Below are 55,611 nucleotides of genomic sequence, written 5' to 3'. Positions count from 1 at the left end.
GTCGACGACGAAACCGGTCGCGATCGTCAGCGCCATCAGCGTCAGGTTGTTGATCGAGAAACCGGCCATGTGCATGACCGCGAAGGTGCCGATCAGCGACAGCGGCACCGCGATGCCCGGAATCAGCGTCGCCGACACATTGCGCAGGAAGACGAAGATCACCGCGACGACGAGGAAGATCGCCAGCAGCAGCTCGTGCTGCACGTCCTTCACCGACGCACGGATCGTCGTCGTCCGGTCGGTCAGGATCTTGACCTCGAGCGCACCGGGCAATGCCGCCTGCAGTTGCGGCAGCAGGCTCTTGATCCGGTCGACGGTCGCAATCACGTTGGCGCCGGGCTGGCGCTGCACGTTGATCACCAGCGCGGCGCGGTCGTCCGCCCAAGCGGCAAGCTTGTCGTTCTCGGCGCCGTCGACGACGTCGGCGACATCGCCTAGCCGGATCGGTGCGCCGTTCTTGTAGGCGATCACCAGGTCGCGGTAGGCCTGCGGCGACGCGAGCTGGTCGTTGCTCGAAATCGTCGACGCCTTGTTCGGTCCGTCGAAATTGCCCTTGGCGCCGTTGACGTTGGCGTTGCCGATCGCGGTGCGGATCGTGTCGAGATCCAGCCCCAGCGCGGCAATCGCGCGCGGGTTCGCCTGCACCCGCACCGCCGGGCGCATGCCGCCCGACACGCTGACGAGGCCGACGCCCGGCAGTTGCGAAATCTTCGCCGCGACGCGGGTATCGATCAGGTCCTGCACCCGGGTCAGCGGCATGCTCCTGGACATCACCGCCAGCGTCAGCACCGGCACGTCGGCCGGGTTGACCTTGTTGTAGATCGGCGGGTTCGGCAGGTCGGACGGCAGCAGGTTGCTCGCGGCGTTGATCGCCGCCTGCACTTCCTGCTCGGCGACGTCGAGCCCGAGCTCCAGCCCGAACTGCAGCGTGATGACCGACGCTCCGCCCGAACTTTGAGAGCTCATCTGCTTGAGCCCCGGCATCTGGCCGAACTGGCGCTCGAGCGGCGCGGTGATCGCCGACGTCGTCACATCCGGGCTCGCACCCGGGTACAGCGTCACGACCTGGATCGTCGGGTAGTCGACCTCGGGCAGCGCCGAGATCGGCAGGATGCGGTAGGCGACCAGACCGGCGAGCAGGATCGCGACCATCAGCAGCGAGGTCGCGACCGGGCGGAGGATGAACAGGCGGGACGGATTCATGCTTCAGCCCCGCTGGTACAGGCGCGATGGATCATTGTTCGGCCTTGTGGTGACGACGGCCTTGCGGACGCGACGCGGTGCCGCTGGCGTTGCGCTTGTTCGGATCGACCACCTCGACCGCGGCGCCGTCGCGCAGCCGGTCGGCGCCGTCGGTGACGACCTTGTCGCCCGGTGCGGCCCCCTCGAGGATGACGATGCGCTCGCCCTGGGTCGGGCCGGTCTTGACCACCTGCTGCTTGACCTTGCCGTCGGCGCCGACCACCCAGACGAAACTGCCCTGGCTGCCGTGCTGGATCGCTGCGGACGGCGCAATCGCGACATCCTTGAGATCGGCGACCTTGATCCGCGCGTTGACGAACTGGTTCGGGAACAGCATGCCGTCGTCGTTGGCGAACTCGGCCTTGAGCTTGACCGTGCCTGTCGTGGTATCGATCTGGTTGTCGACGGTCAGCAGCTTGCCGGTGGCAATCGCCTTGGCCATGCCGCGATCCCACGCCTCGACCTGCAGCGCCTCGCCCTGATGCAGCGGTGCGAGCACCTGCGACAGCTGCGCCTCGGGCAGCGTGAACAGCACATTGATCGGCGTGACCGTGGTGATCACCACCAGACCGTTGGTGTCGCCGGATTTGACCAGATTGCCCGGGTCGACCTGACGCAGGCCGACACGGCCGGCGACCGGCGCGGTGACCCGCGAATAGGTGAGGTTCAGTCTGGCGGCGTCGACGGCCCCCTGGTCGGCCTTGATCGCACCTTCGTACTGACCGACCAGCGCGACCTGCGCATCGACCTGCTGCTTGGCGATCGATTCCTGTTTAAGCAGTTGCTGGTAGCGCGCCAGATCGGCGCGGGCGTTGGCCAGCAGCGCCATGTCCTTGGCCATCTGGCCTTCGGCCTGCGTCAGCGCGACCTGGAACGGCCGCGGGTCGATTTCGGCCAGCAATTGCCCCTGCTTGACGACCTGCCCTTCGGTGAAATGCAGCTTCATCAACTGGCCGTCGACCTGGCTGCGCACGATTACGGTATTGGCTGCCGTCACCGTGCCCAGCCCGGACAGGATCACCGGCATCTCGCCCTTGAGCACCGGCTTGGCCTGCACCGGCTGCGGGCCGCTCATGCCCATGCCGCCGCGTCCACCCGGCTTGGCGCCTTGCATCGGCGCCTCGCGGCTCAGCAGCCAGCCACCACCGGCGAGCACGACGATGATCGCGGCGATCCACCAGCGACGGTGTGACGGACGGGCTTCTGGGGCGGCGTTGGACATGGAGGAATCCGTAAGCAAATCGGCTAGTTTAAACGTGGAAACGGGCCGTCGTACGACGGCCCAGGCTACAACGGGAATGACAACGCTTACTTGGCAGCGTCAGCCGGTGCCGCCGGACGGGCGCCACGCTGGCCGTGCATGCCCTTGTGGTGCATGCCGGGACCGAATCGGCCGACCGTCGCATCAAGCGTCTTGTTCTGCTCCGGCGTCAGCGATTTGGCCAGCGTTTCGGTCGCGTCGGCCAGCTGCAGCGTGCGCTTGGCGTGTTCCTGCATCATCGCAGCGCGCTGGCGCAGCTGCTCGGCGGCGGCAACACCATCCTGCTTCTGGCGGGCCGGCGGCTGCGTGAAGGTGTCACGGAAGGTTCTGGCGTAGGCATCCCAGGCGCCATGCTGGGCCGGCGTGATCTTCAGCTTTTCGGCCATCTTGGCGAGACGGGCATCGGTCATCTGCTGCCACTGTTCCGGGCTCAGGCGCTGGTGGTGACCCCAGCCGTGTGCGGCATCCGGTGCGCTGGCGGTCGGGGCGGCCATGGAGGAGGCTGCCGTACCGAGCAAGAGTGCGGCGACAAGGCTGGAGATGATCTGGCGATTGCGTTTCATGTTCGGTTTCTCCTTCTCGTTGAGAGCGAAGCCATTACACCTTGGCGATGTGAACCGCGTTTGCACACAAAACCGCTTTTTGTAAACGGGATGTAAAACCGGGTAAACACGCTGCCACATGCGCCCCCGGCCCTCGCGCGGGCGTTATCCTTGGAACAGACGGAATTACGCAAGGCCAGATCACATGCACGCCAAATCCCTGCTCGTTGTCGACGATGATGCCGACCTGCGCACCCTGCTCTCGGGCTATCTGGGCGAACAGGGCTTCGACGTCACCGAGGCCGGTGACGGCCGCGCCATGGCTGCGGCGCTGGCCGCCGGCAGCTTCGACCTCGTCATCCTCGACCTGATGCTGCCCGGCGACGACGGGCTGACGCTGTGCCGCAACCTGCGCGCCGAATCGACGGTGCCGATCCTGATGCTGACCGCGCGCGGCGACGAGCTCGACCGCATCATCGGCCTGGAAATGGGCGCCGACGATTACCTGCCCAAACCGTTCAATCCGCGCGAGCTGCTGGCCCGGATCAAGAGCATCCTGCGCCGTGCACACGAGCGCGGCGGCGACGAGAAAACCGTGCGCGAGCTGGCGTTTGCGGGCTGGGTGCTCGATCTGGGCGCGCGCCACCTGATCGGCAGCGACGGCGTCGTCACGCCGTTGTCGAGCGGCGAATTCCGCCTGCTGTCGGCGCTGGCCGAAAACGCCAACCGCGTGCTGTCGCGCGACCAGCTGATGGATGTGCTCGCCGGGCGCGAGTCCGGGCCGTTCGACCGGACCATCGACGTGATGATCAGCCGGCTGCGCCGCCGCCTTGGCGACGACGCGCGCGAACCGGTGCTGATCAAGACCATACGCAGCGAGGGCTACGTGCTGGCGACGACGGTGGAGCGCCGGGCATGAAGCGGTGGTGGCGCGGGCCGAAAACCCTGCTCGGGCAACTGGTGCTGGCACTGATGATCGGCCTGATCGTCGCCAACCTCGCGGGCATGTGGCTGGTGATGCAGGACCGGCTGCGCTACACGCGCTTCATCCGCGGCGAGTACGCGGCGCAGCGGATCGCCGACATCGTGTCGGTACTGAACGAAACGCCGGCCGGCGAACGCGACCGGCTCGTCCGGGTGCTCGATGCCCCGCCGACCCACCTGACGATGGCCGAACCGTGGAAAACGCCGGCCGGCACACCGGGCGACGACGCCGAAGCCTTCGCCGACGTACTGCGCGACAAGCTGTCGACGCCGTTCCAGGTGCTCTCGCTCAAGAGTGCGCCGTACGATCACCATCGGCGACCGCGCATGACCGAACGCGACGGCCCGCCCAAGCCGATGCCGCTGGTGTTCGTGCAGACGCAGGCGCGGCTCGGCGACGGCACGGTGGCGACATTCAGCTTTGCCATTCCGCAATCGAGCCGGCAGGACCCGTACCGGCTGCTCGGCTGGCTGCTGCTGGTCGGCGCAGCGGTCAGCGTGCTGTCGTTCTGGGCGGTACGCCGGCTGACCCGGCCGCTGGCGATGTTTTCCGCCGCGGCCACCGGTCTGGCCAAGAACCTCGACCAGCCGCCGCTGCAGGAAACCGGCCCGCAGGAAGTCGCCGACGCGGCGCGTGCCTTCAACGCGATGCAGCGCGAACTCAAGCGCTATCTGGAAACCCGCGCGCAGACGCTGGCCGGCGTCTCGCACGACCTGCGCCTGCCGATCACCCGGGTGCGGTTGCGGCTGGAAAAACTCGCCGACGCCAAGCTCAAGGGCGACATCGAGCACGACCTGCTCGAAATGGACGAGATGATCGACAACACGCTGGCCTTCCTGCGCGCCGACGCCAGCAGCGAGAAGGCGGTGAAGATCAACGTCGCAGCCTTGCTCGACGGCGTGATCGAGGACATGGAGGCGCTCGGCGCCGAACCGGTGCTGAACGGCGACACCCGCCGGCCGCTGACCGGGCGGCCGCTGGCGTTGCGGCGTTGCCTGTCCAACCTGCTCGACAACGCGCGCCGCTACGGCGGCCCGCAGATCGACGTCGACGTGAGCGAGCAAGGCGACACGCTGGAAATCCGCATCAGCGATCACGGCCCCGGCATTCCCGAAGCCGACCGCGAACGCGTGTTCGAACCCTATGTGCGACTGGAAGCCTCGCGCGCGCGCCACACCGGCGGCAGTGGCCTCGGACTGGCCATCGCCCGGGCCACGGCGCGCAGCCACGGCGGCGAAATCAGGCTGACCGACCGCCACGGTGGCGGCCTCGTAGTCGTTCTGACCCTGCCGTTGACCTGAGACATCCGCAGACGGATCGGATCAGCCGTGCGCGGCCTTCGCGATGGCGAGAAACTCGCCGGCGTCGAGCGATGCACCGCCGATCAGACCGCCATCGATGTCGGGCTGGGCGAACAAGCTGGCGGCGTTGCCCGATTTGACACTGCCGCCATAGATGACGGGCAGCGCCTCGGCAAGCGCCGCGCTGTGGTCCGCCAGCCGTGCGCGGATAAAACGGTGCACCGCCTGTGCATCTTCCGGCGTCGGCGTCTTGCCGGTACCGATCGCCCACACCGGCTCGTAGGCCACGATAACCATCGCCAGCCGCGTTTCGTTCAGCAGCGCGAACAGCGGCATCAGCTGCCTTGCCAGCACGGCCTCGGTCTCGCCGGCATCGTGCTGATCCTGCGTTTCACCGATGCAGAACACCGGCCGGATGCCGTTTTCGACTGCACGCAAGGCTTTCTCGGCGACGCGAACCTCGGATTCGCCGTGGTAAAGACGCCGCTCCGAATGGCCGACGATGACGATGCCGCAGTCGAAATCGGTCAGCATCGCGCCGCACACTTCACCGGTGAATGCACCGCCGATTTCGGCCGACAGATCCTGTGCGCCCCAGACGACGCCGCTACCATCCAGCGCCTGCTGGCATTGCAGCAGGTAGGGAAACGGCGCGCAGACACCCAGCCGCACCGGCGCAGCCGGCCCGGCGGCAGCGCGCACACCGGCAAGCAGCGTCTGGTTGGCGGCAAGGCCGCCATTCATTTTCCAGTTGCCGATGACCCAGTGCTGCCGCATCGCCGTGCCTCAGCCCGTGCCGGCAGCGCGCCTGGCGGGCAGCATTGCCTGTTCGACCGCGATTTCCCACTGCGCCATCCGCTGCGCCGCCTCGTCGCGACTGATGCTCGGCATGAAGGTCCGGTCGATTTGCCGCTGCGCGTCCAGATCGGACGCACTGACAAACAGTCCGGTCGCCAGTCCGGCCAGATACGCGGCGCCGAGTGCCGTCGATTCGATGACCTTGGGCCGCACCACCGGAATGCCGAGCAGGTCGGCCTGAAACTGCAGCAGCAGGTTGTTGGCCGCCGCGCCGCCGTCGACGCGCAACTCCGCAATCGGCGAGACTGCATCGCGCTGCATTGCGGCCAGCACCGAGTTGCTCTGGAAGGCAATCGACTCCAGCGCGGCACGCGCAACATGGGCCACCGTGGTGCCGCGACTGAGCCCGACGATGGCGCCCTGTGCGGTCGGAACCCAGTACGGCGCCCCCAGACCGGTGAACGACGGCACGAACACTACGCCGCCCGAGTCGGGCACCGAGAACGCCAGATTCTCGATGTCGGACGAACTCGAAATCGCCTTCAGCCCGTCGCGCAGCCATTGCACCACCGCACCGCCGATGAAGACGCTGCCTTCGAGTGCGTACTGCGGCGTGCTGCCGACACTGCACGCAGCGGTGCTGATCAGGCCGTTCTGCGATTCCGCGGCGGCATCGCCGGTGTGCATCAGGATGAAACAGCCGGTGCCATAGGTGTTCTTGGCCTTGCCGCGCGTAAAGCACGCCTGACCGAACAGGGCAGACTGCTGGTCGCCGGCGATGCCGGCGATGGGCACCGGCGTTCCGAACCATTCGGGTTCGGTCTTGCCGTAAACATGGCTCGACGGGCCGACCTCGGGCAGCAGCGCCGCCGGGATGCCGAAGGCGGCAAGCAGTTCGTCGTCCCATTGCTGCGTATGGATGTTGAACAGCATCGTTCTGGATGCGTTGGTCACGTCGGTAACGTGCAGGCGGCCTCCGGTGAGCTTCCACACCAGCCAGCTGTCGACGGTGCCGAAAGCGAGTTCGCCGCGCTCTGCCCTTGCCCGTACGCCGGGCACCTGATCGAGCAGCCAGCGCACCTTGGTAGCGGAAAAGTACGGGTCGATCACCAGACCGGTCTTGCTGCGCACCGCGTCACCCAGCCCGGCCTCGCGCAAGGCGTCGCACAATGTTTCGGTGCGGCGGTCCTGCCAGACGATGGCGTTGAACACCGGCTCGCCGGTACGGCGATCCCACAGCAGCGTGGTTTCGCGCTGGTTGGTGATGCCGAGTGCTGCGATATCGGCCGCACGAATGCCGGCCTTGGCGATCGCCTCGCGGCAGGTCTGCAGCTGGCTTTGCCAGATTTCCTGCGGGTTGTGCTCGACCCAGCCCGGCTGCGGAAAATGCTGGGTGAACTCGCGCTGCGCGCTGGCGACGATCTCGCCGCGCTCGTTGAAGATCACCGCGCGCGAACTCGACGTGCCCTGGTCCAGCGCCATCAGATACGGCATGCCCCACCCTTTGCTTGCTTTTGACGAGCCGTCGACTCTACGCGCCGGCCCGAAGAAATGCGCCGGGAATATCGGGCTTCCCGGCGCTGCGGTTTTACTTCACCCGCCCGGCCTTCCACGCGTCGAGCAGCTGGTCGTAGCCGACGGTTTCACCCTTCGGGCGTTCGTTCGGCAGCTTCTTCCATGGCGCCTCTTTGTCCGACAGCCACTTGTTGGGGTCGGATTTCGGATTCAGCTTGGGCGTACACACCTTCATGCCGGCGCGCTGCAGCCGGCCCATCACCTGATCCATTTCCTCGGCCAGATTGTCCATGGCCGCCTGCGGCGTCCTCTCGCCGGTGACCGCGGTTGCGACGTTCTTCCACCACAGCTGCGCCAGTTTCGGATAGTCCGGCACGTTGGTCCCGGTCGGCGTCCACGCCACGCGCGCCGGGCTGCGGTAGAACTCGATCAGCCCGCCGTAGCGGTTGGCGTTCCTGGTGAAGTAGTCGCTGCGGATGTCGCTATCGCGGATGAAGGTCAGCCCGGTGATCGACTTCTTCAGCGACACCGTCTTCGACGTGACGAACTGCGCGTACAGCCACGCCGCGGCCATCCGGTTCGGATCGGTCGACTTGAAGAAGGTCCACGAGCCGACGTCCTGATAGCCGTTCTGCATGCCGTCCTTCCAGTACGGCCCGTGCGGTCCCGGCGCCATGCGCCACTTCGGCGTGCCGTCGTCGTTGACCACCGGCAGGCCCTTCTTGGTCATGTCGGCGGTGAACGCCGTGTACCAGAAGATCTGCTGGGCGATCTGGCCCTGCGCCGGCACCGGGCCTGACTCGGAGAACGTCATGCCCATCGCCTGCGGCGGCGCATACTTCTTCATCCAGTCGATGTACTTGGTCAGCGCGTACACCGCGGCCGGGCTGTTGGTCGCGCCGCCGCGCGACACCGACGCACCGACCGGCGTGCACTTGTCGGCGGCGACACGGATGCCCCACTCGTCGACCGGCAGACCGTTCGGCAGGCCCTTGTCGGCGGTACCGGCCATCGACAGCCAGGCATCGGTGAAGCGCCAGCCCAGCGACGGGTCTTTCTTGCCGTAATCCATGTGGCCGTAGACCTTCTTGCCGTCTAGGTCCTTCACGTCGTTGGTGAAGAAGTTGGCGATGTCCTCGTAGGCGGTCCAGTTCACCGGCACGCCGAGGTCGTAGCCGTACTTGGCCTTGAACTTCTGCTGCAGGTCCTTGCGCGCGAACCAGTCGGCGCGGAACCAGTACAGGTTGGCGAACTGCTGGTCGGGCAGCTGGTAGAGCTTGCCGTCCGGCGCGGTGGTGAACTTGGTGCCGATGAAGTCCTTCACGTCCAGCCCCGGATTGGTCCACTGCTTGCCGGCGCCGGCCATGTAGTCCGACAGCGGAATGATCTGGCCGTAGCGGTAATGCGTGCCGATCAGGTCGGAGTCGGAAATCCAGCCGTCGTAGATCGACTTGCCCGACTGCATCGACGTCTGCAGTTTCTCGACGACGTCGCCCTCCTGGATGATGTCGTGGCTGACCTTGATGCCGGTGATCTCGGTGAAGGCCTTGGCCAGCACCTTGGATTCGTACTCGTGGGTGGTGATCGTTTCCGACACCACGCTGATTTCGTTGACGCCCTTGGCCTTGAGCTTGGCTGCGGCGTCGATGAACCATTTCATCTCGTCGAGCTGCTGCTGCTTGCTCAGGGTGCTGGGCTGGAATTCCTTGTCGACCCAGCGCTGTGCTTCGGCCGGGCCGGCCAGCGCCGGAGGAACTGAAAAGAGGCTTGCAACGGCAAGCACACTCACTCGCAATCTGCCATTCATCTTCTTCTCCTGATCCGCCCCGCGTGCTCGTCGTTGCGGTGGCCGCTGCGGGGTGATCGGCGGGCCGCTGGTGATTTTTGTAGTACCGAAACATCCGCTACACAATCTGCGCGTCCACCTCACCCCTTCCACATCACCAGGCCCAGCAACAGCATCGATGCGCCGAAGCCCGGCCACACGCTGGCTTCCTCGGCCGACAGCCCGACCCACGCGAGGTTGACGTAGGCGGCCAGCAGCAGTCCGATGAACAGCCGGTCGCCGCGCGTGGTCGCGATCGGCAGCCAGCCCTTGCGCTCGATGGTCGGCCAGCGGATTTCCAGCACCGTCATCACCACCAGCATCAGTGCGATGCAGCCGAAGAAGGCCGCGACCTCGGGGGTCCACATCATCCAGCCCATTTCAGACTCTCCCCATCGCGAAGCCCTTGGCGATGTAGTGCCGGACGAACCAGATCACCAGTGCGCCGGGCACCAGCGTCAGCACGCCGGCGGCGGCCAGCACGCCCCAGTCCATGCCGGCGGCCGAAACGGTGCGCGTCATCACCGCGGCGATCGGCTTGGCATTGACCGAGGTCAGCGTGCGCGCCAGCAGCAGCTCGACCCAGCTGAACATGAAGCAGAAGAACGCCGTGACGCCGACACCGGCCTTGATCAGCGGCAGGAAGATCCGGATGAAGAACGCCGGGAAGCTGTAGCCGTCGATATAGGCGGTTTCGTCGATCTCGCGCGAGACGCCGGACATGAAACCTTCGAGGATCCACACCGCCAGCGGCACGTTGAACACCATGTGCGCCAGCGCAACCGCCCAGTAGGTGTCCATCAGGCCGATGCTCGAATACAGCTGGAAGAACGGCAGCAGGAACACCGCCGGCGGCGTCATCCGGTTGGTCAGCAGCCAGAAGAACAGGTGCTTGTCGCCGAGGAAGCGGTAGCGCGAGAACGCGTACGCGGCCGGCAGCGCGACCAGCACCGACAGCACGGTGTTGATCAGCACGTAGCTGATCGAATTGAGATAGCCCCAGTACCACGACGGATCGGTAAAGATGACGCGGTAGTTGTCGAGCGTCGGCGCCATCGGCAGGAAGGAGAACGCGCCGAGCGTTTCCTCGTTGGTGCGCAGCGACATCGCCAGCATCCAGTACAGCGGCAGCAGCGTGAACAGTACGTACAGCGTCAGCGTGATCGCACGGGGCAGGACGCGGCTTTTACGCATGGCCATCTCCCTGGCCGAGCCGCTGCATCCAGTTGTAGAGGATGAAACAGAACAGCAGGATGATCAGGAAATAGATCAGCGAAAACGCCGCCGCCGGGCCGAGATCGAACTGGCCGACGGCCTTCTGCGTCAGGTACTGGCTGAGAAAGGTCGTCGCGTTGCCGGGCCCGCCGCCAGTGAGGACAAAGGGCTCGGTGTAGATCATGAAGCTGTCCATGAAGCGCAGCAGCACCGCGATCATCAGCACGCCGCGCATCTTCGGCAGCTCGATGTAGCGGAACACCGCGAAGCGGCTCGCACCGTCGATCTCGGCCGCTTGGTAGAACGCATCCGGAATCGCCCGCAAACCGGCGTACGCCAGCAGCGCGACCAGCGGCGTCCAGTGCCAGACGTCCATCACCAGCACCGTCAGCCAGGCATCGCGCGTATGCGCGGTGTAGTTGTAATCGATGCCGAGCTGCGTCAGCACGTAACCGCCGAGGCCGATGTCGCTGCGGCCGAAGATCTGCCAGACCGTGCCGACGACGTTCCACGGAATCAGGAGCGGCATCGCCACGACGACCAGCGTCGCCGACGCCCGCCAGCCCGCGGCCGGCATTGCCAGCGCCAGCGCGACGCCGAGCGGAATCTCGATCAGCAGCACGCACAGCGAGAACACCAGCTGCCGGACCAGCGCGTCCTGCAGGTCCGGGTCGTTGAGGATCATCCGGAACCACTCGGTGCCGACGAACACGTGCTGCGTCGGGCTGATGATGTCCTGCACCGAGTAGTTGACCACGGTCATCAGCGGCATGATGGCCGAGAACGCCACGCAGACGAACATCGGCACGATCAGCAGCAGCGCCTTCTGGTTGACGGGTTTGCTCATCGCCGCCTCCTTACCCCGCAATCCGCACGTCGTTGCTGAAATACAGCGTTTCCGGGGCGACCAGCCGCAACCAGACCTCGTCGCCGCCGATCCGTGTTTCCGGTGCCAGCCGGGCACGGACGAGCTGGCCGTCGACGCTGGCGCTGAGCAGCAGGCTGTTGCCGAGTGGCTGCGCTTGCACCACGCGGGCCCGCACCGCACCGGCCTCGCCCGCCGCCGCCAGCCGGACGAACTCGGGACGCAGGCCGAGCCGGATCTCGTCGCCGGCCTCGCGCAAGGCCCGCAGCATGGGCTCGGGCAGCGCCAGCGGCTGGCCGCCAAGTGTGGCGGCCTCGCCTGCCAGCGACAGCGGGCACAGGTTCATGCCGGGGCTGCCGATGAAGTAGCCGACAAAAGCATGATCCGGGCGCATGAACAGCGCCTCCGGCGTGCCCTGCTGCACCACGCGGCCGTCGGTCATTACGACGACCTCGTCGGCAAAGGTCAGCGCCTCGACCTGATCGTGGGTCACGTAGATCAGCGTCAGTTTCAGCTGCTGGTGGATCTTCTTCAGTTGCCGCCGCAGCGCCCATTTCAGGTGCGGGTCGATCACCGTCAGCGGCTCGTCGAACAGGATCGCCGCGACGTCCTTGCGCACCAGACCGCGGCCGAGCGAGATCTTCTGCTTGGCGTCGGCGGCGAGGTTGGCCGCGCGGCGCTTCAGCTCGTTTGAGAGTTCAAGCATCTCGGCCACTTCGTGCACGCGATTGCGGATTTCGGCATCGGCGAGTCCGCGGTTGCGCAACGGGAACGCCAGATTGTCGAACACGGTCATCGTGTCGTAGATCACCGGAAACTGGAAAACCTGGGCGATGTTGCGCTCGCGCGCGCCCAGCGCGGTGACATCACGGCCGTCGAACAGCACCCGGCCGTGCGACGGCGTCACCAGCCCGGAGACAATGTTGAGCAGCGTGGTCTTGCCGCAGCCCGATGGCCCGAGCAGCGCATACGCACCGCCGTCGGCCCAGTCCATGCTCATCGGCTGCAGCGCGTAATCCCCCGCCGTTGCCGGATTCGGCCGGTAGGCATGGCCGAGGTCGCGGAACTCAATGCACGCCATGGATGACTCCCGGCGGGGCCGACGCCAGCTGCGCGTCTTCGCCGAAGACGAACAGCTCGTCCGGCTCGATATGCACATCGACCGCGGAGCCTAGCGCCAGTGCATGTACGCCCTGCAGCTGCGCCACCAGATGGGTATCGCCGTGGCGGGTATTCAGGTGCAGATAGGTTTCCGACCCCGACAGCTCGGCCAGCTCGAGCACGCAGGACACGGTGATGGCCTTGCCCGACACCGGCGCCAGCCGCAACTGGCTAGGGCGGATGCCGATCCGGCACTCGCCGGCCGGAAGGCCATCGCGCGCCAGCGTCACCTCGACGCCGAACGGCAACTGCAGTCGGCCGTTGTCGCCAAAGCGCGCCGGCAGCAGATTCATCGGCGGATCGTTGAACACCACCGCCGCATCGACGCTGGCCGGCGTCGAGTAGACCGCCAGCGTCTCGCCGTGCTGCAACACCCGGCCGCCGTGGACCAGCGCGGTATGGCCACCGAGCAGCAGTGCCTCCTGCGGTTCGGTCGTGGCGTAGACGACGGTCGTCTGGCCGTCGGCGAACAGTGCGGCCAGTTCGGTGCGCAATTCCTCGCGCAGCTTGTAGTCGAGGTTGACCAAGGGCTCGTCAAGCAGGACCAGCGACGCCCGCTTGACCAGCGCCCGCGCCAGCGCACAACGCTGCTGCTGGCCGCCCGACAGTTCGCCGGGGCGCTTGTCGAGGAGATGATCGATGTGCAGCTTGGCCGCGACCTCGTGCACGCGCCGACGGATCTCTGCGGCGGCGACCCGCTGCAGTCGCAACGGCGAGGCGATGTTGTCGAACACACTCATCGCCGGATAGTTGATGAACTGCTGGTACACCATCGCCAGATTGCGTTCGCGCACGCCGACGCCGGTCACGTCCTTGCCGTCGACGCGTACCCGGCCGCTTGTGGGCCGGTCCAGCCCGGCCATGATGCGCATCAGCGTGGTCTTGCCGGCCTGCGTCGGCCCGAGCAGTACATTGATCGCACCGGGCACCAGCTTCAGGTCGATGTCGTACAGATGCGTCTGGCCGCCGACGAGGTGGCTGACGTGTTCCAGTTCGAGAACCACACTCCCTCCCGCCTATGCGCTGAGCCTGCTTGGCGTTTCCGCCGCCTGCTTGGCCAGCCATGCATCGAGTCGCTGCACATCGCCCTGCAGGCAGTGCAATCCCAGCTTGGTGCGCCGCCACAGCAGGTCTTCGCTGCTGCGGGCCCATTCGTTGTCGATCAGATAGCGCGCTTCCGCTTCATAGAGTCCCGGCACCAGCTCCGTGCCCAATTGCGCCATGACCACCGCATCCCCGATCAGCCGTTCGGCACGGCTGCCGTACAGCCGGCAGTAACGCTCGGACAAGGCATCGGGAATCCACGGGTGACGGCCGCGAAAGCGCGCGAGAAAGGCGTCGAAATCCGGTGCCACGCTCAGTACACCCGGGATGTCGAAGTCGCCGCCGGGCAAGGGTCGCGCGGCGGTCCATGCGGGCCCCGCACGGCCCAGCCGTGACAACAGCTGCGTCACGGCATCCTCGGCCAGACGGCGATAGGTGGTGATCTTGCCGCCCCATACATGCAGCAAGGGCGGGCCGTCCGGCGACAATTGCAGCCGGTAATCGCGCGTCACCGCCGCAGCGGTGCCGACCTCGTCGTCCAGCAGCGGCCGTACGCCCGAGTAGCGCCAGACGATCTGGGCCGGCGTCACCGGCCGCGCGAAATAGCGGCTCGCCATCTCGCACAGATAGCGCTCCTCGTCGTCGCTGATCGCCACCCTGGCCGGATCGCCGGTGAAATCCACGTCGGTAGTGCCGATCAGCGTGAATTCGCGCTGGAACGGAATCGCGAAAATGATGCGCTTGTCCGGATTCTGGAACAGGTAGGCATACGGATGATCGAACAGCCTCGGCACGACGATGTGACTGCCCTTGATCAGCCGCAGCGTGGCGCGCTCTGCATCGGGTGCCGCCAGACGGGCCAGTTCGGCCGCCCAGGGGCCAGCTGCATTGACGATGGCAGCGGCATCGACCCGCGCACTGCCGCCCTCCGCCGTGCGCAGCGTGGCCGACCAGCGATCGCCGGCGGGCGCGATGGCACTGCAACGCGTCCGGGGCAGGATGACCGCGCCCAGCTCGTAGGCATCGAGTGCATTCAGCACGACGAGCCGTGCGTCGTCTACCCAGCCGTCCGAATACTCGAAGCCGCGACACAACGCCGGTTTCAGCGCGCCGCCAGCAACATGCTCGGTCAGAGAAATTGACAACGATGCCTGCAAAAGGCGGCGATTTGCCAGATGATCGTAGAGAAACAACCCGGTTCTGATCAGCCATGCCGGACGCTGGTGCGCGTCGTGCGGCATGATGAAACGGAGCGGCCAGATGATGTGCGGCGCCATCCGCAACAGCGTTTCACGCTCCTGCAGGGCCTTGCGCACCAGACCGAACTCGCGGTACTCGAGGTAGCGCAGACCGCCATGGATCAGCTTGGTGCTCGCCGACGACGTATGGCCGGCCAGATCATCCTGTTCGCACAGCACCACGCTCAGCCCCCGCCCGGCGGCATCGCGTGCGATGCCGGCGCCGTTGATGCCGCCACCGACGATCAAAAGATCGCAACGCTCGGGGATGGACTGCGCGAACATGGCTTACACGCCTCCTTTCAAGGCCTCGCCTGCTCGAATTGTAGTCACGAAGAAAGCAACTACAAGTTGGAATTCGAAAGCACTATTGTTGTTTTGTGTTCATTTGTTTTCGGAATGACGGCCCATGCTGCCCCGCCACCGCCAGATCATCGAATGCGTGCGCCGGTTCGGTGATGTATCGATCGACACGCTTGCCCGAACACTGGGTGTCAGCCCGCAAACCATCCGCCGCGACATCGGCACGCTGGAAGCGGAGCGCCTGCTGGTGCGTTACCACGGCGGCGTCAGCCTGCCCTCGTCGATCGACAATATCGATTACCGGCTGCGCCAGACCCTGCATCTGGACGCCAAACAGCGCATCGCCGCCACCGTCGCCCGGCACCTGGCACCGGGCCGCTCCTTGCTGATCAATATCGGCACGACCACCGAGGAAGTTGCCAAGGCGCTGGTCGGCCACGCAGGCTTGCGCGTCGTCACCAACAATCTCAACGTCGCGGCGATCCTGTCCGGGCACGGCAACGCCGATGTGGTCGTTGCCGGTGGTCAGGTCCGCGCGCACGATCACGGCATCGTTGGCGAAGCGACGATCGAATTCATCCGCCAGTACCGGGTCGACATCGGCATCATTGGCATTTCGGCCATCGACGATGACGGCACGCTGCTCGATTATGACGACCGCGAAGTGCGCGTGACGCAGGCCATCTGCGCGCAATCCCGTGAAGTCTGGCTGGTTGCCGACCACAGCAAATTCACGCGCAGGGCCATGATGCGCGTCGGGCCGCTCTCGGCCGTCGACAAGTTCTTTACCGACCGGCCCTTGCCCGAGCACATTGCGGCAACACTGGACGGAACGAACACGGCCGTCGTCGTTGCCGAAACCGGATTCGCCGAAGCAACGCCCGGCGGCTGAGCAGGCCAACGGGCTGCGGATCACGGCCACAGCACCTAAGCTGGCACATCGGGGCCGGAAGCGGATCGGCGCGACATCCCCCCTCCCGCCGCCTATCGTCGCGCATCAGGAGCATTGGCATGGCAACACAACTCCGGGTTGTACTGGTTCACGGCGCCTGGGCGGATGGCTCGAGCTGGAGCAAGGTGATACCGCTGCTGGAAGCTGAGGGATTCGAAGTCACCGCGGCCCAGCTGCCGTTGAGCAGCCTTGCCGACGACGCAGCAGTCACCCGCAACCTGCTTTCGATGCGAGATGTGCCCACGGTGCTGGTCGGCCACTCCTACGGCGGCGCGGTGATCAGCGAGGCGGCATCGAACATCGGCAACGTCGTTGCGCTGGTCTACATTGCCGCGTTTGCACCCGATACAGGCGAAAGCCTGGGCGGCATTTTCTCGCGACAGGCCGCACCTGCCGGTGCACAGAGCATCCGGCCGCAGCCGAACGGCCTGCTGTGGATCGATCCAGCCTTGTTCCGGGAAAGTTTTGCGCAGGACTGCAGCGAAGCCGATGCACGGTTGATGGCAGCGGTGCAGAAACCGATTGCCGGACGCTGCTTCGAGGACACGGTCACCGTTCCGGCCTGGAAAACCATCCCGTCGTGGTACCAGATCTCGGAAAACGACCACATGATTCCACCGGAAGCGCAGCGCTGGATGGCCGAACGGATGAAGGCCACGACGATTTCGCTTCCCGCCAGCCATGCATCGCTGGTGTCGAGCCCGATCGAGATCACCCGACTGATCGCCGATGCCGCCGCCAGCAGCTGACCGAATCCGATGGACGAAAAAAAACGGTCTGACATTGCTGTCAGACCGTTTCATGTATTGGCGTCCCCACGGGGATTCGAACCCCGGTAGTCACCGTGAAAGGGTGGTGTCCTAGGCCTCTAGACGATGGGGACTGCGGTTGAAGAAGTGGTGCACCCGGAGCGATTCGAACGCCCGACCCTCTGGTTCGTAGCCAGATACTCTATCCAACTGAGCTACGGGTGCACTGTAACTTCAACTTTACTGCTCTTTTGGCGTCCCCACGGGGATTCGAACCCCGGTAGTCACCGTGAAAGGGTGGTGTCCTAGGCCTCTAGACGATGGGGACGTCGTTTAACTTTCGCTGCTTACTGCTTTAAATTCAAATCGGCCGCCTAAGCGGCCGATTTTCAATCTGGTGGAGGTAAACGGGATCGAACCGATGACCTCTTGCATGCCATGCAAGCGCTCTCCCAACTGAGCTATACCCCCCAAAAGAGATGCACAGTATATAAACAGGTTTTGTCCTTGTAAAGCCCTTTTTGAATTATTTTTCGACAAAACCCGTTTTACACTTTTTTGATCAGAACGGCGTCCACCACGACGGGTCTTCCAGGAAGTCCTCGGTCAGGGTTTGCGTGTTCGGATAGTTCTTCTGCAGCACGCGCTTGGCATCGTCGCGCAGGTCGTTCAGGCCGAGCTTGTCATAGCTCAGGACCATCATCGCCAGCCCTGCTTCGACCTGCTTGGTATTCGAGTAGGTTTCGATCAGGTACTTGCCACGGTTGGCGGCAGCCAGATAGGCACCGCGCTTGTAGTAATACTTGGCGACATGCAGCTCGTAACTGGCCAGTGCGCCGATCAGGTAACCCATGCGCACCTGCGCGTCGGCCGCGTACTTGCTTTCAGGGAAACGCTGCACCAGATCCCGGAATGCCTCGAACGAATCCTTCGCAGCCTTCGGATCCCGTTCGGACATGTCCTGCTTGGAGATCGCCGACAGGAAGCCCTGCATCTCGTTGAAGCTCACCAGCCCTTTCAGGTACAGCGCGTAATCCATGCTCGGGTGAACCGGATTGCTCTTGATGAAGCGATCGATCGCAGCCTGTGCGAGCAGCGGCTCCTGCGCCTTGTAATGGTTGTACGCTTCCTCGAGCTGCGCCTGTTGCGCGTAGCGGCCGTAGGGATAGCGTGCCTCAAGCTTTTCCAGGAGCTTGGTCGATTTCTCGAAGTTGCGATCGGCCTGTTCGGCCTTGGCGGTGCTGTACAGCTTTTCTGCGGTCCAGCCCTTGGTTTCGTCATCGTCCGTCGGCGTCGACGCGCAGCCGGCCAACAGCACGGCGACCGAAGCGCACGCCAGGAATCGCGGTAGAATCTTGCCCATGATGCATCCTGATTTAGAACCCGACGATTATAGCGACATAAGCGAGTCGCGTGTCCTGACCGCACCGGCCGATGTCGCCGGCCAGCGTCTCGATGCCGCGCTGGCGCAGATGTTGCCCGATTACTCACGCAGCCGCCTCACCAGCTGGATCAAGGACGGTCTGGTCACCGTCGACGGCCAGCCGGCGCTGCCGAAGCTGAAACTCTGGGGTGGAGAGACGCTCACGGTCGAGATCCAGGCCAACCCCGACGAAGTCGCCTTCCAGGCCGAAAACATTCCGCTCGACGTGCTTTATGAAGACGAGACGATCATCGTCATCAACAAGCCCGCCGGCCTCGTCGTTCATCCCGGCAGCGGCAACTGGTCCGGCACTCTGCTCAACGGCCTGCTGCACCACTATCCGGAACTCAAGAGCGTGCCGCGCGCCGGCATCGTCCACCGTCTGGACAAGGACACCAGCGGCCTGATGGTCGTGGCCCGCACGCTGCAGGCACAGACATCGCTGGTACAGCAGCTTCAGGCCCGGACGGTCAGCCGCCATTACTTTGCGATCGCCCAGGGCCTCGTCAAGCGCGATGGCCGCGTCGATGCGCCGATCGGTCGGCATCCGCGCGAGCGGACCAAGATGGCCGTCGTCGGCACCGGCAAGCCTGCGGTCACGCATTACCGCGTGCTCGAGCGTTTCAGCGCGCACACGCTGGTCGAATGCAAGCTCGAAACCGGCCGGACCCACCAGATCCGCGTGCACATGGCGCATGTCGGTCATCCGCTTGCAGCCGATCCGGTCTACGGCGGCCGCGCCAAGCTGTTCGCGCCCGAGATCATGCTCGCGCTCGAGGATTTCGGTCGGCAGGCGCTGCACGCCAAAAAGCTCAGCCTCGTTCATCCGGCCAGCGGCAAGACGATGACCTGGAAATCGCCGCTGCCGGCCGATTTCGAAGGACTGCTGGCGGCGCTACGGGTCGAAGCGGGTGCCGACGATGTCGATGACGACGACTGGGACGACGATGACGACCACGATATGGAACTGGTCTATGTCCGCGACTGAATACGCCCTGATTCCCGACTGGCCCGCGCCGGCACGCGTTCGCGCGCTGCAGACGACGCGGTCCGGCGGCGTCAGCCTGCCGCCCTATGCCGGTTTCAATCTCGGCGATCATGTCGGTGACGATCCGCAAGCGGTCGCCACCAACCGCGCCGCGCTGGCCGCCGGCCTGCCGGCGGTGCCACTGTGGCTGACGCAAGTGCACGGCACGACGGTGCTCGACGCCGGCCAGCCGCAAGCCGACAACACCGCCGACGCCAGCATCGCATATGGTACCGGTGCCGTTTGCGCGATCATGACCGCCGACTGCCTGCCCGTGCTGATGTGCAACGATCAGGGCACGGTTGTCGGCGCGGCGCACGCCGGCTGGCGCGGCCTGTGCAATGGCGTGCTCGAAGCCACCGTTGCCGCGATGCACGTGCCGGGCGAATCCTTGATGGCCTGGCTCGGCCCCACCATCGGCCGTGATGCGTTCGAAGTCGGCAGCGACGTCCTCGACGCCTTCACCGCACACGATGCACAGGCAGCCCAAGCTTTTCGCCCCGCAACGGCAGCGGGCAAGTACTGGGCGGACATCGAACTGCTGGCCCGCCAGCGGCTGGCCGCATTGGGCATCACCCGCGTATATGGTGGCGGGCTGTGTACGGTGTCGGATCCGGCACGCTGGTTCTCTTACCGTCGCGACCGGACCACCGGACGCATGGCCAGCCTGATCTGGCTGCAGGACTGACCGCCTCGCTCGGCTGATTTGCCGCCCGTTCCGGCAACAGGGTGCGATAGTGCCGCCCGGGCGCCCTGCATCCATCCCACATCCGGCAGCTCGCAGCCGGCTCCGGCGTGATCCGCCCACACCAGGCCCGCCGCTCCCCGCCTTCAGCCCCGGCAGGCTTCCCGGGCCAATTGCGGCAATCGCCCGTCCGCTGCCCGGCCGTGCACCACGCCAGCGTGATCCGCGTTTCGGCGAGCGCCACTTCCTTTCAATGACCATTAGCTGTCATAAAATGTAAATTAGTCAAAAACACCACCCTTTCGCTGCTACGGTTTTGCGGGGAGATAGCCATCGACCCGACAACCGCCAAGGAGCAGGGGAATAGACAGGCCGATTCCATTCGGAGGAGTCGCGCGGGCGCTTGCGCCTTGCCTGTGCCGTGCCTGACCGGAATCAGGCCCTTACGCCGCGAGAGCAATGCATCCAGTCGCTCATCATTGACGGAAAGTCCTACAAGCAGATCGCCGCCTTGCTCGGCATCAGCGTCGATACGGTCCGCCGGCATGGCAGCCGCATCAAGCAAAAAAACGAACTGGCCAGCACCCGCTCGCTGGCGTGCATCGACCTGCCCGGCGCGCTGATCCAGCAGTTGCTCCTCGCCCTTCCCTCATCGACACCCCTGACCCCCACCGAACGCCTAGTGCTCGGGCTGGCGTGCCACGGCCATTCGGCCAAGCAGATCGCGCGACTCAGGAACAGCAGCGCCCGGACGGTGGAGAAACACCGGCAAAACGCCATGGCAAAACTGGGCGTCCGGTCGACCCGCCAGCTCGCTTCGCTGGTGCGGCGTCAATACGCAATCGGTGGCACATAAGCCGGAAAAACCGCTACCTATATTGCCGTCAATGCCGCAACGGCAGAGTGAATCCCAACCGTTTCTGGAGCTTTGAAATGCGCGTAATTTCTCTACCGGGTACCCAAATCGCCGGCTGGCACGGTGTTCAGGTCTGGCGTCTTGATCGCGACGGCTACTACAGCGACGTCACCGATCGCTGGAATTTCTCCACTACGCCGCATCACCACTACGAAGTCCGGCGCCTCGCAACAGGCTCGTTCTATTGCCCTGTTTCGACGAACCCGCCGGGTTCGTGGCAACTCCCGGTGGCTGTCGTAGGCACCGCGCCGGCCGGTGGCCATCCGGTGAATCCGAACGGCACCGAATACCGCCCGACCGGCACCTATTTCTGGATCCCGAACGCCGCAATTCCGCGCACCATCGTACCCGGCGAGAACAGCAACGCAGTGGTTTGCAATTGCCCGGACGAGTATCCGCCCTCGAACGCCCACCTGCTTCAGGGGCCGCGCGCAGCGGATGTCGCTGCCCTCGAGTCCAAGGACCAGTTGGCCATCAACCGGCATGACGCGTTTGATCAGCTGGCACAAATCATCGGCCCCGAGACCGGGCCCCTGCTGCTGGCAGCCGGCGATGCGGACCAGAAAGCCTTCGAGGATTCGGATGGCCTGGTGAGCTTCGTCAATCTCTCCAGCAGCTTCGTCACCGGCAATCCGCAATTCCTGACGGGCCGGAACGTCTGCGACAAGATCGCCAGCTACTTCGCCACGATCCGGCAGAACGTCTACGCGGCGCAGTTGAAGGATCCGAAATTCATTCTGCCCGGTGACCCGAAGCCCAAGAATCAGTGGGACCTGCCGGTGACCAACAAGATGCAGAAACTGCTGGTGGATGCGGGCGGGCTTTCCAGCTTCAAGATCACTACCGAAACCTTCACCAACACCCAGGTGCTGGCCGAATTCAGCACCGACTTCATCAAGCTGATCTTCGATGCAGCGGTGGTGCCGTCCGGCGTCATCGAGTCGGTCGCGAAATTCATGCAGGGGGTCGGCAACACGCTGCGCAGCAGCTGGGACCAGAAGGAACGCAGCTTCTCGACCACCCTGCTCGGCCAGTGCCACGAGGCGGTGCCGATCGACAGCACCGGTGGCACGACCGTCTACGTGCCCAAGGTGAAGTTCTTCCATATAGACGTGACGTCGGAGCAGACCGCGTTCACGACCTCTTGCAGCAAGGTCGAGAAAATTTCGTTCAACTTCAAGTACGAAAGCTACGTCGCGGCGCTGAAAAACTCGGTGCTGGATCCGGCCTCGAAGGATTACATCAACTTCACGGCCTTCCTCGATCGGGCCCAGCGCATCAACTACGCCGACGCAACCAACAATCTGGACGCGATTCTGGCCGACTCCGTCTCCGGCGGCGGCAAGACGGCAACCGAGCGGCAGGGCTTGCTGTCGGACATCAACGAGCTGGGCATCGACCTCACGGCGTATCCGCGCCTGGTGCTGCGCGTGCCGCGCCCGATCGAACGGCATCTGCAGGCACCGCAAGAAGCGCCTGCCAAGTAGCCTGTCGTGTACGATCCGGCCTCGCTATGCAGGGAGGCCGGATTTTTACCTCAGTCGTCGCTACGCTTGCGCCCTTCGTCATCACCTTCACCCTCGGCCTCCTTGCGCTCGCGTACGATCTGGCCGCGGCGCTTGAGCCAGACCAGCAGCCACGTCGGCAGCACGCCGAGCAGGAAAATCCAGACCAAAGCCTTGGCCACGCTGCCGCTGGCCGCGGCGAACATCACCACGACGTAGAGATAGCCGATCAACAGGATGTACACGATCCGTCCCCATCAGTGAGCTGCGGATGATACGCGAAGCCCTGCCGGACCGGCACAAGCCGACATTGTTACGGGGCGAACGGCTGGTGTTTTGTCAGAATCCAACCTTCCCCCCTCCTCGTTCGTCCATGCGCCACACGCTGATCCTTCTGCTGGTCGCGGCCCACAGCTGGGCTGCCGACGCGCCGTTTCCGTCCGATGCTGCCGGCAATCCGTTGCCCGACATCGGCGGCGGCATTGCACATCAGGACAGCACACAGGCGCTGGCGACGATCGCCGAGCAATCGCTTCAGGGCGGCGAATACGGCTGGCGCTCGACCCTGCTCGACCACAGCGGTACCGGCCTAGAATCGCTGCTCGACCGGTACGGGCAGGCCCGGATCAGTACCCAGCTCGACGACCGGGGGCGCATCGGCGACTCGAACGCCGAGATGCTGTTGCCGATCGACCAGCAGTTGCAGTCCAGCCGTTTTGCCCAGTTCGGCGTCAACAGCAGCAATGATCAGCTGGTCGGCAATCTCGGCATCGTCCAGCGGGAGCAGTACGGCAACTGGCTGACCGACTACAGCGCCTTCGTCGATCAGGCCATCGGCGACGACACCACCCGGATCGGGATCGGCAGCAGCAGTAGCGGCAGCAATCTGCAGTTCGCCGTGAACGCCTATCTCCCCGTCGGCCAGGGCGACGGCAGCGAGCGCGCGGCGCCGGGTTTCGATCTCAGCGCCAAGGCCTATCTGCCCGATTATCCGCAGCTGGTCGGCAGCGTGACGTTTGCGCGTTACCACGGTGACGGCATCACCCTGCCCGATAACGACGAAGCGCGCGACAATCCGTCGACCTTCACCGCCGCGCTCAACTACCAGCCGATGCCGCTGCTGCGCCTCGGCGCCAGCGTACAGCGCGACGACGCCGAGGTCAGCGACTGGCAGATCCAGGCCATGCTGAGCTATCAGCTGGGCGTGCCGCTGGCCAAGCAGCTGCGCAGCAATGCAGCTCCGACGTCGCTGGCCCGAAAGCGCAACGAGTTTGTCGAGCGCAACAGCGCGGTGGCGCTGCAAAGGCCGACCGAACAAGTGCCCGAGGCGACGTTCAGCGCCAGTCTCTCGGCCGAACCGGCAACGAGCAGCGCAACCCTGAACGTCCAGACGAGCCGGCCCGTGGTCAGTCTGTCGTGGCAGGGTGATGCAAGCGCCTACGTCGTCGGCGGCGGCCCCAGCCCGTTGCTTGGCCGCAGCGGGCCCTTGTCGGCACGCGTCAAACTGGCCTTGCCGAGCGACGGCCACAGCTACTCGCTGGCGGCGCGCGTTGTCGACAGCAGCGGCAACACTACGGTCACACCGGCCATCTCGCTGCAAGCGCCCATGAAAAACGGGGCCTGAGGCCCCGTTGTGACGGCATGTATGCTGCTTAGCGCTTGTCGTGCTCGATCAGTGCGTAGGCCGAGTGATTGTGGATCGACTCGAAGTTTTCCGACTCGACCGTGTAGGCAACAACGCGCGGGTCGGCATTCAGCCGGGCAGCGACGTCGCGAACCATGTCCTCGACGAACTTCGGATTTTCGTAGGCGCGCTCGGTGACGAACTTTTCGTCCGGGCGCTTGAGCAGGCCATAGAGCTCGCACGAGGCTTCCGCCTCGACGATCTGCACCAGCTCCTCGATCCAGACATGGTCGCCCAGCGTCGCGGAGATCGTCACGTGGCTGCGCTGATTGTGCGCGCCGTACTGCGAGATTTTCTTCGAGCACGGGCACAGGCTGGTGACCGGCACCAGGACCTTGAGCTGCTGGGTGAAGACGCCGTTCTTCAGTTCGCCGATCAGCGACACATCGTAATCGAGCAGACTCTCGACACCCGAGACCGGTGCGGTCTTGTTGATGAAGTACGGGAAGCGCATTTCCAGATAGCCGGCGTCCGCCTCGAGACGCTCGCACATCTGCCGCAGGATCGTTTCGAACGAATCGACCGAAATCTCGCGTTCCTGACCGTTGAGGATCTCGACGAACCGGCTCATGTGCGTGCCCTTGAAATGCTGCGGCAGGAACACGTACATGTCGAACGTCGCCACCGTGTGCTGCACCCCCTCGCTGCGATCGGCCACGCGGACCGGATGGCGGATCGACTTGATCCCGACCTTGTTGATCGCGATGTTGCGAAGGTCGGGGGTGCTTTGCACGTCAGGGATGGACTGCGGGGCGTTCATCGAGATATCTCTCCAGCGGTTATAAGCACCGAGCGGCTGATAACCGGTAATTAATTGAAAGCTGAGCCATTATAGCGGCGACCAATAACCGAGTAAACCAGTCGGGAATTCATGCACGCATGAACGGAGTGGCGTCTCCGCTCGGGCGGCGCAGGCATCAGCCCGGCCTGAGCGCGCCAAACAGCTGCGCCGCGGTACGGGTCAGCGCCGACAGCATCGATTCGACGTGCACCACCATGTAGGGCAGGCTCACATACATCGCCGCCACTCCGATGGCCAGCAGCAGCGGAAAACCGATCGCGAACACGTTCAGCTGCGGCGCGGCGCGGGTCATGATGCCGATGGCGAGGTTGGTGATCAGCAAGGCGCCCACCACCGGCATCGCCAGCATCAGCCCGAGACGGAAAATCGCCCCGCCCTGTTCGACCAGCAGGCGAAAGCCACCGGCCCCCAGCGGCCGGGCGTCGAGCGGCAAAACGGCAAAGCTCTCGATCAGGATGCGCAGGACGATCAGGTGACCGTTCAGGGCGAGGAAGATCAGCAGCATCATCATGTTGATGAACTGCGCGACGATGGGCACGTTGGCCGCGCTGTGCGGATCGAAGAAGCTGGCAAAGCCGAGCCCCATCTGCAGGCCGATCACCTGCCCGGCCATGTCGACCGCGTTGAACATCAGCCTGACCGCAAACCCCAGCATCACCCCGATCAGCAGCTGGTTGACCGCAATCAGGATGCCGGCGGGCGACACGACTTCGATACCCGGCGGCGGCGTCAGGACCGGCGCAACCAGCACCGCCAGCGCAATCGCCAGACCGATGCGCAGGCGTACCGGCACCACCTTGTTGGAAAAAATCGGATCGGCAATCAGCAGACCGAAGAAGCGGCAGAACGGCCACCAGAACAGGGCCAGCCAGAGTTCGATTTGCGCCTGGGAAACGGTGAACACCGGTTCAACCGATCAGCTGCGGAATGCTCTGATACAGCCGCACCGTATAGTCCATCGCCGTCTCGATCATCCACGGCCCGGCGAGGATGAAGACGATGAAGGCCACGATCAGCTTCGGAATGAACGACAGCGTCGCTTCGTTGATCTGCGTCGCAGCCTGGAAAATGCTGACGATCAGGCCGGTGGCCAGCATCGCCAGCAGCAGCGGCCCGCCGAGCAGCACCATCAGCTCCATCGCCCTTTGCATCACGGTGACCACGGTTTCCGGCGTCATTCGCTACCCCAGGTAAAAGCTCTGCACCAGCGAGCCCATCAGCAAGGTCCAGCCGTCGACGAGCACGAACAGCATCAGCTTGAACGGCAGCGAGATGATCACCGGCGACACCATCATCATCCCCATCGCCATCAAGAGGCTGGCGACGACGAGGTCGATGATCAGGAAGGGAATGAAGACCAGAAAACCGATCTGGAAGGCGGTCTTCAGTTCACTGGTCACGAAGGCCGGCACCAGCACGCGCAGGCTGACGTCCTCGGGGCCATTCGGCTTCTTCATGCCCGACACGTCGATGAAGAACGCCAGATCCTTCTGCCGCGTCTGCTTGAGCATGAAGTCCTTCAGCGGCACGACGCCCTTGTCGACCATCTCGTTGAAGCTGATCTTCTGTTCCGAGTACGGCTGGTAGGCCTGGTCGTAGATCTTGTCGAACGTCGGCGCCATCACGAACAGCGTCAGGAACAGCGACAGGCCGACGACCACCTGGTTCGGCGGGGCCATCGTCGTCCCGATCGCCTGCCGCAGCAGCGACAGCACGATGACGATGCGCGTGAATGCCGTCATCATCAGCAGCATCGCCGGCAGGAAGGTCAGTGCCGTCAGGAACAGCAGTGTCTGCAGCGGCAGGCTGTAGGCCGTACCGCCTGTGGCCTGCGTGGCATTCATGAACGGCAGGCCCGGATCGGCAGCCACTGCGGCGCCGGCGATGAACATCGGCAGCGATGCAAGCAGGACGCGCTTCACGCCTTGGCCTTCTTCATCAGCGCGGCCAGTTTCTCGGCAAAGGGCGGTAGTGGCACCGGTGCACCGGCAACCGGCGCATCGTCCGGGCGCGGCAAGGTGTGCAGCAGGTTGACCGATTGCGCGGTCACCCCGACCACCAGCCAGGTCTCGCCCTGCTCGACGATCACGACCCGCTCCTTGGGCCCGACCATCACGCCGGAAACGACGCGCAACTGGTTGCCTGCCTGACCGCCCGGCAGCAGCGAAAAACGCCGCATCAGCCACGCCGCGCCGACGATCAGCGCCAGCACGAGGCCGAGCATCAGCAGTACCTGGACGAACTGCCCCAGCCCGGGGCCACTGCTTGCGAGCGACGCCGGCACCGATGCCGCCTGCGCGAGCGCACAGCTCGGCAACGCGGCAAGCGCGAACGGAAGAAAACGCATGGAAATTATTTGTGCAGCCGGCGAATCCGTTCGGCCGGCGTGATGATATCGGTGAGACGAATACCAAATTTGTCGTTGACGACGACGACTTCGCCCTGCGCGATCAGGCAACCGTTGACGAGAACGTCCATCGGCTCGCCGGCAAGGCCGTCGAGTTCGACGACCGACCCCTGCGCCAGTTGCAGCAGGCTGCGGATTGCGATCTTGGTCCGGCCGAGTTCGACCGTCAGCGTCACCGGAATATCGAGAATCATGTCGATATTGCCGCGACCGGCACCGGCGGCGGGCGCCGTATCGAAACGCTCGAAAATGTCGGCTGCCTGAACCGACGCCTGGGTCGGTTCGGATTCGGTGCTTTCGCTCGCGGCCTGTTCGGCCATTGCCGCGGCCCAGTCGTCCATCACCTCGTCGGCTTGGCTGTTGTCTGGCGTGTTCTCATCAGCCATGCTTTTCCCCCTGACCTGCTTCATCCTGCGCGCCGTCGGGGGTGCCGAGCACCCGGTTGACCTTCAACGCATACTGGCCGTTGAGAATACCATACTTGCATTCGAGCACCGGCACGCCATCAACCTCGGCGACGATGGCCTGCGGGATCTCCAGCGAGATCACGTCGCCGGCCTTGAGGTTGAGGATGTCGCCCAGCGTGATGTCGGCGTTGCCCAGCGTCGCGATCAGGTCGACTTCGGCGTTCTGCACCTGCGTCTGCAGCAGGCTCAGCCAGCGGTTGTCCGACTCGATCCGGTCGGCCTGCATGGTGCTGTAGAGCGTGTCGCGGATCGGCTCGATCATCGAATACGGCAGGCAGACGTGGAAGTCACCCCCGCTGGCGCCGAGTTCGATCCGGAACGTGTAGGCAACGACGACTTCGGTCGGCGTCGCGATATTGGCAAACTGGGTGTTCATTTCCGAGCGCAGATAGCTGAACTCGCACTCGAACACCGGTTTCCACGCTTTCTGGTATTCCTCGAACACCACGTCGAGCAGGCGCTGGATGATGCGCTGCTCGGTCGGCGTGAAATCGCGCCCTTCGACACGGACATGGTAGCGGCCGTCCGAGCCGAACAGGTTGTCGACAACCAGAAAAACGAAGTCCGGATCGAAGATGAACAGGCCGGTGCCGCGCAGCGGCTTCATCTGGATCAGGTTGAGGTTGGTCGGAACAACGAGGTTTCGGATGAACTCGCTGTACTTCTGGACCCGGACCGCGCCAACGCTGATCTCGGCGTTGCGGCGCATGAAATTGAACAGGGCAATGCGCAGGTTGCGGGCAAAACGCTCGTTGATGATTTCGAGCGTCGGCATCCGGCCGCGGACGATGCGTTCCTGGCGGCCGATGTCGTAGGTTCGCACCGCCGATGCATCGCCGGCCTCGTCGGACTCGTCTTCTTCCCCGGTCACACCGCGCAGCAGCGCGTCGACCTCTTCCTGGGAAAGGATGTCATCTGCCATTTAGCGGGAACCCGAAGCTCGCACGATCATGAATACAAGCGCCGTTACTGAACGATAAACGTGGTGAAATTGACGGAAAGCACGCCTTCTTCATCACCCTCGGCACCCAGCGCCTGGTTGATCAGCTTGCGGATTTCCGCGCCGAGCTTGGTCATGCCGTCGACGGCACGTACATCCTGCGGCGACTTGCTGCGCAACAGCTGGTTCACCTGACTCTGGATCTTGGGCATCTGCGCCTTGATCCGCTCCTGGCTCTTGGCGTCGGACATTTCGACGACAATATCCGTTTGGAGCATGGCATCTTCGTCCGGCGAATTCAAATTGACGGTGAATTGCTGCAACTTTTCGAAGATTGGCGGGTGATCGGCGTCCTTCTCCGCCTTTTTCTTCTTGCCCGTCTCGTGCGTCTCGGCACCACCATCATCGCCATGATCGGCCGAGCGCGTCAGCAGGAAAGCGGCGGCGCCAGCGGTCAGCAGCAACAGCACGGCCACGACGGCGATAATGATGACAATCAGTTTTTTGTTGCCTTTCGGCGCCGCTTGAGCTTCGGCCATGAATTCACCTGGATGGCGACGAGACGTCGATTCTGTAAATGGATCGAATCGAAACGGGTCGAGTCGAAACGGCCCCGGCATAGCGGGGCCTTGTCAGTAAGCGCGGCGATTATAGCAAAGATTAATAGTTAATTATAAACAAGCCCTTGCGCCTGCCATCACGCATAAAAGCTCAGTCCGCCACCGCTGACCGGCAGACGACGCGTTCCCAGATCGACACGTAACTCGGCCGGCTCGACCGCATTGCTGCCGCTCGTGCCACGCGGTTCAGGCCGCGACGAACCCGAGTCCTGCCCCGACTGGGCCTGCTGCTGCGCATGCTGGTTCAGCGAGTCGCTGGCCACCTGGACGTTGACGAGCTGGATGCCCTGATCGGCGAGCAGCGCCGTCAGTCGCGGAGTCGCGGCGGCCAGTGCTTCGCGCACGGCGGCGTGCTGGCTGGCGAAGACGACGCTGGCCTGGTCTTGCGCCAGGGTCAGTTGCACATCCATCGGCCCGAGATTGGGCGGATTGAGCTGCATCTCCAGTTTCTGTTCGTGCTTGCCGATCATCATGGCCACGCGCTGCGCCACCGCGTCACCCCAGCGCGACTCGCCGACGTGCGGGACGACATTGTGCGTCGGCGTCGCTTTCTCGGTCTTCGTCACCGGCTGCGTTTCGGCCGTACGCGGCAGGTCGGCGCGGCTGGCGGCAAGCAGTTCGGCCGGCGTTGCTTCGGTCGTGTCGGTCTCGCTTGCGGCAAGATCCAGCGGCAAGGGCTTGCCGTGAGCGGCAATTTCGTCCACCCCGATTTCGCCCTTCGCAGCGTCTGCCGTCACGTTGGCCAGCAGCGGGACGCCGGTAGCCCGTGCCCCTGCGTCAGGGTCGGCCCCCGCTGTTGCCGGCAGCGTCGCCACGACGCCCGGCGTCACGGCAGCGGCCAGCGGATCGACCGCTGCGTCGGGCAATGCTTCACTGGCAACCGCCTCTTCCTGCGGCAGCGGTTGCGTCACCACCTGCGCCATCGACTGCAGCAGCGCCAGCCAAGGCGCGGCAGCGTCGCCCGGCTCCGGCGCATCGTCCCTGGCATCCTGCTGCGTCGACTGGGTGTCCTTGCCCGACGGGGCCTGCGTGGGCTGCCGTGCGGCCACCTCGCGGGCCAGCGTGCTGCCGAAGTCCTGCCCCTGCGCTGCATCGCGCGACGGCGCGGTCTTGGTTGCCACCGTGCCGACGGGGGAAGACAGATTGGTAACGGAAGTAGCCATGAAAACACTCGAAGCAGACTGCAGGAGCCAACATAAAAGCAAAAGCAATGCCAAGTGCGAAGCGACCGCTCGCACCACCCACTGGCGACACCGGGCCACTACGCGGTAACGTACGCGCACCATGGCTGAAGATTCAGATCTCGAACGCACCGAACCGCCCTCGCCCAAACGGCTCGAGGATGCGCGCAAGAAGGGGCAGATTCCGCGCTCGCAGGAACTGGCCTCGTTCAGCGTGCTGATGACCGGCATGGTCGCGATCGCCATGACCGGCCCGGCGCTGCTGAATTCGCTCAAGCAGGTCATGCGCAGCGAATTCACCTTCAGCCGCGCCACGCTGGTCGATCCGATGCAGATGCACACGCACTTCATCAAGGCCTGCGAATCGATGCTCTGGGCCTGTCTGCCGGTGTTTGCCGCCTGTGCGCTGGCCGCGCTGCTGGCGCCGATGCTGATGGGCGGCTGGCTGTTTTCGACCGAGGCCATGGCACCGAACTTCGGCCGGCTCAATCCGGCCAGCGGCATCAAGCGCATGCTGTCGGTGCGCAGCATCGTCGAGATGTTCAAGGCCATCCTCAAGTCGGGCCTGATCGGCGGCGTCGCCGCGCTGGTGCTGTGGAAGGAACGCGCCGATTTCGTCCAGCTGATCGCCATGCCGCCCGACAACGGCCTAGCCTACCTGTGGGGCATGGCGAAGTTCACGCTGTTCACCGTCGTCGGCGCGATGGCGGTCATCGTGCTGATCGACGTGCCCTACCAGCTGTGGGAGTACTACAAGAACCTGCGCATGACCAAGGAGGAAGTGCGTCAGGAAATGAAGGAATCCGAAGGCGATCCGCAACTGAAGGGCCGGATCCGCCAGCTGCAGCGCGAGGCGGCCAGAAAGCGGATGATGTCGGCAATCCCCAAGGCCGACGTCATCGTCACCAACCCGACCCACTATGCAGTGGCGCTGCAATACACCGAAGCAATGCGTGCACCGGTCGTCATCGCCAAGGGCTCCTTTCTGCTGGCCGAACGCATCATTGAACTCGGCAGGCAGCACAAGGTCACCGTGGTACGGACGCCGCCGCTGGCGCGCGCGCTGTATCACCACGCCGACCTCGGCGAGGAAATTCCGGCCGCGTTGTATACTGCTGCCGCCGAAGTGCTGGCCTACATCTATCAGCTGCGGCACTGGCAGCGTTATGGCGGGACCGAACCGGTGCTGAACGACAGCCTGCCGGTCCCGAAAGACCTCGACCCTGAAGCCGCCGCATAGCGGCGGCACCAATGAAATTGAAGGCGTGTGCGTAATCTCAATCTGACGCGACTGGCCGGCCCGGCGCTGGTGTTCATGGTGCTCGGCATGATGATCCTGCCGCTGCCCGCGCTCGCGCTCGACTTCTTCTTCACCTTCAATATCGCGATTTCGATCATCGTCCTGATGGTCAGCCTGTATACGCGCGAACCGCTCGAATTCTCGGCCTTTCCGACCGTGCTGCTGGTGACGACGCTGTTGCGGCTGAGTCTCAACGTCGCGTCGACCAAGCTGGTGCTGACCGAAGGCCACACCGGTGCCGGCGCGGCCGGTCAGGTCATCGAGGCCTTCGGCCACGTGCTGATCGGCGGCAACCTCACCGTCGGCATCATTGCCTTCATCATCCTCACCATCATCAACTTCGTCGTCATCACCAAGGGCGCCGGGCGGATCGCCGAAGTGTCGGCGCGCTTCACGCTCGATGCGATGCCGGGCAAGCAGATGGCGATCGATGCCGACCTCAACGCCGGGCTGATCGGCGAAGAAGAGGCGCGCAAGCGCCGCTCGGCAATCTCGCAGGAAGCCGACTTCTTCGGCTCGATGGACGGTGCGAGCAAGTTCGTCCGCGGCGATGCCGTGGCCGGCATCCTGGTCATGGTCATCAACCTGATCGGCGGCCTGATCATCGGCATGGTCCAGCACGACCTGCCGTTCGCCGAGGCCGGCCGCACCTACACGCTGCTGACCATCGGCGACGGTCTGGTCGCGCAGATTCCGTCACTGATCATTTCGGTTGCCGCCGGTATCGTCGTCTCGCGCGTCGGCACCGAGCAGGACCTGTCCGAACAGATGCTCGGCCAGCTGTTCGCCAATCCGCAGGTGCTTTACGTGACCGCAGCAGTCATCGGCATCCTCGGCATCATCCCGGGCATGCCGCACTTCGCCTTCCTGCTGATCGCGGCCATCGCCGCCGGCATCGCATGGTGGCTGGAGAAACGCGCCGCCCGCATCAAGCAGGACGAACTCCTTGGTGTCGGACCCACCGCAGCAGCGGCAGCCGCAGCGGCAACGCCGTCCCCGCTGCAGGAAGTCAGCTGGAACGACGTGCAGCCGGTCGATCCGGTCGGGCTCGAAGTGGGCTACCGGCTGATTTCGCTGGTCGACCGCAATCAGGATGGCGAGCTGTTGCGGCGCATCCGCGGCATCCGCAAGAAGATCGCGCAGGAACTGGGTTTCCTGGTGCCGGCGGTGCACATCCGCGACAACCTCGAACTCAAGCCCAACCAGTACCGGATCCAGCTCAAGGGCGTCGACGTCGGCCTCGGCGAGGCCTATGTCGGCCAGTGGCTGGCGATCAACCCCGGCAACGTCGCCGGCTCGCTCGCCGGCACCGCCACCACGGATCCGACGTTCGGCCTGCCGGCGACGTGGATCGATGCCAGCCTGCGCGATCAGGCCCAGGCGCTCGGCTATACCGTCGTCGACACCGCCACGGTGATCGGCACGCACATCTCCAACCTGCTGCAGGGCCACGCCGCCGAACTGCTCGGCCGCGAGGAAGTCCAGTCGCTGCTCGACCATTTCGCCAAGGAGTCGCCCAAGCTGGTCGAAGACCTCGTGCCGAAACTGGTTCCGGTCGGCACGCTGCAGAAGGTGCTGCAAAGCCTGCTCGACGAAGGGATGCACATCCGTGATCTGCGGACGATTCTGGAAACGCTGGGCGAGCACATCGTCCGCACCCAGGACATCGACGAACTGACCGCGGCAGTGCGCGTTGCACTCGGCCGCGCCATCATCCACCAGCTGTTCCCGGGCGAGACCGAGCTGCCGGTCGTTGCGCTCGAACCGCAGCTCGAAAACATCCTGATGTCGGCCAGCGCCGGCCGTGGCGGCCTCGAACCGGGCCTGGCCGAGCGGCTGCTGCAACAGGCGTCGCAGCTGTCCGAGCAGATGGAAGCACAGGGGCTCAACACGGTGCTGATCACCCCGGGTGCGCTGCGGCCGATGCTCAGCCGCTTCCTTCGCCGTTCGATCCCGAACCTGCGCGTGATCGCCCACACCGAGATTCCGGACACCAAGACGATCCGCATCGTCGGCGTACTCGGCGGGGTTTAGCCATCTACTTCCTGCGCCGCTCGATTCCCAACCTGCGCGTGATTGCCCACACCGAGATTCCCGACACCAAGACGATCCGCATCGTCGGCGTACTCGGCGGGGTTTAGCCATCTAGAAGGGCGCTAGCGCCTCGAAGCAAACGAGCGTGCCGTCGTCCGGGTGCGGCAGGCTCAGCGACTCTGCGTGCAGCAGCAAACGTGGCGCCAGTCCCGCACGATCCCCCGCGTAAAGCATATCGCCCAGAATCGGGTGACCGATCGCCTGCAGGTGCACGCGCAACTGGTGCGTCCGTCCGGTGACCGGTTCAAGCGCGACACGGCAGCGATCAACACCGCGCTCGATCACGCTGTAGCGGGTCAATGCCCGCTTGCCCGCCTCAAAATCGACTTTCTGCCGGGGACGATTCGGCCAGTCCGCGGCCAGCGGCAGGTCGATCTCGCCGGCATCGTCAGCAATCACCCCTGCAACGACGGCAATGTAGCGCTTGGTGACAAGCCGATGCTCGAAAGCATGCCCCAGCCGCCGCTGCGCCTCGATGCCGCGGCCGAACACCACCAGCCCCGACGTGGCCATGTCGAGCCGGTGCACGATCAGCGCGTCCGGATAGACCGCCTGCACCCGGGCACTCAGGCAGTCGGCCTTGTCGTCTCCACGCCCGGGCACCGCCAGCAAGCCGGCAGGTTTGTCGACGACCAGCAGCGATGCGTCGGCGTGGATGACGTTGAGACCGGCGTCGGGCGGCGGAAAATAGGCAAGCGTGTGCATGACGACAGAATAATGATAAAGAGGCACGGCAACGCCACGGCCGCGGCCGTTTGTGCGATCCTCACGGGCTGGGGATAATAGCCCGGTTTAACGGGTTCGATAGGGACAATGGTCGTCAAGAAATTCTACGGTGCCACCACCCGTGATGCGCTACGCCAGGTTCGCGATGAACTCGGCCCGGACGCGCTCATCCTGTCGAACCGGCAGGTGGCCGGCGGCGGCGTCGAGATCATGGCCGTGGCCGACTCCGACGTCGCGGCGCTGACCAGCGCGCAGACCATTGCAGCCAGCCGCCCTTCGGCCCGGATCGATCCGCCCGCCCCGACACCCCGACCCGCGCCTTCGGCCCCGCCACTGACCCGCGCGCTCGAACGCTCGTACGCGATTCCCGACGAAGACGAGGACGACGACGGCCCCGCACCGGCGCCTGCGGCGCCACCGCAAGTCGTACGCAGCAACCGCGCGCCACGGCTCGAACCGACGATCGCCGAACCGCGTCCGGCCCCTGAACGCCCTGCACCCCGACCCGCCGTACCGGACATGCCCGCACCGCCGGCTTTCCGCTACAGCGACGACGACATTCCCGCTGCCCCGACACCCTCCCCGACGGTCCAGCCCGCCGCCATCGACGACATCGCCCGCGAAATGCGCCAGCTGCGCGGACTGATGGAGCACCAGCTCGCCGGCATGGCCTGGAGCGAATTGTCGCGCCAGTCGCCGGACAAGCTCGATGCGCTGCGCCAGTTGCTGACCGCCGGCTTCTGCCCGGCCTTAGCACGCCAGCTGGTCGACAAGATGCCGGCACAGATGGCGCCGGAACTGCGTGCGCGCTGGCTAAAGGCGGCACTGGTCCACAATATCGCCGCCGTCGGCGACGGTGACGATCTGGTCTCCCAGGGCGGCGTCTACGCCCTGATCGGCCCGACCGGCGTCGGCAAAACGACGACCGTCGCCAAGCTCGCGGCGCGCTGCGCTCTCGCCTACGGCCCCGAATCGGTCGCGCTGCTGACGACCGACAGCTACCGGATCGGCGCGACCGACCAGCTGCGCATCTACGGGCGCATCCTTGGCGTGCCGGTGCACGAGGTCAAGGACGACACCGATTTCGAACTCACGCTCGCCGATCTGGCGTCGCGCCATCTGGTGCTGATCGACACGGTCGGCATGGGTCAGCGCGACCTGCGCATCGTCGAGCAATTGCGGCTGTTCCAGCACGAGCGCGCGCATACGCTGCTGCTGCTCGCCGCGAACGCCGCGCCGGCAACGCTCGACGACGTCGCGCGTCGCTACAAGAACGAACAGCTCGCCGGCGTGATCCTGACCAAGCTCGACGAGACCATGAGCCTAGGCGGTTGCCTCGACGTCGCGATCCGCCACCGGCTCAAGCTGCATTTCGTCACCAACGGCCAGCGCGTGCCCGAGGATCTGCACCCGGCACGGATCGAGTATCTGGTCGACCGGGCCTTCCGCGCCGAACCCGGCCGGCCGTTCCAGCTGCAGCCGGACGAATATCCGGTCTACATGGGCACGCAGGCCGCCAATCCAGAGGACGCCGGCTTCGGCGAGCCGACGCCCCGCGGTTAAGCCGCGAGGAATCCCGCCATGAGCAACGCCAGACTGTGGGATGACCAGGCCGCCGGACTCCGGGCCCTGGTTGCCCGGCCCGCTTGCCGCAGCGTCAGCATCAATGGCGGACGCGGCGGCGCCGGTGCGACAACGGTCGCGATCCATCTCGCCGCGGCGCTGGCCGAACGCGAGCGTTCGGTGCTGCTGCTCGACGAACACACCGGCAACGGCAACGCCACCCAGCGTTTGCGGCTGTCGCCACCGTACGATTTCGAGGAAGCGCTCCGTCGCGAAGTCACCCTCGCCGACGTCATCGTCCCGGCGCCGGGGGGCTTCTCGCTGCTGCCGGCCGCCGCCCGGCCGCAGGTGCTGGCCCGGCTGAACGAAGCCGAAGCCGCCTGGCTGGCACGCGAGTTCGATGCCGTCAGCGTCGACACCGACTGGCTACTGCTCGACACCCGGCCTGCGACCGAGCCCGGCGTGCCGAGCCTTTCGCTCGCAGCCGACGACGTCGTGCTCATCGTCTCGGAGCGGGCCGAATCGCTGACCGACGCCTATGCCGCGATCAAGCTGATGGCCACCGAGTACGCGCGCAGCGAGTTCCGTATCCTGATCAACCGGGTTGGCAGCCCGCGCGAGGCCGGCGCACTGTTCGAACGGCTGCAACAGGTGGCCGCACGCTATCTGGGCAACAGGGTCAGGCTGCGGCTGATCGGCTTCGTCCCCGAGGACGAGAAACTGGCGCGCGCAGCGCGGCTCGGCCGGACGGTGTTCGACGCCTTTCCCGATGCCGAATCGGCCCACGCCTTCCGCCAGCTTGCCGACGCGATGCTGCGCTGGCGCCGCCCGGCCGGTGCCGCCGACAGTGCCGCCGATTTTGCCTACCGGCTGGTCGAATCGAGCCGCATTCTCGCCGACCGGCTACAACGTTAACGTGGCCTGACCCGCCCGCACGGAAACCCGCATGACGATCCGACCTGCTACCGAACACGATTTCGACGCCATCTGGAACATCTTCCGTGCCGTCGTCGCCAGCGCTGACACCTATGTCTTTGCGCCTGACACCGGCCGCGACGACGCGTACGCCTACTGGTTCGGTCCCGGCGTACGCAGCTGGGTTGCGGAGATCGGCGGCGAAGTCGTCGGGATGTACAAGCTGGTCGCCAACCAGCGCGATCTCGGCAACCACGTCGCCAACGCATCGTTCATGATTTCGCCGCACGCGCATGGTCACGGTCTGGGCAAGGCGCTCGGCCGGCACTGCCTGATCGAGGCCAAGCGCGCCGGCTTCGCCGCGATGCAGTTCAATTTCGTCATTGCAAGCAACGAGGCTGCGGTCGCGCTGTGGCGCAAACTCGGCTTCAACATCGTCGGTACGATTCCGCAGGCCTTCCGGCACGAGCGGCTTGGTCTGGTCGATGCCCTGGTGATGCATCGTTTCCTTGACGACATCGAGGCCTGATGAGCGCCGAACTGGTCGTCGAATCCGGAAAACTGCAGTTGCGCGGTCGGCTCGACGCGCGCGGCGCGGCCGGGATCTGGGCCAGCGCACGCAGCGCCGTCACGGCCGGCTGCATTGTCGACGCCAGCGGCGTCGATTACTGCGACGGTGCCGGCAGCGCGCTGCTGTTCGACCTGATCCAGCGCGGCGCACGCGTCGACGGCCTGCCGGAACGTTACGCGGCGCTGCTCGCAGATCTCAGCCCGGACAAGCCGCTGATCGTGAAGCCGCCCAAGCCGCGCGGCGTCGTCGACGAGCTGGCCGACTTCGGCAAGGCGATCAGCAGCGAATTCACGTTGACGATGGCCTTCATCGGTGTCTTCACCGCCGACATCGCGCGCATCTTCACCGCCCGCGGCAAGATCCGCTGGCGCAACGGTTTTGCCGTCGCCAGCAGCGCCGGCGCGGACGCGCTGCCGATCATCGGTCTGGTCGCCTTCCTGTTCGGCGTGATCCTGTCGTTCCAGTCTGCGGTGCCGATGCGCCAGTTCGGCGCCGAACTGTTCGTCGCCGACCTCGTCGGCCTGTCGCTGGTGCGCGAGCTGGCGCCGCTGATGACGGCGATCCTGCTCGCCGGCCGTACCGGTGCGGCGTTTGCCGCCGAACTCGGCACGATGAAGGTCAACGAGGAAATCAACGCGCTGGTCACGCTCGGCCTCGACCCGTTCCGTTTTCTGGTGATCCCGCGCCTGCTGGCCGTCGCGCTGATCATGCCGATGCTCACCGTCTGTGCCGAAGTCATCGGCCTCGCAGGCATGGCGCTGGTGATGGCGAGCTTCGATGTGCCGTTCGCGACCTCGCTACACCGCGCCACGGCGATCGTCGGCTTCAGCGATTTCTTCGGCGGCCTCGGCAAGTCGATGGTGTTCGGCTTCTTCATCGCAGCGATCGGCTGCCTGCGGGGCCTGCGTACCGGCGCCGGTGCGGCGGCGGTCGGCGAATCGACGACGCGCGCGGTCGTCAGCAGCATCGTGATGCTCGTCGTCGTCGACGGACTGTTTGCCGTTATGTTCTACATCCTCGGATGGTGACGATGAACGACCCCATCATTCGCGCCGAACACCTCGTCTGCGGCTACGACGACAAGGTGATCCTCGACGACGTGTCGTTCGAGGTGAAACGCGGCGAAGTCTTCGTCATTCTCGGCGGCTCGGGCTGCGGCAAGTCGACACTGCTGAAGAACCTGATCGGCCTGTATCGGCCGATGTCGGGCCGGATCTGGTTCGGCGACGACGAGCTGACCGCGCTCAACGGTGCGGCACGGCTCGCGCTGTACCAGCGTTTCGGCGTGGCCTACCAGTCCGGCGCACTGTTCGGCTCGCTCTCGGTGCTCGAAAACGTCATGCTGCCGCTGAACGAACACACGACGCTCGACGCCGCGGCGATCGAGCTGATCGCCCGCCTCAAGCTGCGGCTGGTCGGCCTCGAAGCCTTTGCCGATTACGTGCCGGCCTCGCTGTCGGGCGGGATGCAGAAGCGTGTCGCCATCGCCCGTGCGATCGCGCTCGACCCGGAGATCGTTTTCCTCGACGAACCGTCGGCCGGGCTTGATCCGGTCACCGGTGCCGAACTCGACGCACTGATCCTGCAGCTGTCGCACAGCCTTGGTCTGACCTTTGTCGTTGTCACCCACGAACTGGCGAGCATCATGGCCATTGCCGACACCGCGCTGATGCTCGACGCCAGCGTACGCGGCATCATCGCGGCCGGCCCACCGGCCGAGCTCGCAGCCCACTCAACGGACGAGCGCGTCCAGCGCTTCTTCCAACGCAAGGTAGCCGCATGACCCCAAGACAAAGCCACATCCGCCTCGGCCTGTTCGTCACGCTGGCACTGGCGCTGGCGCTGGTCCTGCTGATCGCCTTCGGCGCCGGCCGCTGGTTCTCGAACGCGCCGGTGATGGAGACCTATTTCAACGAGTCGGTCAAAGGCCTCGATGTCGGTTCGTCGGTACGTTACCGCGGCGTCGCGATCGGCGAAGTCAGCAAGATCGGCTTTGCCGCGAGCAAATACCCCGAGGCTGCCGACAGCAGCTGGCGCCATCACTATGTCCTGGTCGAAATGCGTTTGCGGCCGGAAACGCTCGGACCGCGCGCCGACGCGACGCTGAACCAGCATGTGCTGGACGGGGAAATCGCCCGCGGCCTGCGCGTGCGCATTGCGCCACAGGGGCTCACCGGCGCCAACTACCTCGAGATCGACTACATCGAGGGCAAGCCGAGCCCGGTCCTGCCGATCAACTGGAAACCGACCGCGCTGTACGTACCGTCGGCGCGCAGCACCGTCGGCCAGTTGCTCAATGCCACGCAGAGCATCGCCGAAAAGCTGGAGAAACTCGACCTTCAGACCATGGTCGACAAGGTCTCGCAGGCCGCCGACACCGTCGACAGCAAGCTGAACGCGATGCCGCTCGAGGAAATCGGCCGCAACACGCAAAAGGCCACCGAGCAGCTGGCGGCGATGCCGCTGAAGCCGATCGGCGACGAAACGCTGGCGCTGGTGCGCGAGTTGCGCCAGAACAACGTCCGCCTCGGCACGCTGCTGGCCGATCCGGCACTGGCCAGTGCACCGGCCGACCTGCAGGCGACGCTGAAATCGGCCAATGCGCTGCTGGCCAATCCCGCGTGGCACCAGTCGCTCGACCGGCTCAACCACTCGCTCGGCGAAATCGACCGTTTGCTGCTCAACCGCAATGCGCAGCTCGGTCATACGCTCGATAACCTCTATAGCGGCAGCAGCGAACTCGATGCACTGTTGCGCGACATCCGCGCCAATCCGTCGTCGCTGCTGTTCTCCGAACCGCCGCCCGCCTATCCGCTCCCGCAACGCTGAGAACCGCCATGCGTACCCTACTGATCCTCGTTGCCACGGTGCTGCTCGCTGCGTGCGCGGCCAGCCGGCCGACCGCCGAATTCAATTACGTGCTCAACGCCGAGCGCCCGGCCCAGAGCGCCCCGACGCTTGCCGGTGCAACGGTCTACGTCGGCGCGCTTGCGATCGACGAGCCCTTTGGCCAGCGCGGTTTCATCTATCGCGAAACGGCACATCGTTTTGTCACTGACCCCTACCGCGGCTACGTCGCACCGCCGGCACGCCAGATCGAAAACCGGCTGAAGGAGTGGCTGATCGCCGCCGGCGCCACACTGACACAGGACCCCAACGCTGCATCCCATGCCATCGATGGCCGCATCAGCGCGCTGTACACCGAGCTGCAGCCCGAGCAGCCCCGCGAAGCCGTCGTCCGGCTGCAGCTGGCGCTGCGCAACGGCAAAACGCCAGCCCGGCAGCTCGCTGTCGCCGGCCATGCACCAATTTCCCCGATGAACGGCGACGGCATCGCCGCCGCAGCCAATACGGCGCTGGCTGAGGCACTTTCCCAACTGGAAACGGCGCTGGCGGGCGAAAGCCGGGCCACGTTGCGGTAAACTGATCCGGCAACCGTTCCACCAAGGCCCATGATCAATCAACGCGCCCTCAAGCTCTATCGTGACACCCGATCGGACAGCGATGCGGAACTGCTTGCGCGCTCGACGCCGCTGGTCAAGAAGATCGCGTATCACCTGATCGCCAGGCTGCCGGCCAGTGTCGACGTCGAGGATCTGATCCAGGTCGGCCTGATCGGCCTGATGGATGCCGCGCGCAATTTCGATCCCGGCGCCGGCGTGCAGTTCGACACCTTCGCCTCGCAGCGCATCCGTGGCGCAATGCTCGACGAGCTGCGCAGTGCCGACTGGTTGCCACGTCAGACCCGCCGCAATCTGCGCAGCATCGACGCAGCCATCCACAAGCTCGAACAACAGCTCGGTCGTGCGCCGAGCGAAACCGAGGTCGCCAAAGCGCTGGACCTGCCGCTCGACGATTACCAGGGCATGCTCGGCGATGCGCGCGGCCACCAGTTGCTGCACATCGACGACTACGCCCGCGACGACGACGAGCACGGCGCATCGTCACCGCTCGATGCCTTTGCCGCCGACCATGGTGCAGATCCGCTCGCACAGCTCGACGACGCCCACTTCCGCGCCCGGCTGATCGAGGGCATCGCCCAGTTGCCGGAACGCGAAAAGCTGCTGATGGCGCTGTATTACGACGAAGAACTCAATCTCAAGGAAATCGGCGCGGTGCTCGGCGTTTCCGAATCGCGCGTCTGCCAGCTGCACAGCCAGGCCGTCGCGCGACTGCGCACCCGACTGACCGACTGGACCGCCAGATAAATGGACAAGATCAGCATCTTCGGCCTCATCCTCGGGCTCACGGCCATCCTGCTCGGCCAGTGGCTCGAGGGGGGGCACATCGGCTCGCTGCTGCAGCTCACCGCCTTCCTGATCGTCCTTGGCGGTACCGCCGGTGCGGTGATGCTGCAGAGCCGGATGAGCGACTTTGTCGCCGGCATGAAAATGCTGCGCTGGATATTCGTGCCGCCGCAGCACGACAACCGCAAACTGCTGAACACGCTGGTCAACTGGGGACACCAGTCGCGGCGCGGCGGCCTGCTGGCGCTCGAAAACGTGATGAACACCGAGAAGAATCCCTTCGTCAAACGCGGGCTGCAGATGCTCGTCGACGGCGCCGAACCCGAGATGATCCGGCGGGCCTTCGAACTCGACATCGACGCCTACGAACACAGCGCCAAGGCGGCCGCCAAGATCTGGGAAGCTGCCGGCGGCTACGCGCCGACGCTGGGCATTCTCGGTGCGGTGCTCGGGCTGATCCATGTGATGGAAAACCTGTCGGATCCGTCCAAGCTGGGCGCCGGCATCGCCGTGGCCTTTGTCGCGACGATCTACGGCGTCGGCATTGCCAACCTCGTGTTCCTGCCGATCGCCGGCAAACTCAAGCGCCACATCCACAGCGAAGTCGTCCACCGCGAGATGCTGCTCGAAGGCCTGGTGGCGATCGCCAACGGCGAAAACCCGCGCCTTTACGAGAACAAGCTCGCGGGCTACCTGCACGCCTGAGTGGCCCCAACCGGTCACGCCGATTGGGCAGCCGGCGGTAAACCGGCTAAACCGAAAGCAGACTTGCGACAGCGGAGACGCGATGCGCTACCTGCTGCACCTTTTCCTCCGGGCGATCTGCTGGCTTGACCTCGCCGCCTATACGCTGGCCCTGCTGCTGCTTGCCCTGCTGCCATCCGGCTGGCTGCGCATCTGCTATCCGAAACTATTTCGCAGCTGGTGCCGCTGCTTTGTCCGTGCCCTCGGTGTCCGGTTGCACCTGCACCAGCACCAGACTCGCCCGCTGCCCGATCACTTCATCCTGATCGCCAATCATCCGTCCGCGCTTGAGCTGGTCGGGATACCCGGGCTGTTCAACGTCGTCAGTCTCGCCAAAATCGAGGTTCGCGACTGGTGGTTCGTCGGCCGTATCGCCGCAGCCGCCGGCACCTTCTTCGTCGAACGCGAAAGCAAGGGCTCGCGCCAGAACGCGCTGACCTCGATGCGCAGTGCTGTCAGCGGCGGACGCAATATCGCGATCTACCCCGAGGGCGGCTGCAAGGGCCGGCGCGTTGCAGAGCGCTTCCACTACGGCGCGTTCACGCTCTCGCTCGATACCGGTGTACCGATCGTACCGGTGTTCCTGCACTACGAAGCGCAGCAGGCCTTCGCCTGGGAGGGCCAGACGTTGCCGCAGATGCTGCGCCAGATTGCTTGCGCGCCCAACCGGCAGGCCCACTACCATGTGTACGACGCGTTCGACCCGGCCGATTTCGCCGATCGTGATGCCTACGTACAACACGTCCACGCCTGTTATCTGACGTGGCAACAGCGCCATCTCGACTAGTCGCTGCCGAAGCCCTCGGTGTCATCACCGAATCCCCACGCCGTATTCCGGATCAGAATGATCATGAGGGCCCCCCGTCCCCGGCACATCGCACCTGCCAACGGGAACGAACCGTTATAATCGTCCGCTGAATACCAAATCCCCCGTTTCGACATGGCCATTTTCCGCAAGAAAAACATCACCAAGGCCTCGACCCGAGCGGCGCTCCCTCCCCAGCTCGCCGGCGTACTGCGCGAATCGTGGTGGCTATTGCTGGTCGCCATCGTTGTCTATCTCGTCCTTGCGCTCGGCAGCTACCACCGCGCGGACCCCGGCTGGTCCCACAGCGCGACGCAGGCGGCAGTCCTGAACCGCGGCGGCAGCGTCGGTGCCTGGGTCGCGGACATCCTGTTGTCCGTCTTCGGGCTCTCGGCCTGGTGGTGGGTCGCCTTCTGCCTTGCCGCCATTCTGTGGGGCTATCGCCGGATCGATCACGTCAGCCATTCGTCCCGTCCGGTCGTACTGCTGGCCTGCACCGGTTTCTTCATGATCCTGCTGGCGAGCTGCAGTCTCGAGGCCCTGCGCCTGCATACACTCGACGTTGCCTTGCCGCTGTCGCACGGCGGCATCGTCGGCGTCGCCCTCGGCGGCTGGCTCTACCGCGCACTCGGCTTCGCCGGCGCGACGCTGACGCTGATCGTCGTCTGGGCGCTCGGCGTCTCGCTGTTTACCGGCCTGTCCTGGCTGGCGCTGATGGAAAAACTCGGTACCGGCATCGAATGGCTGGGCTTCAAGTGCGTCGATACCTGGCAAGCCGCGCAGGACCGCCGCATCGGCCGTCAGGCGTCGGTGCAGCGCGAAGAGAAGATCAACGTCGAGAAGAAGAAGCAGGAAGAAAAAGCGCCGCTGAAGATCGAGACGCCGCAGATCGAAGTCCCGGTCGCCAAGGCCGTGATCAAGGCAGCCGAAAAGGAAGCCGAAGCGCAACAGAAGAAAACCGTCCAGCCGACACTGTTTGCGTTCGACGACCTCCCCACGCCTGCCGTTGCTGGCGGCTTGCCCGCGCTGAGCCTGCTCGCGCCGGTGCTGGCGTCGCAGGAAACCATCAGCAACGACACGCTCGAATTCACCTCTCGGCTGATCGAGCGCAAGCTCGCCGAGTTCAATGTCGAGGTCAAGGTCATCGCGGCCTATCCCGGCCCGGTGATCACCCGCTACGAGATCGAGCCCGCCGTCGGCGTCAAGGGCGCGCAGATCGTCAATCTGATGAAGGATCTAGCGCGTGCGCTCGGCCTCGTCAGCATCCGCGTCGTCGAGACGATCCCGGGCAAGACCTGCATGGGGCTCGAACTGCCGAACCCGAAGCGGCAGACGATCCGGCTGTCGGAGATCCTCTCGTCCGAAGCCTTCCACGGCATGCACTCGAAGCTCACGCTCGCGCTGGGCAAGGACATCACCGGCAAGCCGTCGGTCACCGATCTGGCCAAGGCCCCGCACATGCTGGTCGCCGGCACCACCGGCTCGGGCAAGTCGGTCGGCGTCAATGCGATGATCCTCTCGCTGCTGTACAAGGCGACGCCGGAAGAAGTGCGCTTCATCATGGTCGACCCGAAGATGCTCGAGCTGTCGGTCTACGACGGCATTCCGCATCTCTTGGCGCCGGTGGTCACCGACATGAAGCTTGCCGCCAACGCGCTGAACTGGTGCGTCGCCGAGATGGAAAAGCGCTACCGGCTGATGAGCCACTTCGGCGTGCGCAACCTTGCCGGCTTCAACCAGAAGGTCAAGGAGGCCGAAAAGGCCGGTCAGAAACTGACCAACCCCTTCACGCTGACGCCGGACAACCCCGAGCCGGTCGAGCATCTGCCCTTCATCGTTGTCGTCGTCGACGAATTTGCCGACCTGATGATGGTCGCCGGCAAGAAGATCGAGGAACTGATCGCCCGACTGGCGCAGAAGGCGCGCGCCGCCGGCATCCACCTGATTCTCGCCACCCAGCGGCCGTCGGTCGACGTAATCACCGGCCTGATCAAGGCCAACATCCCGACCCGGCTGGCGTTCCAGGTGTCGAGCAAGATCGACAGCCGCACCATCCTCGACCAGATGGGCGCCGAAGCGCTCTTGGGCCAGGGCGACATGCTCTTCCTGCCGCCGGGTACCGGCTACCCGCAGCGCGTCCACGGTGCCTTCGTCGCCGACGACGAGGTGCACAAGGTGGTCGAATACCTGAAGAGCACCGGCGAACCGGACTACATCGACGGCGTGCTCAACGGCGGCTTCGATGCCGAAGCTGCCGGCAACGCCGGACTAGAAGGTGGCGGCGGAGATCAGGAAGCGGATCCGCTCTACGACGAAGCTGTGGCGTTCGTACTGAAATCGCGCCGCGCGTCGATCTCGTCGGTGCAGCGCCAGCTGCGCATCGGCTACAACCGTGCAGCGCGGCTGATCGAAAGCATGGAGGCTGCCGGCCTGGTCAGTGCGATGGAAACCAACGGCAACCGTACCGTACTCGTACCGCCAGCCGAATAAATGCGCCGACTGCCCGCCCTGCTCCTCGCGCTCGCAACCGGCAGCGCCGGCGCCGCCGACATCGAGGTACTGCACTGGTGGACATCGCCCGGCGAAGCCCGCGCCGTGCAAGCGCTGCGGCAGCGCGTCAACGCGGCCGGCTACCGCTGGAACGATTTCAGCGTCATCGGCGGCGGTGGCGAAAACGCGCTCAACGTCCTGCGCACCCGAGCCAGACTGGACAATCTGCCGACTGCCGCAGCCGGCGGCGGCGCACAGGTGCAGGAATGGAACCGGCAAGGCCTGCTCGGTGACATCAGTGCGACGGTTGGCGCGCAGGACTGGTCCAGCGTGCTGCCCCCGGAGCTCGATGCCGTGGTCAAGGTCGGCCCACGTTATGTCGCGGTGCCACTCGGCGTTGCCCGCATCAATATGCTGTGGAGCAACGCGGCAGTCCTGCGCAAGGTGGGCGGCGAGCCGCCGCAGAATTGGGCTGCATTCTTCCCGCTGGCCGAAAAGCTGCGTCGGGCCGGCGTCGTACCGCTGGCTGTCGGCCAGCAGAACTGGCAACTGGCCACCCTGCTCGAGGCCATCATCCTTGCCGAAGCGGGGCCGGAACGCTATCGCGACATCTTCGTCACGCCGGTTCTGGGCGCGAGCCGCGACCCGCGTTTCGTCCATGCACTGTCGGTCTTCAAACGGCTCAAACCCTTCACCGATGCACATGGCGGACCGGATTGGAGCCAGGTCGCTGCCGAAGTCGTCAATGGACGCGCCGCGATGACCGTATTGGGCGACTGGGCCAAGGGCGAGTTCTCGGCCTCGGGCAAACAGGCGGGCCGCGATTACCTGTGTACGGCGGCGCCGGGCAGCGCGACGGCATTCAGCTTCGATGCCGATCTGCTGGTCATGTTCGCGCCATCCGGCGGCGCGCCACAACAGCAGGCGCAGCAGGATCTGGCAAAGATTGCGATGTCGAAGGACACGCAGGAAGCCTTCAATTTTTACAAAGGCAATATTCCGGCCCGCACCGATGTGACGCTCGAACGCTACGATGCCTGCGCCCGTCTGTCGGCACGTGCCTTTGCCGACAGCGCCCGCCGCAACACGCTGGTGCCGTCGTGGGCCCACAATATGGCACTGAACGATGCAGCCAGGACGGCTGTGTTCGGCGTCGTCGGCCGTTTCTGGCGTGCCCCGGCGATGACCGCCGAACAGGCCGCCCTGCAGATCGAAGCGGCAATCGCCGCTGCAGGCATGCCACAACGGGGCACCACGCCGCTTGAACCTCGCGGTTGATTCATGCTATAAATCCGGTTTTTCTCAGAAGTCAGGGAATACCTAACCATGGCACGAGTATGCAAAGTCACCGGCAAGCGTCCGATGACCGGGAACAATGTTTCCCACGCCAACAACAAGACCAAGCGTCGCTTCCTTCCGAACCTGCAATCCCGTCGTTTCTGGGTTGAAAGCGAAAACCGCTGGGTTCGCCTGCGCGTTTCCAACGCAGCGCTGCGCACCATCGACAAGAACGGCATCGACGCTGTTCTGGCCGACCTGCGCGCCCGCGGCGAACTGTAATCCGGAGTGAATGACCATGCGTGAAAAGATCAAGCTCGAATCGAGCGCCGGCACCGGCCACTTCTACACCACCACCAAGAACAAGCGCACCATGCCAGAAAAGATGGAGATCAAGAAGTTCGATCCCGTCGTCCGCAAGCATGTGATGTACAAGGAAACCAAGCTTAAGTAAGCTGGTTTTCGCTGGTGACACATACTCGAAACCCCGCTCTTCAGGCGGGGTTTTTGTTTGAGTACCACCCTCCAAGGACAATACGATGCCGATCAACCACTATGACCTGCAAAAGTTTGCCGGCGTGAAAATCAAGGACGCCATTCGCAAGAAAGGCTCGCCCGACCGCTTCGGCAAGGCGTCGACCGGCGAACAGGGTGCCGACGACAAGGCCAAGACCTCGCTGATGGGCAAGCTGCTCAAGCAGCACGTCGAGCCGAAGTAAACCTACTCGGACGGCTGCCAGACTTCGAGCAGCGTATCGCGCAGCATCGTCACCAGCGGATCGTTTTCCCGCTCGGCCGAATAGACGAACTGCAACGGCGCACTGGTCACGCAATCGCCACCGCGCCACAGCACGATCGAGCCGTCGGCAGCAAAGCGCTTCGCCGTCCGCTCGGCGAGAATGGCCACGCCCAGCCCTGCCTTGACGAGTTCGAGCAGCGTCGCCTCTTCGTCGAATTCGCCGAACTTGCGCGGCGCCACGTTCTGCGCGCGCCACAGCTCCTGGGTGATCGACGACAGGCTGTTGAACTGCGACAGCCCCAGCCATGGTACTTTGGCCAGCGAGTCCCAATCGTCACCGGCCAGCTGGGGTGCCAGTTGCGGCGGCAGCGCCACGCAGAAGCCGATTTCGGTCAGCGGCAGGTTGTTGACGTTCTGGTAGGGGTTGCGGCCGAGATAGAAGCCGCCGTCGAGCGTCTTCTTGCGTACTTCGTTGAGAATCCCGCCCGAAATGCCATGCGTCGTCTGCACCGTCAGCAGCGGATAGCGACTGCGCAAACAGGCGAGCCACGGCCCGAGCTTGAGTCGCGCCGGCACGCCGATGGTGCCGATCTTGACCTTGCCCTTCGGCTCTCCCGACAAGGCCTTGGCCTTGTGCTGCATACCGCGCGACAGCGCGAGAATGCGCTCGGCCTCGGGCAGGATGTCCTTGGCCGCCTCGGTCAGCTGCACGCCGCCCGGATAGCGCTCGAACAGCGCGACGCCAAGCTCTTCCTCCAGCGCCTTGATCTGCGCGGTCACCGCAGGCTGCGAAAGGTGGAGTAGTTCGGCAGCCTGTGTCAGGTGCCCCTGCTGCGCCACCGCCACGAAAGTACGCAATTGATACAGTTCCATGCCGTCGATTATCCCGCAATCTGCGGTTTCGGGTCGATTCCGCGACGAATGAATGTAGTCGCAATGCCGCGATTTCACTCAACACAGTAAGACTCGTGCAACGCGGCATCAGAAATGCTGATTTCCTGCATCAAAAATTGCAATTAGCCCACGTCCGGACTGCGCCATAGAGTGCGTCACTAAGCGTGGGTCGTGCCCGGCATGCCGGAGTGCGATGTCACGATGAAGCCGCAGTCGCCGGCCATCGCCGGTATCGACCATCAGGGAGGACAGCATGGATGAAGCACTGATTCAGCGTATCCAGAACAACCCGAAGTTCCAGGAGCTGCAACACAAGAAGACCAGCCTGAGCTGGCTGCTGTCGATCATCATGCTCGTGATCTATTACGGGCTGATTCTGATGATCGCGTTCTCGCCCAAAACGCTCGGCACCCCGCTTTCCGCCGGCAGCGTCACCACCATCGGCATCCCGCTCGGGTTGCTCGTCATCGTTTCGGCCTTCGTGCTGACCGGCATCTACGTCCGCCGCGCCAATACCGAGTTCGACCAGCTCAACAAAGAGCTCATCGAGGAGACCCGCCAATGATGCAGCGTCTTTCCACCCGACTGACCTTCGCCGGCATGGCCATGTGTGCCAGCCTGCCGACATGGGCCTCCGGCGCCATCGAAGGCGCGGTCAAGCAGCGCGACCTGAACTGGCACGCGATCATCATGTTCGTGCTGTTCGTCGCCTTTACCCTCGGCATCACCTACTGGGCGGCACGCCGCACCCGTTCGGCCAAGGACTTCTACGCGGCCGGCGGTGGCATCACCGGCTTCCAGAACGGACTGGCCATCGCCGGCGACTACATGTCGGCAGCATCCTTCCTCGGCATTTCCGCACTGGTGATGGGCAGCGGCTACGACGGCCTGATCTACTCGATCGGCTTTCTGGTCGGCTGGCCGCTGATCACCTTCCTCGTTGCCGAACGGCTGCGCAACCTCGGCAAGTACACCTTTGCCGACGTCGCGTCCTACCGGCTGAGCCAGACACCGGTTCGCTGCTTTGCAGCCGTCGGTACCCTGGTCACCGTGCTGCTGTACCTGATCGCGCAAATGGTCGGCGCCGGCAAGCTGATCCAGCTGCTGTTCGGCATGAGCTACAGCTCGGCCGTGCTGATCGTCGGCGTGCTGATGGTGATGTACGTGACCTTCGGCGGCATGCTGGCAACGACCTGGGTGCAGATCATCAAGGCCGTGCTGCTGCTGTGCGGCGCGACTTTCATGGCCTTCATGGTGCTGGCAGCCAGCGGTTTCAGCTTTGAAACCATGTTCGCCACCGCCGTGGCCACGCATCCGAAGGGCATTTCGATCATGAGCCCGGGCGGTCTGGTGAAGAATCCGATCGATGCGATTTCGCTTGGCGTCGGCCTGATGTTCGGTACCGCCGGCCTGCCGCACATCCTGATGCGCTTCTTCACCGTGAAGGACGCCAAGGAAGCCCGCAAGTCGGTGTTCTACGCGACCGGTTTCATCGGCTACTTCTACATCCTGACCTTCATCATCGGCTTCGGCGCGATCATGCTGGTGCTGGGTCGTCCGGAGTACACCGAAACCATCATGAAGGACGGCGTGTCCGTTACCCAGTTGATCGGTGGCGCCAACATGGCGGCAGTGCATCTGGCCAACGCGGTCGGCGGCGACTTCTTCCTCGGCTTCATCTCGGCCGTGGCCTTCGCCACCATCCTCGCCGTGGTATCGGGCCTGACGCTGTCGGGCGCATCGGCTGTGTCGCACGATCTGTACGCCAATGTGTTCGCTCGTGGCCGTGCCGATGAAGCACACGAAATCCGCGTATCGAAAATGGCGACCATCGCCCTGGGCGTGCTGGCGATCCTGCTGGGCATCGCATTCGAGAAGCAGAACGTCGCCTTCATGGTCGGCCTCGCCTTCTCGATCGCCGCCTCGGCCAACTTCCCGGTGCTGTTCATGTCGATGTTCTGGAAGGGCCTGACCACCCGCGGTGCCGTCATCGGCGGCTCTGCCGGCCTGATCTGCGCCGTGCTGATGATCGTGCTCGGACCGACGGTATGGGTGAAGACCCTTGGCAACGCTGCAGCCATCTTCCCGTACGACAATCCGTCGATCTTCTCGATGCCGCTGGCCTTCTTCGTCACTTGGCTGGTGTCGACGCTGGACAAGAGCGAATCGGCGCAGCGCGAACGTGCCCTGTTCCTGCCGCAGTTCATCCGCTCGATGACCGGTATCGGTGCGGAAGGTGCCTCCAAGCACTAAGGCAAAACACCCCTGAACGCCCCGCCCCGTGCGGGGCGTTTTTCATTGTGCCCTGCCCTGCGCGCAATGACGGTGTTGCCGCCGGGGCACGCCGGACTACGCCACCCGGCCGGTCATTCCCGCCGTTGATCCGGAATCGGCCACAACATCAGCGGAACTGATTCCGCGCATCAGAAAACACGATTGGCTTTGGCGTCGCGACGGCTTTACAGTCCGAACATCGCATTTTTACTTACTGCACTGGCAAGAAGGAGCAAGCATGAGCAGCATCGATTCCGTACTGAAAGAAAACCGCCTGTTCCCGCCGTCCGACGATTTCCGCGTCAAGGCCAACGTCTCCGGCATGGAGGGCTACAACGCCCTGTGCGAGCAGGCCAACGGCGACTATGAAGGCTTCTGGGCCAACCTCGGCCGCGAGCTGGTGAGCTGGAACAAGCCGTTCACCAAGGTACTGAACGACAGCAACGCCCCGTTCTTCAAGTGGTTCGAAGACGGCAAGCTCAACATCTCGTACAACTGCATCGACCGTCACCTCGACGCGCGCGGCGATAAGACCGCGATCATTTTCGAAGCCGACGACGGCAAATCCGAACATGTGAGCTATCGCCAGCTGCACGCCCGCGTCTGCCAGTTCGCCAACGGCCTGAAGCTGCTCGGCGTCACCAAGGGCGACCGCGTTGTCGTCTACATGCCGCACACCGTCGAAGCCGTCGTGGCCATGCAGGCATGTGCGCGGATTGGTGCGATCCACTCGGTCGTGTTCGGCGGTTTCTCGGCCGGCGCGCTGCGCGACCGCATCCAGGATGCCCAGGCCAAGATCGTCATCACCGCCAACGAAGGCTTCCGCGGCGGCAAGCCGGTACCGCTGAAGGCGACCGTTGACGAAGCCGTGGCCATGGAAGGCAGCGAATCGATCGAGAAGGTCATCGTGCTGCGCCGCCTTGAAAACAGCAGCGCTGCATTCAACGATGCCCGCGACGTCTGGTGGCACGAGCTGGTCGAAGGCCAGCCGACCCAGTGCGAACCGGAATGGGTCGATGCCGAGCACCCGCTGTTCATCCTTTACACCTCCGGCTCGACCGGCAAGCCCAAGGGCATCCAGCACAGCACCGGCGGCTACCTGCTCGGCGCGCTGACGACCATGAAGTGGGTATTCGACTACCGCGAAGGCGACATCTACTGGTGCACGGCCGACGTGGGCTGGATTACCGGCCACTCCTACGTGGCCTACGGCCCGCTGGCCATCGGCGCGACCCAGGTCGTGTTCGAAGGCGTGCCGACCTTCCCGGATGCCGGCCGATTCTGGCAAATGATCGAAAAGCACAAGGTCACGACCTTCTACACCGCGCCGACCGCGATCCGCTCGCTGATCAAGCTCGGTGGCGATCTGCCCAAGCAGTACGATCTGTCCAGCCTGCGCCTTCTGGGCACCGTCGGTGAACCGATCAACCCCGAAGCGTGGATCTGGTATCACGAAGTCGTCGGTGGCGGCCGCTGCCCGATCGTCGATACCTGGTGGCAGACCGAAACCGGCGCCAACATGATCGCGCCGCTGCCGGGCGCTGTCGCGACCAAACCGGGTTCGTGCACGCTGCCGATCCCGGGCATCATCGCCGATATCGTCGACGAAGCCGGTGCCCCGGTCGAACCGGGCAAGGGCGGCTTCCTCGTCGTGCGCAAGCCGTGGCCGTCGATGGTCCGGACGATCTGGAACGACCCGGAACGCTTCAAGAAAACCTACTTCCCCGAGGACTTCAACGGCCAGCTGTATCTGGCCGGCGACTCGGCCCACTTCGACGAGAACGGCTACATCTGGATCATGGGCCGCGTCGACGACGTGCTGAACGTCTCGGGCCACCGCCTCGGAACGATGGAAATCGAATCGGCACTGGTCGCCAATCCGCTGGTGGCCGAAGCCGCCGTGGTCGGCAAGCCGCACGAGATCAAGGGTGAATCGGTTTGCGCCTTCGTCGTGCTCAAGGGTGCCCGCCCGGAAGGCGACGACGCCAAGCGCATCGCCAAGGAACTGCGCGAATGGGTCGCCCACGAAATCGGCAAGATCGCCATGCCTGACGAAATCCGCTTCGGCGACAACCTGCCCAAGACCCGCTCGGGCAAGATCATGCGCCGCCTGCTGCGCGACATCGCCAAGGGTCAGGAAATCACCCAGGACACGTCGACGCTGGAAAACCCGGCCATTCTGGAGCAGCTCGCCAAAAGCGCGATCTGATCACACGTTCACGGCAGCACTTGAGCCCCACCTTGCGGTGGGGCTTTTTTTTGGCGGAACAAACAGGTTCAACCGGCCGGAAACCCGCCCTGCCCGGCGCGCATCGCCTGCAGCAGCGCGCCGGGACTGACGTCGAAATGCTGGCGGAAGCGGCGCGAGAAGCTCGCGACCTCCTGATAGCCGACCTGCTCGGCAATCGTGGCGACATTGCCGGCACCGGCCACCAGCAATTCGCGGGCGCGCCGCATGCGCTGCCGGATGATCAGCTGTTGTGGCGTGGCATCAAGGTGCCGAACGCACAGCCGGTGGAGGTGCGCGGCGCTGACACCATAGGCCCGCGCGAAGTCCTCGACCCGCCACTCCTGCGCCGGCGCGTGCCGTACCGGCTCGAACACCATTTGCAACCGCGCAGCAATGGCTTCGTCGGCATGGCTGGCCAGTGCACGCCGGAACAGGTCGACCGCGAGCAGCAACGCCTGCGCGGCAAAACCGGCCTGACCGAGAATGGCCTCGGCACACAGCACGCGCACGGTCTGGTAGAGACTGTCCGCATGCATCAGCGGCCGGATGCTGACATGGTCGCCCGCCAGCATGCGCCATGCCGGCACGTCGTTGACCAGCAGCCATGCCAGGCGCCACGGCGTGCCGGCCGAGCGGAAACCGCTGTGGCCAAGCGCCGGCAGAATGGCCATCTGGCCCGGGCCGAGCGTCAGCCGGCTTGCACCGTCGGTCACCACGCCGCCGCCGTCGACGCAGAACAGCACCACATGAAATGGCGCGCCGATCCGCTCGACGTGCAGGTGCCCGTCGACCTCGGAATGGCCGGCGGACAGCAGTTCGTGCTCGGCCAGCGCACGCAGATGCGGGTGGTGAAAGCGCCGGGCGCCGACCGAAACCTGCCGCGTACCTTCGCCGATATCGAACATTTCCTGATAAATCGTCGACATTGCCCCGCCCGTGCTGGATTCGAACAAAATGACAATGAGATTGCGACATTCCATTGCGAAACTCAATTGCTTAACTTGGCCAGTCGTACCCCCACCCAGGAGATCCGGATGTTGCGTTACCTGCCCCTCGTGCTGCTGCCGGCACTGACTGCCTGCGCCAGCGTGTCCAGCCCGTCTGCCGATGCCCCGAAACTGATTTCCTACCTGCCGACGTGGCAGACCACCGCCGAGCGCGCTCGCGGAGCAGAAATCCTGCCCGGACTCGATATCGGCATTTACTCCTTCCTGCTGGTCAAGCCCGACGGCAGCGCCTACATCGACGCCAAGAACCAGGAAGGCGCCGCGCAGTGGAAGCAGGCCTTCGCCACCGCGCGTATCAAGAACCCGAAGCTCGCCTGCCAGTGGGCAATCGGCGGCTGGACCGGCTCACGCAACATCGCCAAGGTCGCGCAGACCGAAGCGGGCCGGACCCGGCTGGCGCAGACTTCGGTCGCGATCATGCGCGACTACAACTGTCAGGGTCTCGATCTCGACTGGGAGCATCCGGTGACCGGTGGCGACTACACGGCCGACGCCTCGCCGGCCGACCGCGACAACTACACCAAACTGCTGCAGGCGCTGCGCAGCGAGCTCGACAAGCGCGGCAAGGCCGATGGCGCACAGTATCTGCTGACGGCGGCGATTCCCGGCACCAACGGCGGCTGGGGCTCGTCCGGCTACGACCTGCCGGCGGCGGCCAAGCTGCTCGACTGGGTCAACCTGATGAGCTACGACTTCTACGGCGCCTGGAGCCCGCGCGCCGGCCTGCATGCGGCGCTGTACCCGACGCCGGGCGAAGCCGACGGCAATGTGCTCAACGGTGACGGCGGCGTGAAGCATTTCATCGCACAGGGTTTCAAGCCGTCGCAGCTGGTGCTCGGCGTACCGTTCTACGCTCGCGGCCAGGGCAATGTCGAAGCCGGTCCGAACGGCGACGGTCTGGCGCAGCCTTCGAAGGGGCCGGGCCTGCTCGACGATGCCGAACCGGGCACCGCCAAGTACTCGACCGCCGTGGCGACGCTGATCGGCAAGCCGGACTGGCAATCGTTCCGCAGCAAGGAGGCCGGCAACGCCCCCTACCTGTACAACGCCAGGCTCAAGCAGCTGGTCAGCTATGACGATG

The 55,611-nt window shown here is 64.7% G+C and carries 56 protein-coding genes and 4 tRNA genes (2 of these 60 running past the window's edge); 30 read left to right on the top strand and 30 right to left on the bottom strand.

What is annotated here, in order from left to right:
- The 3 genes from JMJ54_RS10340 to JMJ54_RS10330 form a co-directional block, all read right to left on the bottom strand.
- On the bottom strand, positions 1-1,203 hold the 5' portion of the coding sequence (locus JMJ54_RS10340; RefSeq protein ID WP_203538405.1) for an MdtB/MuxB family multidrug efflux RND transporter permease subunit. It extends 1,890 nt beyond the left edge of the window; only the first 1,203 of its 3,093 coding nucleotides appear in the window; its start codon is at positions 1,201-1,203; its stop codon lies off the left edge, out of view.
- Positions 1,204-1,234: 31 nt separating this feature from the next.
- Positions 1,235-2,464, bottom strand: a complete 1,230-nt coding sequence (locus JMJ54_RS10335) for an MdtA/MuxA family multidrug efflux RND transporter periplasmic adaptor subunit (protein WP_203538403.1) — start codon at positions 2,462-2,464, stop codon at positions 1,235-1,237.
- An 86-nt stretch (positions 2,465-2,550) separates the two neighbouring features.
- On the bottom strand, positions 2,551-3,066 hold the full coding sequence (locus JMJ54_RS10330; RefSeq protein WP_203538401.1) for a Spy/CpxP family protein refolding chaperone: 516 nt from the start codon (positions 3,064-3,066) through the stop codon (positions 2,551-2,553).
- Positions 3,067-3,250: 184 nt separating this feature from the next.
- On the opposite strand from JMJ54_RS10330, the gene JMJ54_RS10325 reads away from it, so the two are divergent.
- Both JMJ54_RS10325 and JMJ54_RS10320 read left to right on the top strand, forming a co-directional pair.
- Positions 3,251-3,964: a response regulator gene (locus JMJ54_RS10325; RefSeq protein ID WP_203538399.1), complete on the top strand. Its 714-nt coding sequence runs from the start codon at positions 3,251-3,253 to the stop codon at positions 3,962-3,964.
- Positions 3,961-5,331 (top strand): ATP-binding protein, encoded by a 1,371-nt coding sequence (locus tag JMJ54_RS10320; RefSeq protein WP_203538397.1) that lies wholly within the window; start codon positions 3,961-3,963, stop codon positions 5,329-5,331. The genes JMJ54_RS10325 and JMJ54_RS10320 overlap by 4 nt, the downstream gene beginning before the upstream one ends.
- A gap of 21 nt (positions 5,332-5,352) precedes the next feature.
- Here the strand turns inward: JMJ54_RS10320 and tpiA are convergent, their stop codons facing one another.
- The 9 genes from tpiA to glpD form a co-directional block, all read right to left on the bottom strand.
- Positions 5,353-6,108, bottom strand: coding sequence for a triose-phosphate isomerase (tpiA, locus tag JMJ54_RS10315; protein WP_203538395.1), 756 nt, complete (start codon positions 6,106-6,108; stop codon positions 5,353-5,355).
- Between the two features lie 9 nt (positions 6,109-6,117).
- A complete protein-coding gene (gene glpK / locus JMJ54_RS10310; protein ID WP_203538393.1) occupies positions 6,118-7,623 on the bottom strand; it encodes a glycerol kinase GlpK in 1,506 nt (501 codons plus the stop codon).
- Positions 7,624-7,717: 94 nt separating this feature from the next.
- Positions 7,718-9,451, bottom strand: coding sequence for an ABC transporter substrate-binding protein (locus JMJ54_RS10305; RefSeq protein ID WP_203538391.1), 1,734 nt, complete (start codon positions 9,449-9,451; stop codon positions 7,718-7,720).
- A gap of 119 nt (positions 9,452-9,570) precedes the next feature.
- Positions 9,571-9,849, bottom strand: a complete 279-nt coding sequence (locus JMJ54_RS10300) for a DUF2160 domain-containing protein (RefSeq protein WP_203538389.1) — start codon at positions 9,847-9,849, stop codon at positions 9,571-9,573.
- A 1-nt stretch (position 9,850) separates the two neighbouring features.
- Positions 9,851-10,663 (bottom strand): carbohydrate ABC transporter permease, encoded by an 813-nt coding sequence (locus JMJ54_RS10295; RefSeq protein ID WP_203538387.1) that lies wholly within the window; start codon positions 10,661-10,663, stop codon positions 9,851-9,853.
- Positions 10,656-11,531 carry a carbohydrate ABC transporter permease gene (locus JMJ54_RS10290; RefSeq protein ID WP_203538385.1) on the bottom strand — a complete coding sequence of 292 codons (876 nt, stop codon included), beginning with the start codon at positions 11,529-11,531 and terminating at the stop codon, positions 10,656-10,658. The genes JMJ54_RS10295 and JMJ54_RS10290 overlap by 8 nt, the downstream gene beginning before the upstream one ends.
- Positions 11,532-11,541: 10 nt before the next feature.
- Entirely contained in the window at positions 11,542-12,630 is a 1,089-nt protein-coding gene (locus JMJ54_RS10285; protein WP_203538383.1) for an ABC transporter ATP-binding protein, read from the bottom strand.
- Positions 12,617-13,714 carry an ABC transporter ATP-binding protein gene (locus JMJ54_RS10280; protein WP_203538381.1) on the bottom strand — a complete coding sequence of 366 codons (1,098 nt, stop codon included), beginning with the start codon at positions 13,712-13,714 and terminating at the stop codon, positions 12,617-12,619. The genes JMJ54_RS10285 and JMJ54_RS10280 overlap by 14 nt, the downstream gene beginning before the upstream one ends.
- A gap of 12 nt (positions 13,715-13,726) precedes the next feature.
- Positions 13,727-15,277: a glycerol-3-phosphate dehydrogenase gene (glpD, locus tag JMJ54_RS10275; protein ID WP_203538379.1), complete on the bottom strand. Its 1,551-nt coding sequence runs from the start codon at positions 15,275-15,277 to the stop codon at positions 13,727-13,729.
- Positions 15,278-15,401: 124 nt separating this feature from the next.
- Here glpD and JMJ54_RS10270 point away from each other — a divergent pair, with 124 nt between their 5' ends.
- Together JMJ54_RS10270 and JMJ54_RS10265 are read left to right on the top strand one after the other, a co-directional pair.
- Positions 15,402-16,187 carry a DeoR/GlpR family DNA-binding transcription regulator gene (locus JMJ54_RS10270; protein WP_203538377.1) on the top strand — a complete coding sequence of 262 codons (786 nt, stop codon included), beginning with the start codon at positions 15,402-15,404 and terminating at the stop codon, positions 16,185-16,187.
- Between the two features lie 119 nt (positions 16,188-16,306).
- Positions 16,307-16,996, top strand: coding sequence for an alpha/beta hydrolase (locus tag JMJ54_RS10265; RefSeq protein WP_203538376.1), 690 nt, complete (start codon positions 16,307-16,309; stop codon positions 16,994-16,996).
- A 58-nt stretch (positions 16,997-17,054) separates the two neighbouring features.
- On the opposite strand, the gene JMJ54_RS10260 is transcribed toward JMJ54_RS10265, so the two are convergent.
- From JMJ54_RS10260 to JMJ54_RS10240, 5 genes are all read right to left on the bottom strand, one after another.
- Positions 17,055-17,130 (bottom strand) — tRNA-Glu (locus JMJ54_RS10260).
- A 14-nt stretch (positions 17,131-17,144) separates the two neighbouring features.
- A tRNA-Arg gene (locus JMJ54_RS10255) sits at positions 17,145-17,221 on the bottom strand.
- Positions 17,222-17,248: 27 nt separating this feature from the next.
- Positions 17,249-17,324 (bottom strand) — tRNA-Glu (locus JMJ54_RS10250).
- A 67-nt stretch (positions 17,325-17,391) separates the two neighbouring features.
- Positions 17,392-17,467 (bottom strand) — tRNA-Ala (locus JMJ54_RS10245).
- 91 nt (positions 17,468-17,558) lie between these two features.
- Positions 17,559-18,359 (bottom strand): outer membrane protein assembly factor BamD, encoded by an 801-nt coding sequence (locus JMJ54_RS10240; RefSeq protein ID WP_203538375.1) that lies wholly within the window; start codon positions 18,357-18,359, stop codon positions 17,559-17,561.
- On the opposite strand from JMJ54_RS10240, the gene rluD reads away from it, so the two are divergent.
- From rluD to JMJ54_RS10220, 4 genes are all read left to right on the top strand, one after another.
- The gene (rluD, locus tag JMJ54_RS10235; RefSeq protein ID WP_203538374.1) at positions 18,358-19,407 is read left to right on the top strand and encodes a 23S rRNA pseudouridine(1911/1915/1917) synthase RluD; all 1,050 of its coding nucleotides are present in this window, start codon (positions 18,358-18,360) and stop codon (positions 19,405-19,407) included. The two genes, JMJ54_RS10240 and rluD, sit on opposite strands and share 2 nt — an antisense overlap.
- Positions 19,394-20,134 carry a peptidoglycan editing factor PgeF gene (gene pgeF / locus JMJ54_RS10230; RefSeq protein ID WP_203538373.1) on the top strand — a complete coding sequence of 247 codons (741 nt, stop codon included), beginning with the start codon at positions 19,394-19,396 and terminating at the stop codon, positions 20,132-20,134. The genes rluD and pgeF overlap by 14 nt, the downstream gene beginning before the upstream one ends.
- Positions 20,135-20,534: 400 nt before the next feature.
- Positions 20,535-20,987, top strand: coding sequence for a LuxR family transcriptional regulator (locus JMJ54_RS10225; protein WP_203538372.1), 453 nt, complete (start codon positions 20,535-20,537; stop codon positions 20,985-20,987).
- 77 nt (positions 20,988-21,064) lie between these two features.
- On the top strand, positions 21,065-22,534 hold the full coding sequence (locus tag JMJ54_RS10220; protein ID WP_203538371.1) for an Evf family palmitoylated virulence factor: 1,470 nt from the start codon (positions 21,065-21,067) through the stop codon (positions 22,532-22,534).
- Positions 22,535-22,584: 50 nt separating this feature from the next.
- Here the strand turns inward: JMJ54_RS10220 and JMJ54_RS10215 are convergent, their stop codons facing one another.
- Positions 22,585-22,797 (bottom strand): hypothetical protein, encoded by a 213-nt coding sequence (locus JMJ54_RS10215; protein ID WP_203538370.1) that lies wholly within the window; start codon positions 22,795-22,797, stop codon positions 22,585-22,587.
- A 128-nt stretch (positions 22,798-22,925) separates the two neighbouring features.
- On the opposite strand from JMJ54_RS10215, the gene JMJ54_RS10210 reads away from it, so the two are divergent.
- Positions 22,926-24,176, top strand: coding sequence for an inverse autotransporter beta domain-containing protein (locus JMJ54_RS10210; protein ID WP_203538366.1), 1,251 nt, complete (start codon positions 22,926-22,928; stop codon positions 24,174-24,176).
- A gap of 28 nt (positions 24,177-24,204) precedes the next feature.
- Here JMJ54_RS10210 and folE2 read toward each other — a convergent pair whose 3' ends face one another.
- The 9 genes from folE2 to JMJ54_RS10165 all read right to left on the bottom strand — a co-directional run bounded on the left by folE2 (position 24,205) and on the right by JMJ54_RS10165 (position 30,635).
- The gene (folE2, locus tag JMJ54_RS10205) at positions 24,205-24,996 is read right to left on the bottom strand and encodes a GTP cyclohydrolase FolE2 (RefSeq protein WP_203538364.1); all 792 of its coding nucleotides are present in this window, start codon (positions 24,994-24,996) and stop codon (positions 24,205-24,207) included.
- A 157-nt stretch (positions 24,997-25,153) separates the two neighbouring features.
- Positions 25,154-25,942, bottom strand: a complete 789-nt coding sequence (gene fliR, locus JMJ54_RS10200; protein WP_203538362.1) for a flagellar biosynthetic protein FliR — start codon at positions 25,940-25,942, stop codon at positions 25,154-25,156.
- 4 nt (positions 25,943-25,946) lie between these two features.
- Entirely contained in the window at positions 25,947-26,216 is a 270-nt protein-coding gene (fliQ, locus tag JMJ54_RS10195; RefSeq protein WP_203538360.1) for a flagellar biosynthesis protein FliQ, read from the bottom strand.
- A gap of 3 nt (positions 26,217-26,219) precedes the next feature.
- A complete protein-coding gene (fliP, locus tag JMJ54_RS10190; protein ID WP_308437997.1) occupies positions 26,220-26,960 on the bottom strand; it encodes a flagellar type III secretion system pore protein FliP in 741 nt (246 codons plus the stop codon).
- The gene (gene fliO / locus JMJ54_RS10185; protein WP_203538357.1) at positions 26,957-27,385 is read right to left on the bottom strand and encodes a flagellar biosynthetic protein FliO; all 429 of its coding nucleotides are present in this window, start codon (positions 27,383-27,385) and stop codon (positions 26,957-26,959) included. Before fliO ends, fliP begins: the two co-directional genes overlap by 4 nt.
- Before the next feature lie 5 nt (positions 27,386-27,390).
- Positions 27,391-27,831, bottom strand: a complete 441-nt coding sequence (fliN, locus tag JMJ54_RS10180; RefSeq protein WP_203538355.1) for a flagellar motor switch protein FliN — start codon at positions 27,829-27,831, stop codon at positions 27,391-27,393.
- The gene (gene fliM / locus JMJ54_RS10175; protein ID WP_203538353.1) at positions 27,824-28,834 is read right to left on the bottom strand and encodes a flagellar motor switch protein FliM; all 1,011 of its coding nucleotides are present in this window, start codon (positions 28,832-28,834) and stop codon (positions 27,824-27,826) included. Before fliM ends, fliN begins: the two co-directional genes overlap by 8 nt.
- Positions 28,835-28,878: 44 nt before the next feature.
- On the bottom strand, positions 28,879-29,391 hold the full coding sequence (locus JMJ54_RS10170) for a flagellar basal body-associated FliL family protein (protein WP_203538351.1): 513 nt from the start codon (positions 29,389-29,391) through the stop codon (positions 28,879-28,881).
- 158 nt (positions 29,392-29,549) lie between these two features.
- Positions 29,550-30,635 carry a flagellar hook-length control protein FliK gene (locus JMJ54_RS10165; protein WP_203538348.1) on the bottom strand — a complete coding sequence of 362 codons (1,086 nt, stop codon included), beginning with the start codon at positions 30,633-30,635 and terminating at the stop codon, positions 29,550-29,552.
- A gap of 121 nt (positions 30,636-30,756) precedes the next feature.
- Here JMJ54_RS10165 and flhB point away from each other — a divergent pair, with 121 nt between their 5' ends.
- Together flhB and flhA are read left to right on the top strand one after the other, a co-directional pair.
- Positions 30,757-31,893, top strand: a complete 1,137-nt coding sequence (gene flhB / locus JMJ54_RS10160; protein WP_203538346.1) for a flagellar biosynthesis protein FlhB — start codon at positions 30,757-30,759, stop codon at positions 31,891-31,893.
- Between the two features lie 75 nt (positions 31,894-31,968).
- Positions 31,969-33,987, top strand: a complete 2,019-nt coding sequence (flhA, locus tag JMJ54_RS10155) for a flagellar biosynthesis protein FlhA (RefSeq protein ID WP_203538595.1) — start codon at positions 31,969-31,971, stop codon at positions 33,985-33,987.
- Between the two features lie 111 nt (positions 33,988-34,098).
- Here the strand turns inward: flhA and JMJ54_RS10150 are convergent, their stop codons facing one another.
- Positions 34,099-34,752, bottom strand: coding sequence for an RluA family pseudouridine synthase (locus JMJ54_RS10150; RefSeq protein ID WP_203538344.1), 654 nt, complete (start codon positions 34,750-34,752; stop codon positions 34,099-34,101).
- 108 nt (positions 34,753-34,860) lie between these two features.
- Between JMJ54_RS10150 and flhF the strand changes: the two genes are divergently transcribed.
- The 15 genes from flhF (at position 34,861) to JMJ54_RS10075 (ending at position 48,105) form a co-directional block, all read left to right on the top strand.
- Positions 34,861-36,336 (top strand): flagellar biosynthesis GTPase FlhF, encoded by a 1,476-nt coding sequence (gene flhF, locus JMJ54_RS10145; protein WP_203538342.1) that lies wholly within the window; start codon positions 34,861-34,863, stop codon positions 36,334-36,336.
- A gap of 18 nt (positions 36,337-36,354) precedes the next feature.
- On the top strand, positions 36,355-37,251 hold the full coding sequence (locus JMJ54_RS10140; protein ID WP_203538340.1) for a MinD/ParA family ATP-binding protein: 897 nt from the start codon (positions 36,355-36,357) through the stop codon (positions 37,249-37,251).
- 31 nt (positions 37,252-37,282) lie between these two features.
- Positions 37,283-37,780 (top strand): GNAT family N-acetyltransferase, encoded by a 498-nt coding sequence (locus JMJ54_RS10135; RefSeq protein WP_203538338.1) that lies wholly within the window; start codon positions 37,283-37,285, stop codon positions 37,778-37,780.
- The gene (locus JMJ54_RS10130; RefSeq protein WP_203538336.1) at positions 37,780-38,850 is read left to right on the top strand and encodes an ABC transporter permease; all 1,071 of its coding nucleotides are present in this window, start codon (positions 37,780-37,782) and stop codon (positions 38,848-38,850) included. Before JMJ54_RS10135 ends, JMJ54_RS10130 begins: the two co-directional genes overlap by 1 nt.
- Positions 38,851-38,852: 2 nt before the next feature.
- The gene (locus JMJ54_RS10125; RefSeq protein WP_239000015.1) at positions 38,853-39,605 is read left to right on the top strand and encodes an ABC transporter ATP-binding protein; all 753 of its coding nucleotides are present in this window, start codon (positions 38,853-38,855) and stop codon (positions 39,603-39,605) included.
- A complete protein-coding gene (locus tag JMJ54_RS10120) occupies positions 39,602-40,651 on the top strand; it encodes an MlaD family protein (protein ID WP_203538332.1) in 1,050 nt (349 codons plus the stop codon). Before JMJ54_RS10125 ends, JMJ54_RS10120 begins: the two co-directional genes overlap by 4 nt.
- 8 nt (positions 40,652-40,659) lie before the next feature.
- Positions 40,660-41,244 (top strand): hypothetical protein, encoded by a 585-nt coding sequence (locus JMJ54_RS10115; protein WP_203538330.1) that lies wholly within the window; start codon positions 40,660-40,662, stop codon positions 41,242-41,244.
- Positions 41,245-41,274: 30 nt separating this feature from the next.
- Positions 41,275-42,030, top strand: coding sequence for an RNA polymerase sigma factor FliA (locus tag JMJ54_RS10110; RefSeq protein WP_203538327.1), 756 nt, complete (start codon positions 41,275-41,277; stop codon positions 42,028-42,030).
- Positions 42,031-42,774: a flagellar motor protein gene (locus JMJ54_RS10105; RefSeq protein ID WP_203538325.1), complete on the top strand. Its 744-nt coding sequence runs from the start codon at positions 42,031-42,033 to the stop codon at positions 42,772-42,774. It begins immediately after the preceding gene.
- An 82-nt stretch (positions 42,775-42,856) separates the two neighbouring features.
- Positions 42,857-43,600: a lysophospholipid acyltransferase family protein gene (locus JMJ54_RS10100; protein ID WP_203538323.1), complete on the top strand. Its 744-nt coding sequence runs from the start codon at positions 42,857-42,859 to the stop codon at positions 43,598-43,600.
- A 153-nt stretch (positions 43,601-43,753) separates the two neighbouring features.
- Positions 43,754-46,108 (top strand): DNA translocase FtsK, encoded by a 2,355-nt coding sequence (locus JMJ54_RS10095; protein WP_203538321.1) that lies wholly within the window; start codon positions 43,754-43,756, stop codon positions 46,106-46,108.
- Entirely contained in the window at positions 46,109-47,386 is a 1,278-nt protein-coding gene (locus JMJ54_RS10090; protein ID WP_203538319.1) for an ABC transporter substrate-binding protein, read from the top strand.
- 48 nt (positions 47,387-47,434) lie between these two features.
- Positions 47,435-47,668, top strand: a complete 234-nt coding sequence (gene rpmB / locus JMJ54_RS10085; RefSeq protein ID WP_184099167.1) for a 50S ribosomal protein L28 — start codon at positions 47,435-47,437, stop codon at positions 47,666-47,668.
- A gap of 16 nt (positions 47,669-47,684) precedes the next feature.
- The gene (gene rpmG, locus JMJ54_RS10080) at positions 47,685-47,840 is read left to right on the top strand and encodes a 50S ribosomal protein L33 (protein ID WP_067110116.1); all 156 of its coding nucleotides are present in this window, start codon (positions 47,685-47,687) and stop codon (positions 47,838-47,840) included.
- Positions 47,841-47,925: 85 nt separating this feature from the next.
- Complete coding sequence (locus tag JMJ54_RS10075) at positions 47,926-48,105, top strand: hypothetical protein (RefSeq protein WP_203538317.1); 180 nt, start codon at positions 47,926-47,928, stop codon at positions 48,103-48,105.
- 2 nt (positions 48,106-48,107) lie between these two features.
- Here JMJ54_RS10075 and JMJ54_RS10070 read toward each other — a convergent pair whose 3' ends face one another.
- Entirely contained in the window at positions 48,108-48,998 is an 891-nt protein-coding gene (locus JMJ54_RS10070) for a LysR family transcriptional regulator (RefSeq protein ID WP_203538315.1), read from the bottom strand.
- A gap of 274 nt (positions 48,999-49,272) precedes the next feature.
- On the opposite strand from JMJ54_RS10070, the gene JMJ54_RS10065 reads away from it, so the two are divergent.
- The 3 genes from JMJ54_RS10065 (at position 49,273) to acs (ending at position 53,502) form a co-directional block, all read left to right on the top strand.
- Positions 49,273-49,584 carry a DUF485 domain-containing protein gene (locus JMJ54_RS10065; RefSeq protein ID WP_203538313.1) on the top strand — a complete coding sequence of 104 codons (312 nt, stop codon included), beginning with the start codon at positions 49,273-49,275 and terminating at the stop codon, positions 49,582-49,584.
- On the top strand, positions 49,581-51,272 hold the full coding sequence (locus JMJ54_RS10060) for a cation acetate symporter (protein WP_373310139.1): 1,692 nt from the start codon (positions 49,581-49,583) through the stop codon (positions 51,270-51,272). Before JMJ54_RS10065 ends, JMJ54_RS10060 begins: the two co-directional genes overlap by 4 nt.
- Positions 51,273-51,531: 259 nt before the next feature.
- Positions 51,532-53,502 (top strand): acetate--CoA ligase, encoded by a 1,971-nt coding sequence (acs, locus tag JMJ54_RS10055; RefSeq protein WP_203538311.1) that lies wholly within the window; start codon positions 51,532-51,534, stop codon positions 53,500-53,502.
- Positions 53,503-53,570: 68 nt separating this feature from the next.
- Here acs and JMJ54_RS10050 read toward each other — a convergent pair whose 3' ends face one another.
- A complete protein-coding gene (locus tag JMJ54_RS10050; protein ID WP_203538309.1) occupies positions 53,571-54,449 on the bottom strand; it encodes a helix-turn-helix transcriptional regulator in 879 nt (292 codons plus the stop codon).
- A gap of 108 nt (positions 54,450-54,557) precedes the next feature.
- Here JMJ54_RS10050 and JMJ54_RS10045 point away from each other — a divergent pair, with 108 nt between their 5' ends.
- On the top strand, positions 54,558-55,611 hold the 5' portion of the coding sequence (locus tag JMJ54_RS10045) for a glycoside hydrolase family 18 protein (protein WP_203538308.1). Its footprint extends 128 nt past the window's final position; only the first 1,054 of its 1,182 coding nucleotides appear in the window; the start codon lies at positions 54,558-54,560; the stop codon falls past the right edge of the window.

This window comes from Jeongeupia naejangsanensis, assembly GCF_016865585.1.
GTDB classification, from domain to species: Bacteria; Pseudomonadota; Gammaproteobacteria; order Burkholderiales; family Chitinibacteraceae; genus Jeongeupia; species Jeongeupia naejangsanensis.
This window is presented reverse-complemented; position numbering and strand designations above follow the sequence as displayed.

Bases quoted from the DNA above. Each gene is read 5' to 3' on its own strand.
- glpK (WP_203538393.1), bottom strand. From the start codon at position 7,623: ATGCCGTATCTGATGGCGCTGGACCAGGGCACGTCGAGTTCGCGCGCG.
- fliO (WP_203538357.1), bottom strand. From the start codon at position 27,385: ATGCGTTTTCTTCCGTTCGCGCTTGCCGCGTTGCCGAGCTGTGCGCTC.
- JMJ54_RS10330 (WP_203538401.1), bottom strand. From the start codon at position 3,066: ATGAAACGCAATCGCCAGATCATCTCCAGCCTTGTCGCCGCACTCTTG.
- JMJ54_RS10070 (WP_203538315.1), bottom strand. From the start codon at position 48,998: ATGGAACTGTATCAATTGCGTACTTTCGTGGCGGTGGCGCAGCAGGGG.
- JMJ54_RS10220 (WP_203538371.1), top strand. From the start codon at position 21,065: ATGCGCGTAATTTCTCTACCGGGTACCCAAATCGCCGGCTGGCACGGT.
- JMJ54_RS10320 (WP_203538397.1), top strand. From the start codon at position 3,961: ATGAAGCGGTGGTGGCGCGGGCCGAAAACCCTGCTCGGGCAACTGGTG.
- rpmB (WP_184099167.1), top strand. From the start codon at position 47,435: ATGGCACGAGTATGCAAAGTCACCGGCAAGCGTCCGATGACCGGGAAC.
- JMJ54_RS10170 (WP_203538351.1), bottom strand. From the start codon at position 29,391: ATGGCCGAAGCTCAAGCGGCGCCGAAAGGCAACAAAAAACTGATTGTC.
- JMJ54_RS10125 (WP_239000015.1), top strand. From the start codon at position 38,853: ATGAACGACCCCATCATTCGCGCCGAACACCTCGTCTGCGGCTACGAC.
- JMJ54_RS10115 (WP_203538330.1), top strand. From the start codon at position 40,660: ATGCGTACCCTACTGATCCTCGTTGCCACGGTGCTGCTCGCTGCGTGC.
- JMJ54_RS10335 (WP_203538403.1), bottom strand. From the start codon at position 2,464: ATGTCCAACGCCGCCCCAGAAGCCCGTCCGTCACACCGTCGCTGGTGG.
- folE2 (WP_203538364.1), bottom strand. From the start codon at position 24,996: ATGAACGCCCCGCAGTCCATCCCTGACGTGCAAAGCACCCCCGACCTT.
- fliM (WP_203538353.1), bottom strand. From the start codon at position 28,834: ATGGCAGATGACATCCTTTCCCAGGAAGAGGTCGACGCGCTGCTGCGC.
- JMJ54_RS10285 (WP_203538383.1), bottom strand. From the start codon at position 12,630: ATGGCGTGCATTGAGTTCCGCGACCTCGGCCATGCCTACCGGCCGAAT.
- acs (WP_203538311.1), top strand. From the start codon at position 51,532: ATGAGCAGCATCGATTCCGTACTGAAAGAAAACCGCCTGTTCCCGCCG.
- JMJ54_RS10325 (WP_203538399.1), top strand. From the start codon at position 3,251: ATGCACGCCAAATCCCTGCTCGTTGTCGACGATGATGCCGACCTGCGC.
- fliN (WP_203538355.1), bottom strand. From the start codon at position 27,831: ATGGCTGATGAGAACACGCCAGACAACAGCCAAGCCGACGAGGTGATG.
- JMJ54_RS10120 (WP_203538332.1), top strand. From the start codon at position 39,602: ATGACCCCAAGACAAAGCCACATCCGCCTCGGCCTGTTCGTCACGCTG.
- JMJ54_RS10270 (WP_203538377.1), top strand. From the start codon at position 15,402: ATGCTGCCCCGCCACCGCCAGATCATCGAATGCGTGCGCCGGTTCGGT.
- JMJ54_RS10135 (WP_203538338.1), top strand. From the start codon at position 37,283: ATGACGATCCGACCTGCTACCGAACACGATTTCGACGCCATCTGGAAC.
- rluD (WP_203538374.1), top strand. From the start codon at position 18,358: ATGATGCATCCTGATTTAGAACCCGACGATTATAGCGACATAAGCGAG.
- JMJ54_RS10105 (WP_203538325.1), top strand. From the start codon at position 42,031: ATGGACAAGATCAGCATCTTCGGCCTCATCCTCGGGCTCACGGCCATC.
- glpD (WP_203538379.1), bottom strand. From the start codon at position 15,277: ATGTTCGCGCAGTCCATCCCCGAGCGTTGCGATCTTTTGATCGTCGGT.
- JMJ54_RS10240 (WP_203538375.1), bottom strand. From the start codon at position 18,359: ATGGGCAAGATTCTACCGCGATTCCTGGCGTGCGCTTCGGTCGCCGTG.
- JMJ54_RS10305 (WP_203538391.1), bottom strand. From the start codon at position 9,451: ATGAATGGCAGATTGCGAGTGAGTGTGCTTGCCGTTGCAAGCCTCTTT.
- JMJ54_RS10110 (WP_203538327.1), top strand. From the start codon at position 41,275: ATGATCAATCAACGCGCCCTCAAGCTCTATCGTGACACCCGATCGGAC.
- JMJ54_RS10050 (WP_203538309.1), bottom strand. From the start codon at position 54,449: ATGTCGACGATTTATCAGGAAATGTTCGATATCGGCGAAGGTACGCGG.
- JMJ54_RS10060 (WP_373310139.1), top strand. From the start codon at position 49,581: ATGATGCAGCGTCTTTCCACCCGACTGACCTTCGCCGGCATGGCCATG.
- fliQ (WP_203538360.1), bottom strand. From the start codon at position 26,216: ATGACGCCGGAAACCGTGGTCACCGTGATGCAAAGGGCGATGGAGCTG.
- pgeF (WP_203538373.1), top strand. From the start codon at position 19,394: ATGTCCGCGACTGAATACGCCCTGATTCCCGACTGGCCCGCGCCGGCA.
- JMJ54_RS10095 (WP_203538321.1), top strand. From the start codon at position 43,754: ATGGCCATTTTCCGCAAGAAAAACATCACCAAGGCCTCGACCCGAGCG.
- rpmG (WP_067110116.1), top strand. From the start codon at position 47,685: ATGCGTGAAAAGATCAAGCTCGAATCGAGCGCCGGCACCGGCCACTTC.
- JMJ54_RS10210 (WP_203538366.1), top strand. From the start codon at position 22,926: ATGCGCCACACGCTGATCCTTCTGCTGGTCGCGGCCCACAGCTGGGCT.
- JMJ54_RS10090 (WP_203538319.1), top strand. From the start codon at position 46,109: ATGCGCCGACTGCCCGCCCTGCTCCTCGCGCTCGCAACCGGCAGCGCC.
- JMJ54_RS10295 (WP_203538387.1), bottom strand. From the start codon at position 10,663: ATGCGTAAAAGCCGCGTCCTGCCCCGTGCGATCACGCTGACGCTGTAC.
- flhA (WP_203538595.1), top strand. From the start codon at position 31,969: ATGGTGCTCGGCATGATGATCCTGCCGCTGCCCGCGCTCGCGCTCGAC.
- JMJ54_RS10065 (WP_203538313.1), top strand. From the start codon at position 49,273: ATGGATGAAGCACTGATTCAGCGTATCCAGAACAACCCGAAGTTCCAG.
- JMJ54_RS10265 (WP_203538376.1), top strand. From the start codon at position 16,307: ATGGCAACACAACTCCGGGTTGTACTGGTTCACGGCGCCTGGGCGGAT.
- JMJ54_RS10100 (WP_203538323.1), top strand. From the start codon at position 42,857: ATGCGCTACCTGCTGCACCTTTTCCTCCGGGCGATCTGCTGGCTTGAC.
- JMJ54_RS10165 (WP_203538348.1), bottom strand. From the start codon at position 30,635: ATGGCTACTTCCGTTACCAATCTGTCTTCCCCCGTCGGCACGGTGGCA.
- JMJ54_RS10300 (WP_203538389.1), bottom strand. From the start codon at position 9,849: ATGGGCTGGATGATGTGGACCCCCGAGGTCGCGGCCTTCTTCGGCTGC.
- flhB (WP_203538346.1), top strand. From the start codon at position 30,757: ATGGCTGAAGATTCAGATCTCGAACGCACCGAACCGCCCTCGCCCAAA.
- JMJ54_RS10140 (WP_203538340.1), top strand. From the start codon at position 36,355: ATGAGCAACGCCAGACTGTGGGATGACCAGGCCGCCGGACTCCGGGCC.
- JMJ54_RS10150 (WP_203538344.1), bottom strand. From the start codon at position 34,752: ATGCACACGCTTGCCTATTTTCCGCCGCCCGACGCCGGTCTCAACGTC.
- tpiA (WP_203538395.1), bottom strand. From the start codon at position 6,108: ATGCGGCAGCACTGGGTCATCGGCAACTGGAAAATGAATGGCGGCCTT.
- JMJ54_RS10130 (WP_203538336.1), top strand. From the start codon at position 37,780: ATGAGCGCCGAACTGGTCGTCGAATCCGGAAAACTGCAGTTGCGCGGT.
- flhF (WP_203538342.1), top strand. From the start codon at position 34,861: ATGGTCGTCAAGAAATTCTACGGTGCCACCACCCGTGATGCGCTACGC.
- JMJ54_RS10290 (WP_203538385.1), bottom strand. From the start codon at position 11,531: ATGAGCAAACCCGTCAACCAGAAGGCGCTGCTGCTGATCGTGCCGATG.
- JMJ54_RS10075 (WP_203538317.1), top strand. From the start codon at position 47,926: ATGCCGATCAACCACTATGACCTGCAAAAGTTTGCCGGCGTGAAAATC.